44 protein-coding genes and 1 riboswitch (2 of these 45 cut by a window edge) are annotated in these 57,671 nt (G+C 37.5%); of the genes, 21 read left to right on the forward strand and 23 right to left on the reverse strand.

All coding sequences use genetic code 11. From position 1 onward, the window contains the following. The 7 genes from ftsI to leuO form a co-directional block, all read right to left on the reverse strand. Positions 1-831, reverse strand: partial view of a peptidoglycan glycosyltransferase FtsI gene (ftsI, locus tag DK865_RS10845; protein WP_109391913.1) — the 5' end (the start) only. Its footprint begins 966 nt before the window's first position; only the first 831 of its 1,797 coding nucleotides appear in the window; it begins with the start codon at positions 829-831; the stop codon falls past the left edge of the window. Positions 832-842: 11 nt separating this feature from the next. After that, positions 843-1,160: a cell division protein FtsL gene (gene ftsL / locus DK865_RS18955; protein ID WP_023581490.1), complete on the reverse strand. Its 318-nt coding sequence runs from the start codon at positions 1,158-1,160 to the stop codon at positions 843-845. Beyond that, positions 1,161-2,108, reverse strand: a complete 948-nt coding sequence (rsmH, locus tag DK865_RS10855; RefSeq protein ID WP_023581489.1) for a 16S rRNA (cytosine(1402)-N(4))-methyltransferase RsmH — start codon at positions 2,106-2,108, stop codon at positions 1,161-1,163. A 3-nt stretch (positions 2,109-2,111) separates the two neighbouring features. Next, the gene (gene mraZ / locus DK865_RS10860) at positions 2,112-2,570 is read right to left on the reverse strand and encodes a division/cell wall cluster transcriptional repressor MraZ (RefSeq protein WP_023581488.1); all 459 of its coding nucleotides are present in this window, start codon (positions 2,568-2,570) and stop codon (positions 2,112-2,114) included. A gap of 684 nt (positions 2,571-3,254) precedes the next feature. Next, positions 3,255-4,262, reverse strand: coding sequence for a catabolite repressor/activator (gene cra, locus DK865_RS10865; RefSeq protein WP_036912429.1), 1,008 nt, complete (start codon positions 4,260-4,262; stop codon positions 3,255-3,257). 222 nt (positions 4,263-4,484) lie between these two features. After that, positions 4,485-6,290 carry an AMP-dependent synthetase/ligase gene (locus DK865_RS10870; protein ID WP_109391914.1) on the reverse strand — a complete coding sequence of 602 codons (1,806 nt, stop codon included), beginning with the start codon at positions 6,288-6,290 and terminating at the stop codon, positions 4,485-4,487. A 519-nt stretch (positions 6,291-6,809) separates the two neighbouring features. Then, positions 6,810-7,754 (reverse strand): transcriptional regulator LeuO, encoded by a 945-nt coding sequence (gene leuO, locus DK865_RS10875; RefSeq protein ID WP_109391915.1) that lies wholly within the window; start codon positions 7,752-7,754, stop codon positions 6,810-6,812. 866 nt (positions 7,755-8,620) lie between these two features. On the opposite strand from leuO, the gene leuA reads away from it, so the two are divergent. The 6 genes from leuA to mutH all read left to right on the forward strand — a co-directional run bounded on the left by leuA (position 8,621) and on the right by mutH (position 16,574). Next, positions 8,621-10,180, forward strand: coding sequence for a 2-isopropylmalate synthase (leuA, locus tag DK865_RS10880; RefSeq protein WP_023581485.1), 1,560 nt, complete (start codon positions 8,621-8,623; stop codon positions 10,178-10,180). 2 nt (positions 10,181-10,182) lie between these two features. Continuing rightward, on the forward strand, positions 10,183-11,274 hold the full coding sequence (leuB, locus tag DK865_RS10885; protein ID WP_023581484.1) for a 3-isopropylmalate dehydrogenase: 1,092 nt from the start codon (positions 10,183-10,185) through the stop codon (positions 11,272-11,274). Between the two features lies 1 nt (position 11,275). After that, a complete protein-coding gene (gene leuC / locus DK865_RS10890) occupies positions 11,276-12,685 on the forward strand; it encodes a 3-isopropylmalate dehydratase large subunit (RefSeq protein ID WP_023581483.1) in 1,410 nt (469 codons plus the stop codon). Between the two features lie 8 nt (positions 12,686-12,693). Next, positions 12,694-13,299, forward strand: a complete 606-nt coding sequence (gene leuD, locus DK865_RS10895; protein ID WP_023581482.1) for a 3-isopropylmalate dehydratase small subunit — start codon at positions 12,694-12,696, stop codon at positions 13,297-13,299. Positions 13,300-13,593: 294 nt separating this feature from the next. After that, a complete protein-coding gene (gene sgrR / locus DK865_RS10900; protein WP_109391916.1) occupies positions 13,594-15,273 on the forward strand; it encodes an HTH-type transcriptional regulator SgrR in 1,680 nt (559 codons plus the stop codon). A 623-nt stretch (positions 15,274-15,896) separates the two neighbouring features. After that, complete coding sequence (gene mutH / locus DK865_RS10905; protein WP_109391917.1) at positions 15,897-16,574, forward strand: DNA mismatch repair endonuclease MutH; 678 nt, start codon at positions 15,897-15,899, stop codon at positions 16,572-16,574. Between the two features lie 96 nt (positions 16,575-16,670). On the opposite strand, the gene speB is transcribed toward mutH, so the two are convergent. Both speB and speA read right to left on the reverse strand, forming a co-directional pair. Then, positions 16,671-17,591, reverse strand: a complete 921-nt coding sequence (speB, locus tag DK865_RS10910; RefSeq protein WP_036912424.1) for an agmatinase — start codon at positions 17,589-17,591, stop codon at positions 16,671-16,673. 100 nt (positions 17,592-17,691) lie between these two features. Next, entirely contained in the window at positions 17,692-19,599 is a 1,908-nt protein-coding gene (gene speA, locus DK865_RS10915) for a biosynthetic arginine decarboxylase (RefSeq protein ID WP_023581478.1), read from the reverse strand. Positions 19,600-20,287: 688 nt separating this feature from the next. Between speA and metK the strand changes: the two genes are divergently transcribed. Beyond that, positions 20,288-21,442 (forward strand): methionine adenosyltransferase, encoded by a 1,155-nt coding sequence (metK, locus tag DK865_RS10920; protein ID WP_023581477.1) that lies wholly within the window; start codon positions 20,288-20,290, stop codon positions 21,440-21,442. A 198-nt stretch (positions 21,443-21,640) separates the two neighbouring features. On the opposite strand, the gene bcsG is transcribed toward metK, so the two are convergent. Continuing rightward, a complete protein-coding gene (gene bcsG, locus DK865_RS10925; protein ID WP_109391918.1) occupies positions 21,641-23,386 on the reverse strand; it encodes a cellulose biosynthesis protein BcsG in 1,746 nt (581 codons plus the stop codon). Positions 23,387-24,250: 864 nt separating this feature from the next. On the opposite strand from bcsG, the gene bcsR reads away from it, so the two are divergent. Genes bcsR through bcsC form a run of 5 tightly spaced genes read left to right on the forward strand, consistent with a single transcriptional unit; the run spans position 24,251 to position 33,481 of the window. Beyond that, entirely contained in the window at positions 24,251-24,442 is a 192-nt protein-coding gene (gene bcsR, locus DK865_RS10930) for a cellulose biosynthesis protein BcsR (RefSeq protein ID WP_036913393.1), read from the forward strand. Between the two features lie 8 nt (positions 24,443-24,450). Next, positions 24,451-25,188, forward strand: a complete 738-nt coding sequence (locus DK865_RS10935; protein ID WP_109391919.1) for a cellulose synthase operon protein YhjQ/BcsQ — start codon at positions 24,451-24,453, stop codon at positions 25,186-25,188. Beyond that, positions 25,188-27,773, forward strand: a complete 2,586-nt coding sequence (bcsA, locus tag DK865_RS10940) for a UDP-forming cellulose synthase catalytic subunit (protein WP_109391920.1) — start codon at positions 25,188-25,190, stop codon at positions 27,771-27,773. Before DK865_RS10935 ends, bcsA begins: the two co-directional genes overlap by 1 nt. Before the next feature lie 59 nt (positions 27,774-27,832). Further along, positions 27,833-30,151, forward strand: a complete 2,319-nt coding sequence (gene bcsB / locus DK865_RS10945; RefSeq protein WP_109391921.1) for a cellulose biosynthesis cyclic di-GMP-binding regulatory protein BcsB — start codon at positions 27,833-27,835, stop codon at positions 30,149-30,151. 3 nt (positions 30,152-30,154) lie between these two features. Further along, positions 30,155-33,481, forward strand: coding sequence for a cellulose synthase complex outer membrane protein BcsC (gene bcsC, locus DK865_RS10950; protein ID WP_109391922.1), 3,327 nt, complete (start codon positions 30,155-30,157; stop codon positions 33,479-33,481). 80 nt (positions 33,482-33,561) lie between these two features. On the opposite strand, the gene DK865_RS10955 is transcribed toward bcsC, so the two are convergent. Genes DK865_RS10955 through DK865_RS10965 form a run of 3 tightly spaced genes read right to left on the reverse strand, consistent with a single transcriptional unit; the run spans position 33,562 to position 34,741 of the window. Then, on the reverse strand, positions 33,562-33,975 hold the full coding sequence (locus tag DK865_RS10955) for a DUF6691 family protein (protein ID WP_109391923.1): 414 nt from the start codon (positions 33,973-33,975) through the stop codon (positions 33,562-33,564). A 4-nt stretch (positions 33,976-33,979) separates the two neighbouring features. Then, positions 33,980-34,414, reverse strand: a complete 435-nt coding sequence (locus DK865_RS10960) for a YeeE/YedE family protein (RefSeq protein ID WP_109391924.1) — start codon at positions 34,412-34,414, stop codon at positions 33,980-33,982. 3 nt (positions 34,415-34,417) lie between these two features. After that, on the reverse strand, positions 34,418-34,741 hold the full coding sequence (locus tag DK865_RS10965; protein ID WP_036912417.1) for an ArsR/SmtB family transcription factor: 324 nt from the start codon (positions 34,739-34,741) through the stop codon (positions 34,418-34,420). Between the two features lie 105 nt (positions 34,742-34,846). On the opposite strand from DK865_RS10965, the gene DK865_RS10970 reads away from it, so the two are divergent. Beyond that, the gene (locus DK865_RS10970) at positions 34,847-35,356 is read left to right on the forward strand and encodes a SprT family zinc-dependent metalloprotease (RefSeq protein ID WP_023581469.1); all 510 of its coding nucleotides are present in this window, start codon (positions 34,847-34,849) and stop codon (positions 35,354-35,356) included. 77 nt (positions 35,357-35,433) lie between these two features. Here DK865_RS10970 and mgtE read toward each other — a convergent pair whose 3' ends face one another. The 4 genes from mgtE to hcp all read right to left on the reverse strand — a co-directional run bounded on the left by mgtE (position 35,434) and on the right by hcp (position 40,292). After that, positions 35,434-36,507, reverse strand: a complete 1,074-nt coding sequence (mgtE, locus tag DK865_RS10975) for a magnesium transporter (protein ID WP_023581468.1) — start codon at positions 36,505-36,507, stop codon at positions 35,434-35,436. A 75-nt stretch (positions 36,508-36,582) separates the two neighbouring features. Continuing rightward, positions 36,583-36,754: riboswitch (M-box (ykoK) riboswitch) on the reverse strand. A 215-nt stretch (positions 36,755-36,969) separates the two neighbouring features. Beyond that, a complete protein-coding gene (locus DK865_RS10980) occupies positions 36,970-37,305 on the reverse strand; it encodes a DUF6694 family lipoprotein (RefSeq protein WP_023581467.1) in 336 nt (111 codons plus the stop codon). 271 nt (positions 37,306-37,576) lie between these two features. After that, positions 37,577-38,581 carry an NADH oxidoreductase gene (gene hcr / locus DK865_RS10985; RefSeq protein ID WP_109391925.1) on the reverse strand — a complete coding sequence of 335 codons (1,005 nt, stop codon included), beginning with the start codon at positions 38,579-38,581 and terminating at the stop codon, positions 37,577-37,579. Between the two features lie 58 nt (positions 38,582-38,639). Then, complete coding sequence (hcp, locus tag DK865_RS10990; RefSeq protein WP_036912410.1) at positions 38,640-40,292, reverse strand: hydroxylamine reductase; 1,653 nt, start codon at positions 40,290-40,292, stop codon at positions 38,640-38,642. 491 nt (positions 40,293-40,783) lie between these two features. Here hcp and DK865_RS10995 point away from each other — a divergent pair, with 491 nt between their 5' ends. Further along, the gene (locus tag DK865_RS10995) at positions 40,784-42,265 is read left to right on the forward strand and encodes an aldehyde dehydrogenase family protein (protein WP_023581463.1); all 1,482 of its coding nucleotides are present in this window, start codon (positions 40,784-40,786) and stop codon (positions 42,263-42,265) included. A gap of 186 nt (positions 42,266-42,451) precedes the next feature. Here the strand turns inward: DK865_RS10995 and DK865_RS11000 are convergent, their stop codons facing one another. Next, the gene (locus DK865_RS11000; protein ID WP_023581462.1) at positions 42,452-43,852 is read right to left on the reverse strand and encodes an alanine/glycine:cation symporter family protein; all 1,401 of its coding nucleotides are present in this window, start codon (positions 43,850-43,852) and stop codon (positions 42,452-42,454) included. 195 nt (positions 43,853-44,047) lie between these two features. Here DK865_RS11000 and clcA point away from each other — a divergent pair, with 195 nt between their 5' ends. Continuing rightward, on the forward strand, positions 44,048-45,466 hold the full coding sequence (gene clcA / locus DK865_RS11005) for a H(+)/Cl(-) exchange transporter ClcA (protein WP_109391926.1): 1,419 nt from the start codon (positions 44,048-44,050) through the stop codon (positions 45,464-45,466). Positions 45,467-45,536: 70 nt separating this feature from the next. On the opposite strand, the gene tehB is transcribed toward clcA, so the two are convergent. The 5 genes from tehB to DK865_RS11030 all read right to left on the reverse strand — a co-directional run bounded on the left by tehB (position 45,537) and on the right by DK865_RS11030 (position 50,147). Further along, positions 45,537-46,391 (reverse strand): SAM-dependent methyltransferase TehB, encoded by an 855-nt coding sequence (tehB, locus tag DK865_RS11010; RefSeq protein WP_109391927.1) that lies wholly within the window; start codon positions 46,389-46,391, stop codon positions 45,537-45,539. A 78-nt stretch (positions 46,392-46,469) separates the two neighbouring features. After that, positions 46,470-47,585, reverse strand: a complete 1,116-nt coding sequence (locus DK865_RS11015) for an NAD-binding protein (protein ID WP_228407770.1) — start codon at positions 47,583-47,585, stop codon at positions 46,470-46,472. A 79-nt stretch (positions 47,586-47,664) separates the two neighbouring features. Beyond that, on the reverse strand, positions 47,665-48,750 hold the full coding sequence (locus tag DK865_RS11020) for a linear amide C-N hydrolase (RefSeq protein WP_109391928.1): 1,086 nt from the start codon (positions 48,748-48,750) through the stop codon (positions 47,665-47,667). A gap of 231 nt (positions 48,751-48,981) precedes the next feature. Next, the gene (locus DK865_RS11025) at positions 48,982-49,560 is read right to left on the reverse strand and encodes a YceI family protein (RefSeq protein ID WP_109391929.1); all 579 of its coding nucleotides are present in this window, start codon (positions 49,558-49,560) and stop codon (positions 48,982-48,984) included. 32 nt (positions 49,561-49,592) lie between these two features. Further along, on the reverse strand, positions 49,593-50,147 hold the full coding sequence (locus DK865_RS11030; RefSeq protein WP_036912403.1) for a cytochrome b: 555 nt from the start codon (positions 50,145-50,147) through the stop codon (positions 49,593-49,595). Positions 50,148-51,157: 1,010 nt separating this feature from the next. On the opposite strand from DK865_RS11030, the gene DK865_RS11040 reads away from it, so the two are divergent. The 6 genes from DK865_RS11040 to DK865_RS11065 form a co-directional block, all read left to right on the forward strand. After that, positions 51,158-51,985, forward strand: coding sequence for a MurR/RpiR family transcriptional regulator (locus DK865_RS11040; RefSeq protein ID WP_069367652.1), 828 nt, complete (start codon positions 51,158-51,160; stop codon positions 51,983-51,985). 216 nt (positions 51,986-52,201) lie between these two features. After that, positions 52,202-52,951 carry a YadA-like family protein gene (locus DK865_RS11045; protein WP_023581454.1) on the forward strand — a complete coding sequence of 250 codons (750 nt, stop codon included), beginning with the start codon at positions 52,202-52,204 and terminating at the stop codon, positions 52,949-52,951. Between the two features lie 231 nt (positions 52,952-53,182). Continuing rightward, positions 53,183-53,674, forward strand: coding sequence for an N-acetyltransferase (locus tag DK865_RS11050; RefSeq protein ID WP_109391930.1), 492 nt, complete (start codon positions 53,183-53,185; stop codon positions 53,672-53,674). A gap of 326 nt (positions 53,675-54,000) precedes the next feature. Continuing rightward, complete coding sequence (locus DK865_RS11055) at positions 54,001-55,560, forward strand: sulfatase-like hydrolase/transferase (protein WP_109391931.1); 1,560 nt, start codon at positions 54,001-54,003, stop codon at positions 55,558-55,560. 146 nt (positions 55,561-55,706) lie between these two features. After that, positions 55,707-56,591, forward strand: coding sequence for an OmpG porin family protein (locus DK865_RS11060; protein ID WP_109391932.1), 885 nt, complete (start codon positions 55,707-55,709; stop codon positions 56,589-56,591). A gap of 36 nt (positions 56,592-56,627) precedes the next feature. Continuing rightward, positions 56,628-57,671, forward strand: the 5' end (the start) of a protein-coding gene (locus DK865_RS11065; RefSeq protein ID WP_109391933.1) for an autotransporter family protein. It continues 1,122 nt past the right edge of the window; only the first 1,044 of its 2,166 coding nucleotides appear in the window; it begins with the start codon at positions 56,628-56,630; its stop codon lies beyond the right edge, outside the window.

A 57,671-nucleotide genomic window follows, 5' to 3' on the forward strand; every position in this document is an offset into this window, starting at 1 on the left:
ATTCACATCAACTAAAACAGCGGTTCCCGATTCTGCTTTATTCTTAATAACAGCATTGGTTAATTCGCGGTAAACCACAGATTGCAATCGTTCATCAATACTTAACATCAGGTTATGAGCGGCTTGGCTGTCCGTTTGAGCGATATTTTCAATAACACGGTTAAAACCATCTTTACGAACAACACGCTCACCAGGGGCACCTGTCAGCCACTGGTTAAAGCTTTTTTCAACCCCTTCAATACCATCACCATCAATGTTTGTTACACCGATGATGTGAGCGGTTACTTCACCTGATGGGTAATAGCGTTTTGATTCTTGGCGCATATTAATCCCAGTGATTTTTAGCTTACTAATATAATCACTAATTTCAGGATTCACTTGCCGAGCTAAATAGATAAAACGCGCAGAAGGTGTTGCGACAATTTTTTGCTCAATTTGATTCACTGGCATCTTCAATGCATCAGCAAGTGCTAACCAACGAGAGTCCGTCATATCAGGATTAGCATCTAATACAACTTTAGGATCTGCCCAAATAGCGAAAACGGGCACGCTAACGGCAAGAGGTCTGCCCATTCTATCGCTGATCATGCCTCTTGCTGTTGGGACTTTTTGCACACGGAGAGAACGCATATCCCCTTCACGAATAAGGGGATCAGGATTAATAATCTGTAAATAGGCGACACGGATTAATAGCGCGGCTAAAGCGATACCAATACCACCGCAAAGCAACGCAAAACGCCAACTCACAAATCCTGTTTTTTCTTCAGGCTTGCGTAGTTTGGCATTTGACTTTGTCTTGGCTTTCGCTTTTGCCGAACGTGAAAATTTCATACTTGCCTTAATTATTTAGTAACCACGATGTTCTCTTTTGTTGGGTCAACATGGATCATCCCCAAACTATCACTTGAAAAACGCTCTACTCGGCTATGGTCTGCCAGCGCATTTTCTTCAAGAATGAGATTGCGCCATTCGATCTCCAATACGTTTTTTTCCAGCACTAAACGTTCTTTCTCTGCTGTCAATAAACGAGTTTTATGTGCTGTCGTCACGACATACACCGCAGAAATAATCACAGCAATCAGTAAACATACAGGCAATTTGCCATGACGCAGTAAATCCTGCCCTATAACTCCCGGTAGTGAGTGTCGTTCAGTAGACATTTATTCCTCAATACGTTGTGCTACACGCAATACAGAGCTTCGTGCTCGTGGGTTTTCTTCAACTTCTACGCCTGTCGGTTTCATTTTGTGAATACTCGATAAGCGAGCACTTCCTAACTCTTTTATCTGCGCTTCTGTGAGAGGAATACCCGCAGGAACCACAGGTCCTTTGCTTTCATCTCGAATAAAACGTTTCACCAATCGATCTTCCAACGAATGGAAACTAATGACTGACAAACGTCCTTCAGGTGCTAAAACAGAAACTGCGCCTTTTAATGCTTTTTCAATTTCATCTAATTCGCTATTGATATAGATGCGAATTGCCTGAAAACTGCGTGTTGCTGGGTGTTTATGTCGCTCTTTTACTGGGCTTGCATCGCTAATTAAATCAGCTAATTGCTTGGTTCTCGTCAAAGGCTCTTCTGTTTTGTTACGTGCAACAATGGCACGAGCAATACGCTTAGCAAAACGTTCTTCACCAAATGTTTTTAATACCCATGTAATGTCGTCTTCTTCTGCTGTCATCAGCCATTGAGCGGCTGATTGCCCTGATGTTGGGTCCATACGCATATCAAGAGGTCCATCACGCATAAAAGAGAAGCCACGTTCAGGATCATCAAGTTGAGGAGAAGAAACACCTAAATCCAGTAATACGCCGTCAATTTTTCCAGCTAAACCAAGCTCATTAACATACTGTTCAATATTTGAAAAAGGCCCATGAACAATAGAAAATCGAGCATCATCAATTTCATTAGCAACCGCAATGGCTTGTGGATCTCTGTCTATCGCAATTAAGCGACCTTGCTCTCCCAGTTGCGATAAAATGAGACGAGAGTGCCCCCCGCGACCAAATGTTCCGTCGATATAGATACCTGAAGGTTTAATATTCAGGCCATTCACTGCTTCATCCAGTAGTACGCTGGTATGACTAAAATTATTTGTTGTCATTATTTAAAGTGATAAATCCAATAGTCGTGTCGATAACGGTTCCTGTGAGGTTTGCTCGGCGACAATGTCTTTTTCGATCTGTTTGTACCAGACCTGTTCATCCCACAATTCAAATTTATTGAATTGACCGACTAACATGACCTCTTTTGTTAGCCCCGCATGCTGTCTTAGCGTGCTAGCTAACAAAAGACGTCCTGCGCTATCCATTTGGCATTCGCTGGCGTGACCTAATAACAAACGTTGAACTCGACGTTCCGATGGGTTCATGGAGGACAAAGCCGCTAATTTTAACTCAATCTTTTCCCATTCTGGAAGGGTATAAAGCAATAAACACGGCTGATTGAGATCAATGGTACAAACCATTTGACCTTCAGAAATCTCACTCAGCGTTGTTCGATAACGGGAAGGAACTGTTATTCGCCCTTTGCTGTCAAGATTAACGAGTGTTGCTCCACGAAACATCCTCATTACCCCCAGCTTTGTAATTTACACCACATTATCCCACAAATCCCCACAAATAGAGTTTACGGATGGTATGAAAACGTTGTCAAGCCAGATATAGGAAGCTTTATTTATATTTACAGTAATTTGATCAGCACACCGAAATGTTTAAATTATCGACAAAAAGAAAAAAGAAAATATTAACACTATGATTAATAGAGGTTATTTTTTAAATTCTTTTTTTAATCACGAAAAGTAATTATTTATAGCGATTACAAGGAAGAAAACCAGATAAAGAAATCATAATAAGTAAATCATGATTTTTATGATAAAAAACTAATTTATTGCAGTTCATTTACCTTTAGCCAACATAATAATTTGAGGTTGCTTTTATATAATTCCAAATAGCAAGACGAAAAAAAATAATTCAATATCATAAAGATAGTTATTTATTTTTTTCCAAAGCGTCCAAAAATAAAATTAATTACTCATTAAATTTAAGCAGTACCACTTATCGATATTTCAAAATTTAACCTACTCACCTAGTGAAATTCGAAAAATAGTAAAAAAAGGCTTAAGATTAATCTCAAATTTAATATTCTCTAAGCAATTCGACATTCTTAAATCAAATAAAACATCCCCGTTTTAATTTAATAAAACAGGGATGAGTATAAATGCAGATAATTACCAACTGAGCGAGATCAATTAACGTGCACGCCCCAAACTGCCTCGACGACATAAATCACGACGAATACGGGTAATTCCAGCTTGTGGTTTTTGTTCTTCTTCAAGACTTGCAAGAACAAGTTCTAACACACGCTCTGCAATATCACGATGTCGTTGAGCAACAGATAAAACAGGACACTCAAGGAAATCCAATAACTCATGATCACCAAAAGTCGCAATAACCAACTGTGTAGGTAAACGACCACTACGTTGTAATGTCACATCCATAACCCCTTGTAATAAAGCAAAAGAGGTAGTGAATAATGCATCAGGCATTGGATTGCTATTTAACCATTCAGAAAAAGCAGCCGCAGCGGCTTCTCGTTCATAGCTATTTGCATATAGGTAGGTGACTTCTCTAGGATCATCTTTCCACACATTACGGAAACCTTGTTCACGTAAAAAACTCACAGAGAGTTCGGGAAGCGCGCCCAAATAGAGTACAGATTGCGAAGGAAATGCTTTCAATTCCGTTGCCAGCATTTTGGCATCTTCTAAGTCATCGCCAACAACACTGATAAAATGTTCACTTTCTAATGCTCGGTCTAACGCAATAATCGGTAATGAGCGATTAGCCCAACGCTGATAGAAAGGATGCTCTGGTGGCAATGCTGTTGAAACAATAATGGCATCAACTTGACGTTGCAGTAAGTGCTCAACACAACGAATTTCGTTGTCTGGTTGGTCTTCTGAACAGGCAATCAGTAATTGATAACCACGTTGACGTGCTTGTCGTTCAAGGTAATTTGCAATCCTGGTATAACTGGTATTTTCCAAATCAGGAATAACCAAACCAATAGAACGCGTACGACCAGCACGTAATCCCGCGGCAACAGCGTTCGGGTGGTAATTATGCTCTCTGACCACCGCCATCACTTTTTCTACAGTCTTGTCACTTACACGGTACTGTTTCGCTTTACCATTAATGACATAACTTGCTGTTGTTCGTGAAACACCAGCCAAGCGGGCGATTTCATCCAGTTTCACATTAGCCTCTTTTAATTATTAAATGTGTTATTTATTACATATTGCTATGAATTTCAGTCATCATGCTGATCTGAGTTTGTATTTTAACACAATTTACTGATAAAACCGTATGCGTCAACGTTTCCGTTTATGTCTTTTATCAATTATTTCAATCATCGTTATCTATCAATAAGTAACTCCAAAAGAAAAAAGCACCTAATGGTGCTTTTTCATCAATGAAAATTAATCTTGATACATTAATTCGATTTCATCTTGATAGCGTTCAGAAATAATTTTACGGCGAAGTTTCAATGTCGGTGTTAATTCACCTGATTCCATTGAAAAGCCCTCTGCAAGAAGAGTAAAGCGTTTAACTTGATGAAAACTTGCAAAGTTTTTTTGCATTTCACGTAATCGTTCATCAAATAATTCTTTAATTTTAGTATGGCGTAATAATTCCATACGATCTTGATATTTTAAATTTAATGTACGTGCATGTTCTTCTAATGCATCAAAGCAAGGCACGATAAGAGCAGAAACAAATTTACGTGTATCTGCGATCACCGCAATATGCTCAATAAAGCGGTCTTGCCCTAATGCGCCTTCAATCATTTGTGGCGCAATGTATTTACCATTTGACGTTTTCATTAAATCTTTTAAACGTTCCGTAATAAATAACATGCCATCACTATCAAGTGCGCCAGCGTCCCCGGTGCGTAACCATCCATCTTCTGTAAATGCAGCCGCCGTATCTTCAGGTTTATTGAAATACCCTTTCATGACAATGCTGCCACGTACTTGAATTTCATTTTCTGCGCCAATACGGACTTCGACACCTGGTAATGGGGTACCAATAGAACCTAACTTATATTTGTTCTCTTCCCAGCATGAAACCGTGGCACAGGTTTCTGTCATACCATAGCCATATTTAATATTAATACCGGCAGCCAAGAAAAAACGGATCACCGCATCATCTAAACGAGCCCCTGCTGCTGGTAAAAAGCGAACTCGTCCACCTAAGATTTGACGCAGTGGCTTTAACACTTTTTTATCTGCAAAACGATAGCATAAGCGGGAAATAAAACCCTGTTGACGCTGATTCAGTTGTGCTTCACGCTGTTTTTCTCCCTGCTTTATCGCCCATTTAAAGATAAATTGACGAAACGTTGAAGCTTGGGACACTTTATCTTGAATAGCGCTATACACTTTTTCATAAAAGCGAGGAACCGCACACATCACAGTCGGTTTAACCTCACTCATTGCCTCTCTGACAGCATGAGTGTCTGTTAAATACACGTTAACCGCACCTGTGTGCATCACATAGAAGCTCCACGCGCGTTCAAAAACATGAGAAAGAGGCAAGAAACAGAGTGAAACATCTTTATCAGATAATGAGAGACGCTCATCATGTAGATAAAGCTGTGATGCCAAACTGGTATAGTCGAGCATAACGCCTTTAGGTTCACCTGTAGTTCCTGATGTATAAATCAACGTAAACAGGTCATCTAAACGGCATTCTTCAATACGTTGTTTTAACACGTCATCATGCTGAAATTGTAGCGGGCTAATTAAATTTTCCAGATAGCATGAAGGGGTATTTTCGTTTAACACCACATCGGAGTTAAACACAATAATATGTTCAAGCTGAGGACATAACGCTAATAATTCAGAAACAATATCGTATTGCTTTTGGTCGCCAACAAAAAGAATGCGAATATTCGCATCATTTAAAATGTAAGCGGCTTGTTCAACACTACTTGTTGCATAAAGAGGAACAGTTACCGCACGTAGTTGCAAAGAAGCAATATCAGCTAACGACCAATCAATCGTATTTTGAGAAAAGATCCCAATGTTTTCTTGAACATTCACACCCATTTCTAACAATGCATTTGAGAGCGCGCGTGTTTTCTTTTCAACCAACTCCCATGACATTTCGATATTGCGCTTAGTATCCCATTGACGATAAGCAATTTTATTTCCGCTGTGCAAAAACTGCATCTGCAATCTTCTAATTATATGATAATCATGAAGATTATTATTAGTTATCATAATTTTCCTGCTATTTATGGAAAAGCGACCGTGTTATGAAACTGAAATAGAAAAAATGTTTCCCTTACAATTTCAGCTTACACTTGTTCGCTGACTTGAATAAAAGTCTAAGTGATCCACCCAAATAAAGGAATTCAATTTTACATAAATTTGTAAAATTGTGAGTTATGAAAAGTTTTGTCAGAAAAAGCTATCTCATCACAGTGAAAAAACTCAATGTTAGGGTTTTATTTTTTTATAAAAAATTAAAAAAAAGCGGATAGATAACAATAAGTAATCATCATAACTTAATCAATGACAATATAAAAAGGGGGGGATTATTGCAAAAAAATAGGTTTAACATGGTTATAATACGAATAAGAGTCATTATTACAAAGAAAGGGCAAAAATAGTGACAGCAATCCAATTTAGTTTATTTAACTGCATAAACGCCATTTTGGTCATCAGCCGAATAGCTAACGTTATCTGCCACTATTTCTGCATAATTAGTAATAAATACTAATTATGAGCAAAAACACTCTAGTTTTGACAAACTTCACTTAATAAATTTTTCATCCATAAGTGACCTTTATCACGCGCTGTTGACTCATGCCAAATCAAGTAACATGGACGCTCTGTTTTTTCCCAAGGTAACGACACAGCTTTAATATCTAATTGCTCAGAATAGCTTTCAACTAACCATCTTGGTGCAATAGCAACCAAATAAGTTCTAGATACAATATTTAATACACTATTTAAATCTGTTCCTTGATAAGTGATTAAATCTTCCAAATGAGTATCTTTATAATAAGGAGCACTAAATGAACCAATATCATCTAAAGAAACAATGGAATGTTGCTCATTTAGCAACATTTCTTGAGTCACACTCTCTTTAATACGAGGATGTTTATTAGAAACAGCCAAAACAACCTCGTCATTAAATAGTGGTTGTGAATGAAATTCAGTTTTTTCAAATTCTTTATAGCTAATAAAGAACTCAACTTCTTGATATTTTAATTGGTGTTCTATATTACTATTTAAATAAGACTTAATATTAACGTCAATATTAGGTGTTTCATTTTTAATTTGCTCAACTATTTTTGGCGCTAGCTTTATATCTAAAGGGCTGCAAATAGATAAATTAAATATACGATCACTTTGTTCTGGTTCAAATCCCGCACCAGGAAGCTCGTTATGAACTAATTGTAAGGCTTGTCTCACTGGACCAAAAAGTTGTTTCGCTCTTAATGTCGGTTGAATACCGCGTCCATAGCGAACAAATAATTCGTCATTAAACATAACCTTAAGTCGAGATACTGCATTACTGACTGCAGGTTGTGACATGCCCAGTACTTGTGCAGCACGGGTAACATTTTGCATTTGCATAACAGCATCAAATACCGTTAATAAATTAAGATCAACATTACGTAAATGCATATCTGCTGATTCTCGGCTGGTAACTGTTGCTGATGTGTAATCCGTCATTTCTTACTCCACTATGTTATCATAATAGACAAATAAATATTATTAACCGAGAAATTGTTAATAATAGATAGGCTTTAACTATTACTTAAACTATTTATTAAAATTTATTATTCATCATCCATGCATACAACTAAACACATAAGTTTCATATCAATAAAAAAACACATTTCATATAAAAATAAAATTAATATTAAAATTACATGTATAGAAAATGATTATATCAATATATATTACAACCTGTTTTACTTTCTGCCTTGCAAATAATAAAACAAAGTATGATAAAAATCATAATAAAATAATTTGTCTTCATTCCTAAAATAGATATCCGATATCTATTTTTTTTTATAATACAGTGATTTTTATTCTTACATTCAAAACGTTGCTCACATCGAGCAATCATCCCTTTCCTCCCCCCCTCTTTTTTCTCTATCAACTAGCTGATTAAAAAAAAAGCAAACAATTGTTTAATTTTTCATTTCACTCTGTTTCAAACAATGTATGGAACATTAACCCAATCAATGAATACTTGATAGTTATAATCATTAGTAAAAATTTAGATATTAGTCAGAATCACTATGAAAAATTTATAAATAAAACTGGCAAATGAATTAATAAATTCCAATGCTTGACATCTTTATTGGTATTAGGTATCAATTAATACAGATTATTGAGAACTTATCTAAGGATGTTTCATGTTAAACGCAATTTTACTATCAAGCCTACTACTACTCGCAACTTTTATGCGCGGTCGGCTTATGGGTAAAAAGTGAAACACACCTGCCCTTAGAGAGAAACCCGCGCTAGTCGCGGGTTTTTTTATACCTGGGAGAGCGCAAACAGCAAATAAAAAGAGTAAGGAACAGATTATGAGCAATGATGTGATTATTTTTGATACCACATTGAGAGATGGCGAACAAGCATTGCAGGCGAGCTTAAGCGTAAAAGAGAAGTTACAAATAGCTTACGCTTTAGAACGTTTAGGTGTGGATATCATTGAAGCGGGCTTTCCTGTTTCTTCTCCTGGTGATTTTGAATCCGTACAAACCATTGCACGCGAAATCAAAAATAGCCGTATTTGTGCCTTAGCACGTTGCGTTGATAACGATATTGATGTTGCAGCGGAATCGTTAAAAGTCGCAGAAGCTTTTCGTATCCACGTATTTTTGGCAACCTCAGCATTGCATGCTGAACATAAATTGAAGAAATCGTTTGAAGATATTATTGAAATGGGTGTGAACTCAATAAAACGTGCCCGTCGCTATACTGATGATGTGGAATTTTCTTGCGAAGATGCAGGTCGTACTCATATCGATAATTTATGTCGAATTGTTGAAAGTGCAATTAATGCTGGTGCAACCACTATTAATATTCCAGATACTGTGGGTTATACAACGCCTTATCAGTTTGGTGGCATTATCACCAACTTGTTTGAGCGTGTTCCCAATATTGATAAAGCCATTATTTCTGTTCACTGTCATGACGATTTAGGCATGGCGGTGGCTAACTCAATTACCGCAGTACAAGCGGGTGCAAGACAAGTAGAAGGAACCATTAATGGCTTAGGCGAACGCGCAGGTAACTGTGCATTAGAAGAAGTCATTATGGCGATAAAAGTCCGTGAGCAAATGATGAATGTTCAGACTCGGATTAATCACAAAGAAATTTATCGTACCAGTCAATTAGTCAGCCAATTATGTAATACGCCAATTCATGCTAATAAATCTGTTGTTGGCTCCAATGCATTCGCGCATTCATCGGGTATTCACCAAGATGGCGTTTTGAAGAACCGCGAAACCTACGAAATCATGACACCGGAATCTATCGGATTAAAAGAGGTGCAACTGAATTTAACTTCTCGCTCAGGTCGTGCCGCAGTTAAACATCGTATGGAAGAGATGGGTTATCGTGAAACAGATTATAACTTGGATACTTTATATTCTGCCTTCTTACGTTTGGCTGATAAAAAAGGCCAAGTCTTTGATTATGATTTGGAAGCATTAGCATTTATGGGGCAACAGCAACAAGAGCCTGATGAGTTTGTAATGAATTATTTTAATACTCAATCGGGTTCATCGACCGTTGCGACCGCGAGTGTCAGCATTACTCATGGTGATAAAGAAATTACTGAAGCAGCAACCGGTAATGGTCCCGTCGATGCGGTTTATCAAGCGATCTCACGCGCAACAGGTTATCCATTGAAATTAGTCACTTACCAATTAACAGCGAAAGGTGAAGGCAGAGACGCTTTAGGGCAAGTTGATATCGTCGTTGAATACCAAGGACGTAAATTTCATGGAATGGGTTTAGAAACGGACATCGTAGGTTCATCAGCCAATGCCATGATCCACGTTATCAATAGCATTTGGCGCTCAGAGCAAGTCGAAATAGAAAAACGCAAACAACATACAACACAAGAAGCGGTTTAATTATGTCAAAAAATTATCATATTGCAGTATTACCCGGAGATGGTATTGGCCCTGAAGTCATGGCTCAAGCACAAAAAGTGATGAAGGCCGTGAGTGAACGTTTCTCACTCAATATTACAACAAAAGAATACGATATCGGTGGCATTGCCATTGATAATCACAGCACACCATTACCCGCAGATACCTTAGCGGGTTGTGAACAAGCTGATGCAATTTTATTTGGTTCTGTCGGTGGCCCTAAATGGGAACATTTACCTGCAAATGAGCAGCCAGAGCGTGGGGCTTTATTGCCATTACGTAAGCATTTTAAATTATTTTGCAATTTACGCCCTGCTCGCTTATATGAAGGTTTAGAAGCCTACTGCCCATTACGTGCTGATATCGCACAACGTGGTTTTGATATTTTATGTGTACGCGAATTAACTGGTGGTATCTATTTCGGTCAACCTAAAGGGCGTGAAGGTGAAGGCGCACAAGAGTGTGCTTTTGATACTGAAATTTATCATCGTTATGAAATTGAACGTATCGCACGCTTTGCGTTTGAATCAGCGCGTAAACGCCGTCATAAAGTCACCTCGATTGATAAAGCTAATGTCTTACAAAGCTCTATTTTATGGCGTGAAGTTGTCACCGGGATCGCAAAAGAATATCCAGATGTTGAAATTCAACATATGTATATCGATAACGCAACAATGCAGTTAATTAAAGATCCTTCTCAGTTTGATGTATTGCTGTGCTCCAATATTTTTGGCGATATTTTATCTGATGAATGCGCAATGATCACCGGCTCAATGGGAATGTTGCCATCTGCCAGTGTTAACGAAGAGCGTTTTGGTTTATATGAACCCGCTGGAGGCTCAGCCCCTGATATTGCAGGTAAAAATATTGCTAACCCTATTGCTCAAATTCTGTCTGCTGCACTGTTATTACGTTATAGCTTTAATGAAGATGATGCAGCTCAAGCCATTGAAGACGCAATCACACAAGTCTTAGCAAAAGGCTATCGCACCGCAGATTTAGCGGGTGATGGTAATGCAATCACAACCGCCGAAATGGGTGATCGTATCGCTCAATATATTCGTGAAGGGGCATAACATGGGTAAAACATTATATCAAAAAATTTATGATGCACATGTTGTCAGAGAAGTGAGTGATGAAACACCCATTTTGTATATCGATAGACATTTAGTGCATGAAGTGACATCGCCTCAGGCTTTTGATGGATTAAGAACAAAAGGTCGTCCTGTTCGTCAACCGAATAAAACCTTTGCAACGATGGATCACAACGTATCAACACAAACTAAAGATATTAATGCTTGTGGTGATATGGCAAGAATTCAAATGCAAGAGTTAATGAAAAATTGCCAAGAATTTGGTGTCACGCTGTATGACTTAAACCATCCTTATCAAGGCATTGTTCATGTAATGGGACCAGAACAAGGTTTAACTTTACCAGGAATGACGATTGTTTGCGGTGATTCACATACAGCAACTCATGGTGCTTTTGGTTCATTAGCTTTTGGAATTGGTACTTCAGAAGTTGAACATGTTTTAGCAACTCAAACCTTAAAACAGTCTCGAGCTAAAACATTAAAAATCAACGTTCAGGGTAAAACTGCCATTGGGATCACCGCAAAAGATATCGTATTAGCCATTATCGGCAAATTAGGCAGTGCAGGTGGTACAGGCTATATCGTTGAATTTGCTGGGGAAGCCATTGAGGCTTTAAGCATGGAAGGTCGAATGACCTTATGTAACATGGCGATTGAGATGGGTGCTAAAGCAGGTTTAGTTGCACCAGATGACACCACTTTTGACTACTTAAAAGGACGTCAATTTGCGCCTCAAGGTCAATCATGGGATGAAGCCGTCGCTTACTGGAGAACCTTAAAATCTGATAATGATGCAATTTTTGATGCCACAATCACGATTAATGCGGCAGAGATCGCACCACAAGTCACATGGGGCACCAACCCTGGGCAAGTTATTGCTATTGATCAAATAGTCCCATTATTAAATAGCTTTAATGATCCTGTTGAGCGAGCTTCTGCTGAAAAAGCCTTGGCATATATGGGATTAAGTGAGGGTATCAACTTAACAGATGTCACTATCGATAAAGTCTTTATTGGCTCTTGTACAAACTCACGTATTGAAGATTTACGAGCGGCAGCTGAAATTGCAAAAGGCCATAAAGTTGCCTCTCATGTTCAAGCGATTGTCGTTCCGGGATCTGGACCTGTTAAAGCCCAAGCGGAAGCTGAAGGCTTAGATAAAATCTTTATTGAAGCGGGTTTTGAATGGCGATTACCGGGCTGTTCAATGTGTTTAGCCATGAATAACGACCGATTAAATCCGGGCGAACGCTGTGCATCCACCAGCAACCGCAACTTTGAAGGTCGCCAAGGTCGTGGAGGTCGAACACACTTAGTCAGCCCTGCAATGGCGGCAGCGGCGGCGATTAATGGTCATTTTGCCGATATTCGTACATTTGCAGTGGCATCTTAAAGGAGAACATGATGAATAAATTTACTCAACACACGGGTATTGCGGTTCCTTTAGATGCGGCGAATGTGGATACCGATGCCATTATTCCTAAGCAGTTTTTGCAGAAAGTGACACGTACGGGCTTTGGTAAGCACTTGTTTCATGATTGGCGCTTTTTGGATGATGAAGGCACGCAGCCTGATCCTGCATTTATTTTAAATCACCCCATTTACCAAGGTGCTTCTATTTTATTAGCACGTGAAAACTTTGGTTGTGGATCATCTCGTGAACACGCACCTTGGGCATTAACTGATTATGGTTTTCACGCCGTTATTGCGCCCAGTTTTGCTGATATTTTTTACGGGAATTCTTTTAACAATCAATTATTACCAATCAAATTAAGTGATGATGAAGTCTCACAGTTATTTGATTGGGTAAAAGAACATGCTGGTACACCCATTACCGTTGATTTAGTGGCTCAAGAGGTCAGAGCGGGTGAATTACATTTCTCTTTTGAAATCGACTCATTTCGCCGCCACTGCATGATTGAAGGATTAGACAGTATTGGGTTAACGCTGCAACACCAAGACGATATTAGCGCTTATGAGGCAAAACAACCCGCCTTTATGCGCTAACCAAAGCAATATTTCACCTTCTTCTACTTTCTGTGATGTTTACTTTGTCATTCTTGCCGTAAATTTATTTACGGCTTTTTTTTATCCCAACAAAACTATATTCCTATAAATAACCAATAAAAAAGCCAGTGATGGATCATCACTGGCCGGTAATCACCGAATGCTCAAATGGGGGAGTCTGTCAGTATTCGTCATTTCTGATAACTAACATGAGAGCTAACTTTAAACATAGACATTATCGGTTTAATATAAGGAAATTAAAATTGATCACTTTATCAAGGGATTTCCTCTTTTATGACCTCACCCCGCTTAGAGTTACAATTTATTCGCTTATGGCAAGCCTTTCAGGGAAAAGCAACCGAAACAACGTTACAAGAATTAGCCCAAACCCTGCATTGCACACGTCGTCATGTCCGCTCTTTATTAAATAAGATGCAAGAAATAGGCTGGATAAATTGGCAAGCGGAAGTCGGCAGAGGTAAAAAATCCACACTGACTTTTCATTCTAATGCACTTGAGATCCAACAAAATCGTGCCGAAAGACTGATAGAAGAGAATGATATTGAAAAGCTTGTCGCACTTATGGGTGATAAAGATTCTGTACGTCAAATGGTGCTCTCACAAATTGAAAAAAGCTTTCATCCTGGTCAACAATTACTGCGCATTATTTACTATCGTCCCTTTAGAAATTTATTACCAGGAACACCATTAAGGCGCTCTGAATTACATTTAATGAGCCAAATATTCAACTCATTAGTTCATCTAAAAGAGGAAAATGGGGAAATCGAGGCCGAATTAGCGCATCATTGGCAAATGATCACAGAGCAACATTGGCGCTTTTATTTACGTCCGTCTATCTATTTCCATCATGGTCGTGAACTCACACTTGAAGATATCAGCACTTCTTTAATGAGAATGAAACACTGTAATCCTCTTTATGCACATATAGAACAAATTTCCTCGCCTCAACCTTATGTACTCGATATTTTCTTAAGCGAAGCAGATAAGCAATTTGCAACGTTATTAGGTAGTCCACAAGCTGTTATTTTGCCACAAGAATGGGCATCTCTTCCCTCTTTTGCACAACACCCTATTGGTACAGGTGCTTATCAAGTTATCGCTAATGATAGGCATAAACTACAAATCAAAGCCTTTAATCGCTATTTTGGCTTACGGGCATTATTAGATGAAATTGATATTTGGGTAGTCCCAGAATTAAATAATAAGATGGTCTGTTCAACTATTCATTTAACGGATGATGATACCAATAAAGATTCACTAGAAAGTCGTAAAGAGGAAGGATGTTATTTTCTACTCTATGATCGTCGCTCAAAACAGTGCCAACAGACTGAAATAAGGGAATGGTTAAGCAGTGTGTTAACACCGGTTAATATGCTAACGCATTGTGATCCTTTCTATCAACGCCATTGGTCTCCGGCTTATGGGTTATTACTTCATTGGCATCACAGTAAATTAATCCGCCAACACCCTAAACCCACGTCATTAAAAAAACTCACTGTTACGCTTTATAAAGAGCACCATGAATACAGCACTATTGCAGATTTAATAAAAAGTATTTTATCTCAGTATGATATTGAGCTGACCATTCAAGTGCTTGATTATGAACAATGGTATTATGGTGAAGCTAATAGTGATATTTGGTTAGCGACAGTCAATTTTTATAAACCTTTAGAGTTCTCAATTTTTGCTGCACTTTATGAATTACCCCTCTTTCACCAATGTTTGGGCGCATCGTTTTCACAAGAGCTCACATTATGGCACCAAAAATCTTTGCCACTTGAAGAGTGGTGTCGCCAACTAACACAAGATATTTGGCTTTATCCTCTCTTTCACCATTTACTAGAGCTACAAGGTCAGAGAACCATACGAGGGGTCAAAATGAATACTTTTGGCTGGTTTGATTTTAAATCAGCATGGTTTACACCGGATATCGATACACCGAGGTTAAAATAGGTTATCGTCGCTTTTCAATGTTCAGATTAGTCATTATTTGCGTTAATTCACAGAAACCTTGAAAGTTATAAACACCCACATAAACGCTTAGGGGATTTATTCACTTTTTCTGTGGATATCCATGTGAAAAAGAGTGAGATAATCAGGGTATAGTTTTTGTATTGTGAAAAGGCCTGTTGATACAAATTTAAAAATATCACTTATAATTCAAATTAGTAGCCACATTTCAATGCCTATTTCAGCGATTGAATAAAACAATCAAATGCCCCTATCGCTTAAATCGTACAAAAAACAACCACAGGGTATTTTATCCACAGGTTATGCCGATTAGTTAGACAAAATAGAGTAATTTTGGTAAATATCTGCAAAAGTCAAGGCTGTAAATCAGAACAGTGATCTCACTTTCTATGAGTTATCCCATAAAGCTGTGGATAACCTAGTGCAAAAGCCTGTTTATGATTTCAGGATAACCGTGCACAACTTGAAATTATAAATATCAATTGGCGAATTAACTCAAAAAAATGATGATATATCATGCTATTATGATTTAAATAAAATAAAGCTAAATACATTATCAACAACCTGTTTTTTCTGTCTATTATTTATACAAGAAGATAATAACTATGTTTACGCCACCAGTAGCCCCTGAAAATGAGCAAGTTTTATTTGAGCGAGCGAAAGCGCTTGCGGGTTATACTTTTGGTGAACTTGCCGCTTTTGCACAACTTCCTATCCCAATAGATCTTAAAAGAGATAAAGGCTGGGTAGGTATGTTGTTGGAATATTATTTAGGTGCAAGTGCTGGCAGCAAACCTGAACAAGACTTCAGTGAATTGGGCATTGAACTCAAAACAATTCCCATTGATAGGTCTGGTATGCCTTTAGAAACGACGTTTGTCTGTGTCGCTGCATTAACTGGGAACAGCGGTATTACATGGGAAAATAGCCATGTAAAACGTAAACTTTCAAAAGTGTTATGGGTGCCCGTTGAAGGAGAAAGAGAAATACCATTAGCACAACGTCGTGTTGCCTCCCCATTACTTTGGAGCCCTAATAGTACGGAAGAAAAACTATTACGCCATGATTGGGAAGAGCTAATGGATATGATTGTGTTAGGTAAAGTAGAAAGCATTACCGCACGCCATGGACAAGTCTTACAAATCCGTCCTAAAGCGGCGAACAGTAAAGCATTAACAGAAGCTATTGGTGAAGATGGACAGCGTATTATGACCTTACCTAGAGGCTTCTATTTGAAAAAGAATTTTACAGCACCACTGCTTGCTCGTTATTTTCAGCTTTAATTTTCAGCTTTCAAAAGTGCTTAGCATATACATAAATACAAAAAAGCGATATCTCACAGATATCGCTTTATCTTTATTTTCAGTAATTTACAGAAATTATTTTTTTGCTGCTTGCAGATATAACATATCAAGCGCAATCGTCGCCCCTGCCAGTGCGGTTATATCTGATTGATCATACGCTGGAGAAACTTCAACTAAATCCATACCGACAATATTTAACGGTTGTAATGCACGTAAGATCTTCAGTGCTTTATCTGTAGTTAAACCGCCGACCACGGGTGTTCCTGTTCCTGGTGCAAACGCAGGATCGAGGCAATCAATATCAAAAGTCAGGTAAACAGGTAAATCGCCAACAATACCCTTGATCTGATCGACAAGATCAGTCACACCACGATCGTTAACTTGAGCTGCATCCAATACAGTAAAACCATTATCACTGTCATGATCAGTACGGATACCAATTTGAACAGAGTGGTTAGGATCGATTAATCCTTCATTGGGTGCATGGAAGAACATTGTACCGTGGTCAAATTTACTGCCATTACCATAAGTATCGGTATGTGCATCAAAATGAACTAATGCCATTTTGCCAAAATGTTTTGCATGGGCACGTAATAAAGGTAATGTAACAAAATGGTCACCACCAAACGTTAAACATTTTTTACCTGCCGCTAATAACTTCTCTGTATGAGCTTGTAATTTATCACTCATATCCTGTGCATCACCGAAGTTAAACACTAAGTCACCACAATCGACTACGCTTAAACGTTCACGCATATCGAAATCCCACGGCCAGCGGTTACCTTCCCACGCTAAATTCGTTGATATTTGACGAATAGCGCCCGGTCCATGACGTGTTCCTGCACGACCGGATGTTGCCATATCAAAAGGCACACCCGTAATAACCCAATCGGCATCACTGCTGTAAGGCTGAAAATTCAGTGGAAAACGTAAAAAACCAAATGCATTAGAGATCAATGAATTATCAGTCTCATTACCTAACGTACTATTTTTCATGCTATTACCTCTGTTACCTATAAAAATAAGCAACATACAATCAATATGATAGATAAAGAGTGATGTTTAAAACATCACTCTTGCATTGGAAAGTGAAGAATTACTCTTCTTCTTCCAGATACGTATAACCGTATAAACCACTTTCAAATTCAGTCAGGAATTGCTCTTGTAACGCCTCGTCTAACTGTGCATTTTTTACTTGCGTACGGAAACGCTCTAGTAGCACAGCAGGATTTAACTTAACGTATTGGAGCATATCAGCAACCGTATCACCCTCTTCACTGAGTTGATAAGTCAGATTTCCTTTTTCATCAAGATAAACGTCTACAGCGGCGGTATCACCAAATAAGTTGTGCATATTACCTAAAATTTCTTGATAAGCGCCCACCATAAAGAAACCAATCATTGGTGGATATTCAGGATCATAAGCTGGCATTGGCATCGTTGTTTCAACACCATCACCGTCAACATAGTGATCAATAATACCGTCAGAGTCACAGGTGATATCCAACAATACAGCACGACGATCTAATGGTTTATCTAAACCCTCTATTGGCAAAACAGGGAAAAGTTGATCAATTCCCCATGCATCAGGTAAAGATTGGAACAGTGAGAAGTTGACATAGAACTTATCTGACATACGTTCTTGTAACTCATCAATTATAGGGCGATGCGCTCGATTACTTGGATCGAGATCGTATTGAATACGACGACAGATATTCAAATACAGCTCTTCTGCCCAGGCACGCTCTGTCAGGCTTAACATGCCGTGAACATATTGCGTATGCACATCATGAAGGTCTAATTGGCTATCATGTAACCATTCACGTAATGAACGGCTATGCCCTTTAGTTTGCATCTCTTCCCATGTTTCCCAAAGGCTTGCAATCGGTCTTGCAGCATCTTCCTCTGGGGGGGTAATCGCGGTAAATTCATTACGCTCAACACCAATCACATTAGAAATCAGTACGGTATGGTGTGCTGTTAATGCACGCCCTGATTCCGTAATTACCGTTGGATGAGGTAAATCATTTTCATCACATGCGTCACCAATTGCCCAAATAACATTATTCGCATATTCATTAAGACCATAGTTAACAGAGCAATCAGATTGTGAGCGTGTCCCTTCATAGTCCACACCTAAACCACCACCCACATCGAAATATTGAATATTAACGCCTAATTTATGCAGTTCGACATAAAAACGGGCTGATTCACGCACACCGGTTGCAATATCACGAATATTTGCCATCTGTGATCCCAGATGGAAATGCAATAACTGTAAGCTATCTATGCGACCAGCTTGGCGTAAGGTATCAATAAGTTGCAATACTTGTGTTGCCGCCAAACCAAATTTTGATTTTTCGCCACCACTTGCTTGCCATTTACCTGAACCTTGAGAAGCAAGACGAGCACGAACACCTAAACGAGGAATAACTTCTAAACGCTCAGCTTCTTCTAATACCATTTTTATCTCAGACATTTTCTCAATCACTAAGAAAACTTTATGTCCAAGTTTTTCACCGGTAAGCGCTAAACGAATATATTCACGGTCTTTATAACCATTACAGACAATCACCGAACTTGTCATATTGGCATGCGCAAGCACAGCCATCAGTTCTGCTTTAGAACCTGCTTCTAAGCCTAAAGGTTCACCTGCATTGATCAATGATTCAATAACACGGCGTTGTTGATTAACTTTAATTGGATAAACCAAAAAGTAATCACCTTTATAACCATAAGATTCACGCGCACGATGAAACGCAGCATTAATAGAACGCAAGCGATGTTGTAAAATCTGAGGAAAACAAAAAAGTGCAGGAAGGCGCAAATGTGAATACTCTTCTTGCACTTGCTTAACTAACTCTGTTAAGTCCAAAGTTGCCTCAGGCACATCAGGATTTGGGCAAACACTGATATTTCCCCGATTATTCGCTAAATAGTACCCACCACCCCAATATGTGATGTTATAGGTGTGCTGCATCTTGCGAGCGATGTTATCATTCATGACATTCTCCTTAGGGAGTATGAGTTTATACCTTGCCTGTCACTATAGTAGTCAATTATCTGACAAAAATCTGAAACGACTGATAAATAACAGTTGGAAGTAATGACTCACTATATATTTTTATATGATTATCCAGCTATACGCAGGACATAATAGTAGAAAGTTCTTGAGTTAACCCATAATGAATTAACACAATTACCTATTGGCAAGTAACAGACAACTTCGCTCTAAAGAGAAAGAGCTCAAAGAGGAAATTACTCTAGATATACTACGTGTATAGTATTGGCGAGTACTGTTTTGGTTTTTGAAAAGACTAACCTGTAGACAATGGATCATTACCCATTCACTCCACACATGGCTTAAACCTATAAGCCATTTCCCTAACAGAGAAACAGGATCAGAAATCCTGCGGTTTACACTGTGTTCAGATTTCACAGTAACCGCGAGGTTATACCTTTAGTTAATTAAAAATGCAAAGCAAAAAGTACAAAAAAATTATTTTTCTCTAATCCCTATTTTTTCAATCTCCAAATAGCGGGCAATAAAAAATAAGATTAACTGTTTGATTATACTTTTCCCCTATATTTGATTAAAAAAACTGGAATTAAAGAGAAAAGAGTCCTAAAATGGACGTCTAGATGTTAAAACATCCATCCTTAAACCAATTGTATTAAGGTAACGAGATATAATGACTACACACCTTTTTACTTCTGAATCAGTCTCAGAAGGTCATCCAGATAAAATCGCAGATCAGATTTCTGATGCTGTTCTGGATGCAATTTTAGAACAAGATCCAAAAGCACGCGTTGCCTGCGAAACTTACGTTAAGACAGGCATGGTTATGGTAGGCGGAGAAATTACCACCAAAGCTTGGGTCGATATCGAAGAAATTACACGTAACACAGTTCGCGAAATCGGCTACACCAGTTCCGACATGGGCTTTGATGCTAATTCCTGCGCAGTTATCAGTGCGATTGGTAAACAATCGCCTGATATCAACCAAGGTGTTGACCGTGCAAATCCATTAGAACAAGGCGCTGGTGACCAAGGTTTAATGTTTGGTTATGCAACCAACGAAACTGATGTATTAATGCCTGCGCCAATTACTTATGCTCATCGCTTAGTTCAACGCCAAGCACAAGTCCGTAAAAGTGGTGCTTTACCTTGGTTACGCCCTGATGCAAAAAGCCAAATTACTTTCCAATATGACAACAATAAAGTTGTTGGTATTGATGCAGTTGTATTATCAACTCAACATTCTGAAGATATTTCACAAAAAGATCTGCATGAAGCCGTGATGGAAGAGATCATTAAACCTGTTCTGCCAGCAGAATGGTTAAATGAACAAACTAAATATTTCATCAACCCTACAGGTCGTTTTGTTATCGGTGGACCAATGGGTGACTGCGGTTTAACGGGTCGTAAAATCATTGTCGATACTTACGGCGGTATGGCTCGTCACGGCGGTGGCGCTTTCTCTGGTAAAGATCCATCGAAAGTTGACCGTTCAGCCGCTTATGCCGCACGTTATGTTGCTAAAAATATCGTAGCCGCAGGTTTAGCCGATCGTTGTGAAATCCAAGTTTCTTACGCAATCGGTGTGGCAGAGCCAACATCAATTATGGTAGAAACATTTGGTACTGAAAAAGTTCCAACAGCACAACTGGTTCTATTAGTGCGTGAATTCTTTGACTTACGTCCTTACGGATTAATTCAAATGTTAGATTTACTGCACCCAATCTACCAAAAAACGGCTGCTTACGGTCACTTTGGTCGTTCTGAATTCCCTTGGGAAGCAACAGATAAAGCTGAAATCTTACGTGAAGCAGCGGGCTTAAAATAAGTCTCTTGCTAATAAACTCGCGTTATTGATTTTAATATAACCACATCGTTATCGATGTGGTTTTTTTATGGTCTTTATTTATCTCCTCATAAAAAAAGCCCCGTAATCATACGGGGATCTCAATAAGAGAAAACGAGAAAACGAGAAAACGAGAAAACGAGAAAATTAATTTATGATGAAACTATTCCCTATAAAAAGTTAGTTAGGATAATTAATCCACTCACCTTCATTTAACTTGATATAAGATTGCCCTTGATAATCAACCACAACCGTAGCTTGGTTTTCCGCAACATTAGCAGTTTGAGGAAGTTCACTAGCTAAAGCCTCCCAATCAATAACCGATTGGTTAAAAACATCTCCATTTACATTACGAGAGATAAACGCAGAGATAGCTAAATAGCTGCTTGGTTCATCAACAATCACAGGAGGATAAAATTGTGCTCGATCTTTTATTCCAGTGAACCGAATACCAACAGGTACGGTAGTAATGCTCTGGCTTGGAATATCTCTTAACCCTGACATTTGCGTCTTATCACCTTGTAAAGCGGCACCATGCTCAGGCACAATCACCACCATCACCTTTCTTCCTTTTTTATCTAGCTCATTCATAAAGCTATCTAAATTATCAAGTAATGTAGAGGCACGTTTACCATAATCAGCAGTGCTATTTTCTCCTACATAACGGTTACCATCATGTAATGAGACTAAGTTCACAAAGGTCACTGTGCGATTTTCATTAGACTGTTCACGCGCTGTCAACCAACGTTGTAATGTTTCCTTATCATTGTAAATTTTGGTGCCATCAAATGCGGTAATTTGATGAGAAAGGTTTTCTTGATCTTGTAAGGTGATATTAAGATTACCGAGTTGCTGAACCTCTTTGAGGTAATTACCAAACTTCCCGTTATGGTCTAGAACCAATTTCTTGGCAAATCCTAGTGATGATAAATTATCCATCAGCAAGCATTGTGTATCGACAGGATCGTATAAATCAGAGTGGTGAGTCTGACCACAACTTGCGCGTAATAATCTTAACGATGCTGGACCACTATAAGAAGATACGGTATTAAAGTGGCTAAATAACACATCAAAGTTACCCCAAATTGGGTGCTCTTGCAGTCCAACAGCCGCGGCATCCGCGGTAGAAAGTGAACAAATATTGATAATCAAAATATCAAAAGGCTGGGCATTGGCAGCTAACTGTGCAGGAAATGGTGTTGTACGTTTTTTCTCGTAACCATAAAACTGAGTGAGCCAATCATCCAATACCTGATTATTCACCTTCTGTTTTTGTGGTGGATAAACTGAATTGATTGGTGCAGTTTCTACCTCTTTAGTCGATACAACTTCAGGGGATACTTGCGGTTCGACGGATGCAGGCAACACTTCAGGCGCTTTGATAACCACGGTGCTTTTTTCTGTATTAATATTACTTTCTTGCATAAAAGTATTCGCTGAAACAGAAGGCACCACACCTTGAGAAAAATGAGTAAACCCACCAATATTTAACCACAACACACCAGCAATAATAAAAACAGATACCCTTACCCACTGTTCAATAAACAGGTAACCTACTAACAAAATAAAGGCGACACCTATCATTTTGATATTGATAAAATTAACAGTTAGCTCTACGAGGTAATCAAAAGAAAACTGTTTAAGCTGCCCACCTTGGGCAAGTACCGTTGAAAAACTGGGTAACCAAGTATCATGGTAAAATAAAACTACCCCTATTGGGATAGCAACCCAATTACGCATTTTATGCCAACTATTTTTTGGTAATGGGAACAATAAAAAGGCAAGAAAAAGTAAATTGCTAAAAGCATCAAAATTTAAATAACCATACCAAAGTAACACAAACTTTAGTAAAAAATAGAAATTCCATGCTCCCAACCCACGCCAGTAATGTAAAAAATCGAACTGGGTTGTATTAGATTTGTTCATTTTTATTTCCTACTCTTTAGTATAAATAAATCCAATCCGACAGTTATATGATTACTCATATCTGTCTTTTTATTACTTCTGATATTTAATTAACTACTAAATAAACATATAAGAGAATATTTATTTAAAACCAAGTAAAAACCCTTAAATAAAAAATAACGAAAAAAAGCAATTTTCCAGAAAATACTGGCATCTTATATAAAATATAAAAATCACAACTAGACAACTTATTTAACTTGGGTTTAAAAATAAAATACTCAATGCTCTATTTATATAATAGCGTCTATTTTTAAAAATGATGTTTTATTTACATTAAATAATGAAACACAGAGTTATCTTATTTTTATATTTCGAAACGAACACAAAACAAATCACACAAAAATAACATTTAATAACAATTTAAAAACACAAGTATCAATAAACAAACAAACACCTCAATATAAAAACACAACTAATCAATAAAAGACTATAATGTAATGATTTTTCTATCAAAAATGATATTAATCAATATACGATAATGAACATCCAATTTAAACAATTTAATATATTGTTATAATCAGCCAATTTACATTTCTTTTTATTACTTTATTTTGTAGATAAAGCATTTCAGTCATTATTTAACAATCGCAATTTAAAAAAATAAAAAATATAAATACAAAAAGAAAACCAACATTCATTATTTACACAAGAAAGATAATAAATACCTATTTTATGTGTTTTTACGTAATTGAAATAATGTATTTTAAAGCATATTCTAAAATAGATTATTTAATTAAAAATAACACATCACTAATTAACCACTATCTTTATCAAAATTTTAATTTTGATAGGGATTTATTTCTCCTTTATCTAGAGATTATTAAAATGAAAAATGAAAGTTTTATTAACTCAAATATAAAAACAGAAAAAAATAATCTAAATAAGGACATTGATAAACTAAAAAAATTATTTTCATTAAATAACTATCACTATCAGGATATTAATAAAGAAGAAGAAAATTGTGTGCTTATTTATCGCTGGCCATTGCTTAATGCATTTCATTACATGACTAAATGAGGCTAACTATGCCACTTATTGTATTAAAAGGGCTCCGGGGTGGCGTTGGGACAACATCCACGGCAATTGCACTGGCTCGGCAATTTAATCAACAAGATAAAGAAGTGCTTATTATTGATAATTGCACTGAAAATATTTTGTCTTTTTATTTTCCGGAACAGCAAAAAAGTTTCCCATTAAGTCAGGCATTATTAGCAGAAACGCCAATAGAGGAGAGTATTTTTTACTATCGACCACACTATCGAGTATTACCTTTTGGTTTGGTTAATATGAAGGATAATTTGCTCTTACAATTGTCATTTTCAGCAAAACAACATCTTAACCATTTTTTAACGACCTTTATTCAGCTACACCCTGATGCCATTATTGTAATGGATTTACAGCATACGCAAGACACACTTTTCTCATCTTGGATAGAAAAAGCAGATGTTTTTTTCACCGTCGCAATGGCAGAAAGCAACTGCCATATTCGCCTTAATCAGCACCCATTTATCGATAATGAATATGTATTGATTAACCAATTTCGTGCCACCAGCCAAATTCACCAAGATTTTTATCAATTTTGGCAAACGACATTATTTCCATTATGCCCGGTCGTTCTTCATCGAGATGAAGCCTCACTGGAGGCCTGTGCCTCACGTTTACCCTTATATGATTACCGAGCTAATTGCATGTTAGTAGAAGAAATATCACAACTCGCTCAATGGTGCTTTTCGTTATTTGAGAGGAAAGAAGGACAGTCATAATGCCATCATCTTACGATGCCACGAATAAAGTCGAAAAGAATGTGACACAACATATTCTGATCCGTTACTACACGTTTTATCGCCATAACGGTGCATCTCGTAGCGCGGCTATTGTTAGCGAGCTATTTATGGGCATTATGTGGTTTTTTTTACGGATGGAATCCCCTTTTTGGCGAAAAATTGCCAGAAAACAACGGGAGTTATACCCTCATATTGATCCTCGTTGCCCTAAAATTTTCGATCCTCTACGCTATTTATTACAAAGCATTTGGCTAATTTGCCACTATGTAACGCATTTACTGATTAAAAAACCCACACAATTTATTTTTTATCTTCGAAAAATATACAGGAAACTCTTTGCTCATGTCTCTCCTATCGCGATTGGGATCATCGAACATAAGAAAAAAACTACACCATTTTGGCAATATACGCTCTACTCCATCATCGCTATTTTTGCTGTTTTCTTTATTTTACTCAGTATCACTCAACCGTTCGATCTTACATTCCAGTTTGTTTTTGTGATTGTTCTTTGGTTAGTTGCCTTAGCTATCCGCGATATTCCGGGTCGTTTCTCTTCAATCGCAATGGTTATGCTGGCACTGACAATTGCATGTCGATATATATGGTGGCGTTATCATTCAACCCTTTATTGGATTGATAATTTCAGCCTATTTTGTGGTTTACTGCTTTTACTGGCTGAAACTTACGCATGGTGTGTGTTATTCCTTAGTTTTATGCAATGTATTTGGCCATTGCATCGAAAACCAATTTCTATGCCTGAAGACATGACACAATGGCAAAGCGTTGATATTTTCATTCCTACCTTTAACGAAGATCTACATGTTGTTAAACCCACAGTTTATGCCAGCTTAAATTTAGATTGGCCGAAAGATAAACTCACTATTTATCTACTTGATGATGGCTCCCGTCCTGAATTTAAAGCCTTTGCTCAAGAAGTTGGTATTCGTTATATCACACGCGAAAAGCATGATTTTGCTAAGGCAGGCAATATTAATCATGCCTTAACCTTCGCTTCTGGTGAATTTGTCGCCATCTTTGACTGTGACCATATTCCAACACGTTCATTTCTACAATTTACAATGGGATGGTTTTTAAAAGATGAAAAAATAGCTTTGGTACAAACACCCCACCATTTTTTCTCGCCCGATCCTTTTGAACGTAATTTAGGCAACTTTCGTGAAACCCCCAATGAAGGCACTCTCTTTTATGGGTTGGTTCAAGATGGTAATGACACTTGGAATGCGGCTTTTTTCTGTGGGTCGTGCGCCGTTTTACGTCGTACCGCATTGGATGAGATTGGTGGCATTGCCGTTGAAACGGTTACAGAAGATGCGCATACCTCATTGCGTTTACATCGTCATGGCTGGAGATCCGCTTACATTCGTATTCCACAAGCCGCTGGTTTAGCGACAGAATCATTATCTGCACATATAGGTCAACGTATTCGGTGGGCAAAAGGAATGGTGCAAATATTCCGACTTGATAATCCACTCTTTGGTAAAGGATTGAGCGTGCCACAACGTCTTTGTTACTTAAATGCCATGTTGCACTTTTTTTCTGGTATTCCACGGATGATTTTCTTACTCGCACCACTCACGTTTCTTATTTTTCATGCCTATATCATTTATGCACCTGCGATTGCGATCGCGCTCTATGTTGTGCCGTATTTGATCCATATTTCACTTGCCAGTGCGAAGTTACAAGGCGCTTATCGTCACTCATTTTGGGGGGAAGTTTATGAAACGATTTTGGCGTGGTACACCACTCGTCCAGTGTTAAGTACCCTTTTCTCTCCTCATAAAGGAACTTTCAACGTGACCGGTAAAGGTGGCGTGATGGAAGAAGGCTTCGTCGATTGGCGAATCAACCGCCCTTATTTACTCTTTCTCAACCTGAATTTGCTAGGCATTTTGTTTGCTTTTTGGCGCATTGCAACGGGTGATCCCGATGAAGCATGGGCTGTTGCCATGTGTTTATTATGGGTTTGTTATAACCTTATCTTACTCGGTGTTGCGATTGCCGTTTCGGTTGAAACAAAGCAACAACGTCGTTTTCCTCGTGTTCGCGTTAAAGTTCCTGCTATGTTGCTGTTAAATGATGGCTCGCTCTATCGTTGTTATCTCTATGATTTCTCTGACAATAGCTGTGCAATTTTATTGCCTGATCATGTCACACTGTCGCTCTCTCCAAATGAAAACATCACACTATTACTCAGTCAAAATCAGCGTGAACATGCCTTTAAAGCCAATATTTCACGTATTGATGGGCAAGTTATTGGATTACAACTCCTTGAAATGACAACGCAACAAGCTATCGAATTTACAGCTTGTACTTTTGAGCGAGCCGATACTTGGGCAGATTGGCAAAATGAACTTCCAACTGACAGACCTTTAAGCAGTCTCAAAAACATTATTTTTATCAGCATGCAAGGCTATAACACCTTGTTAAAGCGTGCTCCTTACTTAATTTACGCAATTTTCCGCTTACTTGGTCTCTTTTTGCTATGGCTTTCATCGTTACTCCCGCAACGCGTTAATGTTTCACAAATATTTCATCAGCCTTGAAGGAAAAACTCCGTTTTCTGGGAATTTATTAATAAACAATAAGATCATGGGTAACAATAATGAAAAAACGTTTTCTCCTATTCGCCTTATTTATGCTCACTTCTTCAGTTCATGGAGATGAAACGCAAGAAGCGCAAAGCAATACTTCAGAGCCCCCCGTTACAATAACTGAAACAGCGCCTGAAGTTATTTCTCAAGCCAAGCCTAATACACAATTGCTTTCTGAAGATATCACGTCTTCTGCTCGCCAGAAGAGATTAAAATTTGCCGAGACAGCACCTAGTTATGGCGCACTTCATTTGACCGGTGTTAGCCCTGATGGCTATTTAGAATTTGGTGTGCGTAGTGATGAATATGTTTCAAAAGCGACTCTCGATTTAGAATTTACACCGTCTCCATCGCTACTTCCTGTGGAATCTCATCTTAATGTCTATTTAAATGATGAATTAATGGGAGTTATTACCTTAAAACAAGAAGATTTAGGTAAGAAAAACCAAATTACAATACCTATTGATCCTTTATTTATTCAAGATTTTAACCATATAAAGCTCTCTTTTATTGGTCATTATCGTGAAATTTGTGAAAATCAAGCAAATACAACCCTCTGGCTTGATGTAAGTAAAAGTAGCCAACTCAATCTGACCTTTCAATCACTCCGTTTAGGTAATGAATTAGCACACTTCCCAGAACCCTTTTTTGATAGCCGTGATTTTGGCGCATTAACATTGCCAATGGTCTTCAGCCAATCGCCTAATTTAGTTCAACAAAAAGCGGCAGCGATCCTCTCTTCTTGGTTTGGTACCCAAGTTGATTGGCGTAAACAAAATTACCCTGTTTATTATGATGCTTTGCCAAATCAGCACAGCATTGTTTTTGCAACCAATAAACAAAAACCCACCTTTTTAAAACAGCATCATGATGTGAAAGAGCCAACCATCGAAATGCTGACGCATCCAACCAATCCTTATATTAAGTTACTTCTTATTATGGGACGTGATGATAACGATTTGATCACGGCGGTAAACGGGATCGCCCGTGGGCAAGTTATCTTCAGAGGAAATATTGTCACAATTCATGAAGTAGAAAAATTGATCCCGCGTGAACCTTATGATGCGCCAAAATGGGTACAACTAAATAAACCTATCTACTTTAATACGCTACAAGACTATGAAGGTCAGTTGCAATCTCGCGGATTAAAACCGAATCCTATTACATTAAACATGACGTTACCGCCGGATCTATTTATGTTTAATAATACGGGATTGCAAATGCAATTGCGTTATCGTTACACCGCTCCCGCCTTTCAAGATAATTCTCGTATGTCTATTTCGGTCAACGACCATTTCATTAAAGCTTATCCCCTTGAAAAAGATAAAAAAGATAATCTGGTCATCGCTTACTTACCGCTTATTCAAGGCTGGATTGAGCATAAGAATTTATTGAATATTCCCGCAGTAAAACTGGGTGAACGAAACCAAATTACATTTGCCTTTGATTACACCAACCCTATTCCGGGTGGATCAGTAGATCAATGTATTACTTACCAACCTGTTCCAAATTCAGTCGCCATTGATGATTTATCTAATTTTAATTTTACAGGTGATTATCGACATTATATTGCACTACCTGACTTACGAGTTTATAGCCATGCAGGTTTTCCATTTAGCCGTTATGCGGATCTGTCAGAAACCTTGATTTTTATTAATCCGCAACCGTCTCCAACACAATTATCTACCCTATTAATATCAACAGGGAATATAGGTGCTCAAACAGGCTATCCTGCGCTAAATGTTTCATTAACCGATTCATTGGATGAAGTGCAAAAAAGGGATGCGGATCTACTCCTTATCGGAACCATTCCACCTGCATTCAATAATGATAAACAGATGAACGTACTGATTGATAAAGCACGTAGTGAAATCACGCTGCCTTCTCGTGAAATCAGTATCTTTAGCCACACAAGTTATCAGCCGACTGATAAACGACCTGATAGCCGAGTCTCACTGATCTCAAAAGGATCAATGGGCGCAATTATTGGTTTCCAATCCCCATTCTTTTCACAGCGTAGTGTTGTCGCATTATTGGCCGATAGTACACAAGGTTACAAACTGTTAAATGAGGCGATTAGTGATAGTGGTAAACGTGATGCAATGCATGGTTCAGTGGTCTTAGTAAGAGAATCTGGTGTAAATAGCTTGCGTGTAGGTGATACATATTTCGTCGGTTATTTACCTTGGTGGGAAGAGGTTTGGTATGTGTTTGCTTCCCACCCTATATGGCTTGGTTTAGCGGCAATTGTCGGCATTATTCTTGTCTCTCTTCTTATTTGGCGAGCCATGAAAATAAGAAGCCAACGTCGTTTAGCGGCTAAGGACTAAGCTATGTGGCAATTTGGTCACACACATCGCCACTCTGTTATTGCTCTCTTTTTGCTGACAGGCTTTTTGCCTGTCACGCAAGCCAGTGAAGAGACAACGGAAGCTTTTTTACAAGAGCAAGTGAGATTAGGAACATCCACGGGAAATGAAGCTTTAGTGGCTCAATCATTGCATCGTTTAGCATTAATTAAACCTAATGATCCTACTATTTTATTAATGCAAATTCAGTTTGCCGTAAAACAAAAAGACAATGCAAAAGCACAACAGCTATTTAGCCAGTTAGGCGCTCAATTTCCACAATCAGAGCAATATCAGCGTGCAATAAAAACCTTATCACTGACAACAGAAATTAATCGGCAAAAATTACAGCGTGCCCAGCTTTACCGTACTGCTGGGCGCTATGATGATGCGTTAAATTTATACGATGAAATTTATCGCGGAGTGCCCCCTGATGAGACTTTAGCGTTAGAATATATCCAAGTGCTGATGCACTCTTCTCATGATGATAAGAGAGATAGGCTTAATCATATTTATCACCAATATCCTCAGAATGAGCAAATAGCAAGCCTCTATCAGCAACAATCCACAATAAAATCAGCCGTGACAACAAACACAGTCAGTACCGCTTCCACGGTAAAACCTAAAACAGATGTTGCTTCATTGCCTATTGCGACCCTAAAACAAAAAGTACGACAACAACCTGATAATGCTGATGTTGTCGGGGCTTTGGGTGTACGTTATTCTCGTGCAAATCAACGTGGTGCTGCTATTTTCTATCTGTCTCAAGCACTAAAACTATCCCCCAATCATGATAATAGTGGGCAATGGCGGGCGATGTTGCAAGCTAACCAATATTGGCATCTCCTTTCAAAAGGCGATGAGGCGTTATTAAAACAAGATTATGAATTAGCTGAACGTTATTTTAACCAACTCAATAAATTAACCCCTTATGAAAGCGAGCCTTATATTGGTTTAGGTAACCTTGCGGTTGCACAACACCAATTAGATCTTGCTGAACACCATTATTTGCAAGCATTAAAGTATCACCCCAATCACTCTGCGACTTTACATAGCCTCGCAAAACTTTACCGCCAACAGTCGCATGATAAAGCACAACAATTTATTCATGGTTTAACACTAAGACAATATAAAAATTTGGCAGAAGATTATGGTTATATTATCTCAGGTATAAGACAAGATTTAGCGGCAGATGATGAGCATAAAGAGCAATACTTTAGTGCCATTGAAAAACGTAAAGCAATTGCTAAAGATTATCCTAATGATGTTTGGAATATTTACCGCCTTGCTGATGATTTATTAATCACCCAGCAAGGCTCTGTGGCTGAAGCGTATTTTAATCAGCTTAATCGTCGGCTCCCTAATGATCCCTCTCGTCTTTACGCTTATGCGCTATATCTCAATAAAACAGGGCGAGAGACTCAAGCGCTTGATACGTTAAAAACGATCCCTTTATCTCAACGCAGTGAGAGCATGAAAGCGTTAGATAGCCGATTACGTTTTGGTGAAATAGTCGCGCATGCAGAGTCTCTACGCGCCAAAGGACAAGAGCAACAAGCTGTTGATTATCTTTTTGCCCATATTCCACCAGAACAAAAAATGCAGACTTATTTGCTATTAGCAAACTGGGCGCAAGAGCGAAATAACCTTGAACAAGCCCTCAGTTATTATCATGCCGTTCTAAATCTGGGATCTAACAATGAAACAGCACTACTAGGTGCAACAGAGATTGCCTTAGCACAAGGACAAGAAGCACAGGCAAAATACTATCTTGCAAAAATAGCAACACTTTCACCTAGCCAGTTTAATAATAACGCTATTAGACGCGTCGCCAATGCGGAAAAAGAGGTAGGCAATACAGAAAAAGCACAACACTATTTTGCTTATTTGACACAACAAATTGAAACAGAGCCAGACAGTGCTGATCCTTTAATATTACGCGATATTGCTCGTTTTCAGCGTGATGAACAATATCATCAGCAAGCTCACTATTATTATCAACAAGCTATGCTTAAGGAGGGAATAACAGATAGGTTGCCAAAAGATAATATTGAATACACCACATTAATGCGTAATAACGAAAAAGATAATTGGCTATCTCGGAGTTTACGCGCTGATGCTGACGCGCTTTATCGCCAACAAGAGTGGCGATTTACGCTTGAGCATGATTATTGGGGCTCTAGTGGTAGCGAAGGCTATTCAAAACTACGCGCCCACACCACAATGTTACAACTCGATCACCCTGTTTATGATGGGCGTTTCTTCTGGCGTGCAGACTTAGTTAATCTTAATAGTGGCAAATTGGGTACATCACCTTATGAGTCTAAATTTGGAACTTGTTATCGCACTGGCTGTTTCCCACTAGAGCAAAAATCCTTTGGTGTTAGCCCTGCAATTGGCTGGGAAAATGGTCAATGGCAATGGGATCTTGGTACAACACCACTGGGTTTTGAAGTCACTGATTGGGTTGGTAAAATCGCCTATAGCCATGATCTTTTTAATGTAGGCTGGACACTTGATGTTCACCGTCGCCCAGTGAATAGCGCTTTGCTTGCTTTTGGTGGTCAACGCGATATTTGGACAAATCAAACATGGGGTGGTGTTAGAAGAACTGGCGTTCGTTTAAGCGGAAGCTATGATTTAGGCGGAAAAAATGGCTACTGGGGCGAAGTTTCTGTTGATAAATTGACAGGTAAAAATGTTGAAGATAATAGCAGTGTTCGAGGCATGGGTGGCTATTATTATAAGCTTATCAATGAGAACAACCGTCGCATTTCTGTTGGGTTAAGTACGATGCTTTGGCATTATGATAAAGACTTGAGTGGATACACTTTAGGTCAAGGTGGTTATTATAGTCCTCAAAAATATGTCTCTTTAGGGGTCCCGATTAATTATCGTGAACGTACTGAAAATTGGTCTTGGGAATTATCAGGTTCCGTTTCTTGGTCTTATTCCCAAACGGATGACAGAAAACGCTATCCTTTACAAAATCTCGTGTCTATCGATAAATTTAATCGCTATATGGATGGACTTAGCCCTGAAGATCGAGAAGAGATGATGAGGCTTTATTATCAAGAGCGTGATGCTGTTGATAAAGGAGACTCCAGCAATGGTTTTGGTTATACCGCAAGAGCATTAGTTGAACACCGTATTACCCCACATTGGTTTATTGGTGCGGCTATCGATATTCAACAAGCCAAAAACTATACCCCAAGCCATGCATTAATGTACTTACGTTATTCATTTGATGGTTGGAACGGTGATTTAGATTTACCACCAAATCCTCTTATTCCTTATGCTGACTTTAAATAACGTTCAATACATTAAATACACAAACGGGAAGCTCAGGCCTCCCGTTTAACGTTTTCGCTAACATAGTGATAGTATTGCGGTTATTGCGCTTTGCGCAAAAATCCAACGAGCAACCAACCGACAATCATGGCAAGGACAAATAAAATGCCTTGATAAAACCCAGCGCCTGCTAATACCAAGCCTGGACCTGGACAAATTCCCGCTAATCCCCAACCAAGACCGAATAATACACTGCCTAGCACTAAGGGTTTATCAATCACTTTATTGGTCGGGATATTTAAAGGACATGCTAATACACTTTGTTGTCTATGGCGTGTTAATTGGTAACCTATCACGCTGACAACCAGCCCAGCGCCCATGATGATCAATAAAGAGGGGTCCCAGTTTCCCGTAATATCCAGAAAACCTATAATTTTTTGCGGATTGCTCATTCCACCAACAATCAATCCTGCACTGAATAGAAGGCCACAAAGAAAAGCAACAAATTTAGTCATTCTCTTAGCCTCCTATCACATGACGCTGAATATAAACAGTAATAAATGCAGTCACCATAAAGATCAAAACGGCCACCATCGAGCGACGCGATAATCGCGCTAATCCACAAATACCATGCCCACTAGTGCAACCATTGCCTAAACGCGTACCTGCTCCCACCAGAATTCCGGCAATAATTAACATCCAAGGTGACGTTTCAATCACAGGCGATAAAGGTCTATCAAAAAAATAAAACAGTGTAGGTGCGATTAACATGCCAAGTAAAAATGCCCAACGCCAACCATTTCCCTGCTGTTTTGTTGATAAAACACCACCTAGAATACCGCTGATCCCTGCAATACGACCATTAAATAACAGTAAAATGGCAGCCGCTGCACCTATCATAAGCCCACCAATTGCCGCGCTTAAAGGCGTAAAGTGAACCCAATCTATATTCATAAATTAACCTGCTATAGGACAATAAAGCTGATAAAGCGTATTGAGAAGTACAAGAACTTTTTCATCAGCAATAGAATAAAAGATACGTTTTCCATCACGACGAGTATTTACTAACCCTTCATTGCGCAAAACGGTTAGCTGTTGAGAAAGTGTCGGTTGACGAATACCTAAACTCTCTTCTAATTCGCTCACACTTTTTTCGCCCTGACTTAACTGACACAATAATAAGAGGCGATCGCCATTTCCTAGCGTCTTAAGCATGCTGGACGCTTCATTAGCCGCCAATTTCATTGCATCTAATAAATCAGGTTGAACTCGTTGTGTCATGGTAAACTCCATAATCAATATACTTTTTAATAATATGTTAATTTATATATTGTGCAAGTTTTCTTTTTATTGCGTGTTTGTATAAGGCGCTATATGCTCTGTAACATGAAAACGGTAAGAGTCCCCATCGCCTTAGTGCAAAGCGTTATGCGAACACTGCGTGAAAAATTGCAGCAGGCTAATCTTTATCTTAATACAAATTACCCAGAACCTACTCTACATTATAATCAGAGAGGAACTATTGCAGGCAGTGCCTATTATGCAAATTGGGAAATCCGTATTAATCCTACATTATTGATTGAAAATAAACAGAATTTTATTGAAGAAGTTATTCCTCATGAATTAGCGCATTTATTAGTTAATCGCCATTTTGGGCGTGTAGCGCCTCATGGGAAAGAGTGGAAATGGATGATGGAAACCGTATTACAAGTTTCAGCTAAACGAACCCATCATTTTGATGTCAGCGCAGTTAAAGCGAAAACCTTTCCTTATGCTTGCCATTGTGAAGAGAAACATCAGCTTACCATTCGTCGTCATAACAAAGTATTACGTGGAGAAACACAATACCGTTGCCGCCATTGTCAGGCTATTTTGCAATTTATTAAGCATGAATAAATGCAGACAAAAATAAAGCCGATGTGTTGATTAATTCACATCGGCTTTATCTTGAAAAATGAATATATGGGATTATCTTAAGCAAACTCGCTCATCACATGAGATGCGATCTCAAAGTAAATAATAAGACCTGTACCATCAATTAACGTCGCGATAAACGGTGCTGAAACAACCGCAGGATCAATACCTAAACGCTTTAATACCATTGGAATAATAGACGAAACAATCGCACTCCAAACAGTGATTGAAATCAGCGTTAAGCCAACCACAATCATCACTTCCATCCCCACACCTAAGAACCAAGCACGCACAAAACCCGCAATCCCCATAGTCAGTGCAACCATTATCGATGTGGTGATCTCTTTTCTTAATACAGACCAAACATTGCGTAAGCTCACTTCCCCTAATGCCATAGCACGTACTAGTGTAGAGGTGATCTGTGTACCGCTATTTCCGCCAGTACCAATCAGCAACGGAATAAAGAAGGCTAATGAAATTGCAGCTTCTAGTCTATCTTCAAAAGCATGTAATACGGTACTGGTATACGCTTCTGCTACAAACAACATCAACAACCACACAACACGCTTACGCCATAATGTGACTGGGCTGGTTTCTAAATAAGGTTGCTCTAAAGGCGACGTTGCCCCCTGCATTTGTGCATCAAGTGTATTTTCATCTTCAATTAATTCAGCAATATCTTGAGGACGTAAAACACCGACTAATTTTCCAAAATGCATCACGGGTACACTGTCTAGACCACTATGGCTAATCAGTTGGTACACATCATGTCGATTCTGCTCTGGTGAGACAGAGAAAAAGGTTTGACGCATCACATCGGACACAAACAGATCATTAGCGGCTGTTAGTAATGATTTAACGGGCAAAATCCCATTGAGATAATTATCTTTATCCACCACATATAAATAGGTTGGAATTAATTCATCTTTTAAATCATTAACCAATTGAGCTTTCACATTTTCAACAGAATCAGCGACAGAAACCGCAATATAAGACTGGCTCATATAAGCACTAACGGTTGCATCATCTTTTAAACGATTGTATTGGTCTTGAGTTGAGTTGTTTTGTGGTGTGTTTAAGGATGCATCTGCAACTAATACAGCATCCATTTTGTTTTGAGTATTGAATTTCATTTTGTGGTTCCCTATTACTGTTTGTGTTTAGCAAATCAGTTCTCCATAGGGGCGAAACCAGAAGCGAGAATGCAAAAGCTATCTACACGTCTCGGTTTTAGCACTATACAACGTATCCGATGAATACTGGAAGTTACATGGGGATATACCTTCGGTCGATATATCCTGTCCTAATCTTGGGCGTCTCTCGACGTCGTCAGATCAGTAACCTGTGTTTGTATAGGAGCCTCGCCTAACGAGATACTGCACTTTTCTTGCGAATGCGGCGCGCATTATAACCACTCACAATATAATGAAAAGCACGATAGCCGTTTTGTTTAAGTTCTATTGAAAAATAACTCGCAAAATTCATCACACAATTAAACAATATAATTTCATTCGAAATTAATATATAAAAAAGAAATGAGGTTTTCCTAAAAAAACGAAAATCGTATAGTAAAAGATAATCTGTATATTAATTGATTATTTAAATGCTAATTTTTGTACTCTTATTTCTTCTGCTTGTAAGAATATCTCTTTTACCGTTTTACCATCTAATGATTGGCACATTTTACGCGTGATAATATCCGCATTTTCATGACGACCAGCGATCACTAAATCATTAAAATTAATATCATTAAGAATAGCCAATTCTATTGCTTCATCAAAACGCGATTGTTCATCAAGGGGTAGTGAATTGCGCATTTCAACAATTGAGATACGTAGCGATTCTACATTAGAGCCATCAAGGGTTTGTTGAGGTTTTTCACAGCCAGATAACATGACACTAAACAAACAAATAACTAACAATTTTTTCATATATCCCCCCTTACCCAGTCAATAGTTTAAATAATAGCAGAATGTTTATAAGGAAACTCCCCACTAACTAAAATATATTTTTAATTAGTCATCATTTCCAATATTTTTATTATTTTGAATAAATAAAAACCTTCTTTAATTTAAAATAAAGGGAAGCATTTTCCAGATTATTTGTTTTTTTAATAGGAGGAATAGACATAAAAAACCCTGTTAATAAATAAACAGGGTAAAAAAACAGGGAAAATAGAAGGAAAGACTTAATAGAAAGAGGTTAAGCGAGCTCAACATCTCCTTTTAAACGACAGCTACATGCTAAAACATAGCCTTGAGCTATCTCTTCAGCCGTTAATGTACTGGTACTGCTAACATCATAATCACCACTTACAATACGCGTTTTACAACTACCGCAAACGCCGGCTCGACAAGCAGCAAAGACAGGAACTTTATTTTCTTCCATAGCAGATAATAAAGTCACACCAACAGGCACTTTAATTTGTGATAATGGATGGCGAATAGTCATGGTTAATTGTTCGTTTTCATCAACACAAACAGGCTCATCACCAAAACGTTCCATAAAGATATTCTCAGCAGGTACACCAAGATTTCTTGCAAAACGTCCCGTGTCTTCCATATAACTATTTGGACCACAGCACATGACGGTACGACTCGCAATATCAGGTACTAATGCAGCTAATTTTTCTTGAGAAATACGTCCACTAAATAGCCCTTTATTATCAGGTAATTTAGGCATCATGATAAAATTAAGATTGTATGGATATGCATTAGCTAATTCGATCCACTCTTTCTCAAAAATAAACTGACTCTGTTCACGAATATTAAAAATAACCGTGATATCTGCTTTAGGCTGATTATTTAACAACCAACGCGTCATCGACATTACAGGTGTCACACCACATCCTGCAGCCAACATTAAATAGCGCGCACCTTCTTTACCCGCGCAAGTAAATTCCCCCTGAGCATCAGATAACCACAGATAATCACCCGGTTTTACTTGTGAAGTTAACCAATTTGAACCTACACCATTTTCTAAACGGCGAACGGTTAAAGTAATAAATGGGCTTAATCCTGGGGAAGATGAAATGGTATAAGCACGCATTATTTCATCACTATTATTGATACTCACCAGTGCAAATTGACCCGGTTTATAAGCATAAAAGTCATGATTAATTAAATTTAACGTCCACACTTCAGGTGTTTCCTGATTAATAGAGTGAACTTGCATACGATTAGGACAAAGAGAAGTAGGCATCGTCATGGATATTGATCCCTCACCGAAGCCCTTAGGCTTCGGTAATGATAATGAATTTAAAACATTAAGCAGAAAGAATATCTTTAAGATCTTGTTCTGGTGTAGTAATAGAGCGCATACCAAATTTTTCATTGAGTACCGCCAGCAGATTGTCAGTTAAGAACGCAGGTGCTGTTGGACCGGTATAAATGTTTTTCACGCCTAATGAAAGCAGAGTCAATAAGATAACAATCGCTTTTTGCTCGAACCAAGAGAGAATTAAAGACAGTGGTAAGTCATTCACTCCACAACCTAATTTCTCAGCAAGGTTAACCGCTAGCATAATCGCTGAGTAAGCATCGTTACACTGACCCACATCAAGTAAGCGTGGTAAGCCTTCTAAAGTCCCGAAATCCAGTTTATTGAAACGGTATTTACCACACGCCAACGTCATAATTAAACAGTCTTGTGGAATTTCTCTTGCAAGATCGGTGTAGTAACTACGTTCACCACGGCTACCATCACAACCCCCTACTAAGAAAACATGACGTAATTTTTTCTGTGAGACTAAATCAATCACGGTATCAGCAGCATTTAATAGTGTTTCACGACCAAAACCCACTGTAATTAAATGCTCAATTTCATTGTATGGGAACCCTTCTAATGATTGTGCTTGTGCAATCATTTCAGAAAAATCATCACCAGTAATATGTTTTACGCCAGGCCAGCCAACAATACTGCGCGTCCAAATACGGTCACCGTAATTGCCTACATTCGGATCAATAATACAGTTTGAAGTCATTAATACAGGACCAGGAAATTTTGCAAACTCAATTTGCTGATTCTGCCAACCGCTTCCATAATTACCCACTAAATGTTTGTATTTTTTAAGTTCTGGATAACCATGAGCAGGTAACATTTCACCATGAGTATAAACGTTGATCCCTTTGCCTTCAGTTTGCTCAAGTAGCATTTGCAGATCTTTCAGGTCATGACCTGAAATTAAAATAGCTTTACCCGCGACAGGGCGTACGTTAACAGTAACGGGTGTCGGGTTACCATAAGCTTGAGTTTCGCCTTTATCAAGAATAGCCATAATGCGGAAGTTCATTTGACCAATGCCCATCGCATTTTCTAACAGCTCATTCATATCAGAAGGGTCCGTGCCTAACCACGCCATATAGTGGTGATATTCTGCATAAATTTCATTGTCATACTGACCTAAAACATGCGCGTGCTCCATATAAGCAGCCGCCCCTTTTAAGCCATACAAGCACAGCATACGTAATCCATGAAGATCATCACCGATCTGCGCTTTATCTGCATTTAAAGCAAAAAGCTGAGCTTGTTTTTGTAAGCTGTCTAAATCGTTACCCGCTAATTGGATTTCAGCTCTTGGATTAGTAACTTGAATTGCTGCATTTTTCGCTAAAGTCCGAGATTTCAAGCTTTCACGGAAATAGATAGCTTCTTTCGCATAACCAACAATGCGATCAGAATCAAAGTTGACGTTAGTTAACGTAGAAAAAAAAGCACGAGGAGCAAAGCTATCGACATCATGATCAATAATATCAACGCTACGTGCTGCGAGAGCCCATGCTGAAAGCCCTTCTAATACCGCAACAAGTAAATCTTGAAGATCAGAAGTTTCTGCTGTTTTACCACACATACCTTGCGCATAGGCACAACCATTACCTACAGGCGTTTTCATTGTTTGTTCACATTGCACACAATACATATCGTATTCCTTCTAATAAAAGATAACGCTTTATTTTTATAAGTTGCATTTCAGATACAACATAAGAATACGCCATTTTTATAAGAGAGAAAGTGCAATATTGAACAATTTAAATGTTGTTTGATCTAACGCAATTTATCGCAAATCTTTTAATACCCCTTTTTTTATCCTTTGATTTTGCTTAAGCATCAAAAAAATTTCTAACAAAGAGAGCATTATTGCATTACGCCGATGGTGACCAAATAAGAAGGAATATTGAAGAATTATTGATGGTTATTTTTGTTTAATCATATAAAGACTGAGAGATGAAACGATTAAGTTTATCCATTTTTGTTAAATCAGTAATATTCATTACTATTTTTTATAGTTAATATCACCTATTGCATCAATAGCTAATCAAACTTTTTCAATTGATATATGTTATTAGCACGAGTATTACGAAATGAAACTACATATTTGAATGATGCTCATCCCTACATTGGAGATTAAAAATGATTAAACTAAATAATGTTCCATCAGAATTTCGCCCTCTTGAAAGCTACAAAATGCTAATTGGAGGAGAATGGGTATCTAGCACATCGCAAAAAACAACCAAAACCTATAGCCCAGCTACTGGTGAATTATTAAGTGAATACCAATCTGGTAGTGCTGAAGATGTGGAACGCGCAGTGAGCGCTGCACGTAAGGCATTCAAAACATGGAGTAAAACATCACCTGCTGAGCGCCAAGCCCTCTTATTAAAAATCGCGGATCGCTTAGAACAAGAACAAGAACGTTTTGCTTGGATTGAATCGCTTGATAACGGTAAGCCGCTCAATGAGTCGAAAAACATAGATTTACCCGCCTCTATTGACCATTTTCGATATTTTGCAGGCGTGATACGCTCTCATACCGATGAAAGTGCCGTCCTAGACGAAAATACCATTAGCCTTGTTATTCGCGAACCTATTGGTGTTGTTGGTCAAATTATTCCATGGAACTTCCCATTATTAATGGCAGCATGGAAATTGGCGCCAGCGATTGCAGCAGGTGATACAGTGGTTATTAACCCAGCAACACTGACTTCCCTTTCATTATTAGAGCTAGGTCGTATTTTGAATGAAATATTACCAGCTGGTGTAATTAATATTGTTACAGGGCGCGGATCTGTTGTAGGACAAGCTATTTTAGAGCACGAAGATATTGATAAACTTGCTTTTACAGGTTCTACCAATGTCGGTTATACCGTAGCAGAAGCAGCAGCGAAAAAAATGGTTCCGGCAACATTGGAATTAGGCGGTAAATCAGCCAATATCGTGTTCCCTGATGCAAACATGAAAAAAGCGGTCAAATATTCAGCATTAGCAATATTGATGAACCAAGGACAAGCTTGTGAATCAGGTTCACGTCTGTTCTTACATAAAGATATTCATGATGAATTTTTGAAAGCATTAAAAACTGAATTTGAGAGTATTCGTGTCGGTGACCCACTTGATCCAAATACGCAAATGGGTACACAAGTTAGTCAAGATCAAATGGATACCATCTTAGGCTACGTTGAACTCGCGAAAAAAGAAGGCGCGACTGTTTTAACTGGTGGTGAGCGTATTACTGGTGAAGGTTATGATGACGGATTCTTTGTTCGTCCAACTATCATCATCAACGCAACAAACCAAATGCGTGTCGCCCGAGAAGAAATTTTTGGACCTGTGTTGTGTGTTATTCCATTCGATAATGAAGATGAAGTAATCGAAATGGCGAATGACTCTGAATATGGTCTTGGTGGTGGTGTTTGGACTCAAGATATTAACCGTGCCTTACGTGTTGCAAAAGCAGTAAGAACCGGTCGTATGTGGGTTAACACTTATCACGAACTCCCAGCACATGCCCCATTTGGGGGTTACAAGAAATCAGGTTTAGGACGTGAAACACATAAAATGATGTTGGATGCTTATAGCCAAGTGAAAAACATCTTCATCAGTATGAAAGAATAAGATTTTCTCTCTTTTCTAAATTCTTATAAATATAATATCTATACTCATCTCTTCGCCTTCTCCCCAGAAGGCTTTTTATTATCTGTAATCTCACATCTAAAGTGATTACCATAAAAAAAACCGCATACTTATCACGATAAAGTATGCGGTTTTATGTTGTGCTGTTGGTCAATAAGTAAGAACGAGTTACTCTGCTTCAGCTTCTTTTTTACTCACTGAGTGAGTTTCTTTATCTAACTCAATACGATCAGCGTTAACATCTTTTATATGATCTCTTGTTAAGCGATAAACTACAGGACTTAATAAAGCTAATGCGATTAAGTTAGGAATAGCCATCATGGCATTGAGAGTATCGGCTAGTAACCACACAAACTCTAACGATTGCGTTGCCCCAACAGGTAACGCAATTAACCATGCAATCCGAAATGGCATAATCGCCTTAGGTCCAAAAAGATATTGCACACATTTTTCACCGTAAAAACTCCAACCTAAAATTGTGGTAAATGCAAAAATGGCTAATGCAATTGCCACAATATAGTTACCCCCCGGAATAGCGATAGAGAATGATGCAGCGGTTAATGTTGCGCCACTTTGCCCTGTTAACCATTGTCCAGTGATAACAATCGTTAATCCTGTAACAGAACAAACAATGATGGTATCAATAAAAGTTCCCAACATCGCAATCAAACCTTGGCGAACCGGGTTTTGTGTTTTTGCCGTCGCATGGGCAATAGGCGCACTCCCCAATCCTGCTTCATTTGAAAAAACACCACGCGCTACACCAAAGCGGATCGCAGCCCAAACCGCGGCACCAGCAAAACCACCTTGAGCGGCAACGGGAGTAAATGCAGATTTAACAATCAGGACAATAGCATCAGGGATCGCAGTCACATTCAATGCTAAAACAACAATACCTGCACCGAAATAACCGACGGTCATAATAGGAACTAACTTACCCGCAACATCAGCAATGCGCTTAATGCCCCCAATGAGTACAGCACCGACTAAAATAACGAGTACAATAGCGGTGATGGTAGTCGAAATACCAAAGTTACTTTCCAGTACATCCGCCACAGAGTTTGCTTGTACTGTATTACCTATACCAAAACCCGCAAAACTACCAAAAATAGCAAAAACAGTGCCTAACCAAACCCAATTTTTACCTAAGCCATTTTTGATGTAGTACATTGGTCCACCGACATAGTTTCCATATTTATCAACTTCACGGAAACGTACAGCTAGCACGGCTTCTGAATATTTGGTTGCCATTCCCACTAATGCGGTCATCCACATCCAGAACAATGCACCTGGACCCCCTAAGACAACAGCCGTTGCAACACCGGCAATATTACCGGTTCCGATAGTGGCAGATAGTGCAGTCATCAACGCATTAAAGGGTGATATTTGCCCTTCGCCTCGTTTATCATTTTTTTCAAATAAAAGCTTAAACCCTGTTCCTAATTTCCTAATAGGTAAAAAGCCAAGTCGAAACTGCATAAAAAGACCGATACCGAGAATGCCGACAAGCATCGGAACTCCCCATACCACGCCATTTATAGCGCTTAATATATTTGTGATGAAATCCATAATTTACCCTTTCTCGTCCAAATGTTATCTAAATATGTATTTTTTGTTATCAATTACACTAAAGATGAAAAAGAGAAAATATGCTAGAAAAAAAAACGACTAATTCTAAAATTGACTTAGTTATGTGAGAAATATCACTTCATTATTAAATTACGCTATCATTAGGTTCATCGTTACAATACTTCAATCAAAGTTATGCATAATCATAAATCAACACAGAACGCCCAAAATGAACGACGCTTTAATCTGTTCAGAAAAACGCAAGAAACCAACCTTGCTCCACTAAAAATCCTGCTATTATCCGCTGTGGTTGGCTCTTTAGCTGGATTAGTCGGTGTTTTATTTGAAAAAAGTGTTAGTTGGGTGATTCATTTTCGACAAGAAGAATTTATTAAAACCTTTACTAATCCTTATATTCTAGCGATCTGTACATTACTTTTTTCCGCTATTCTGGCAATGGTGGGATATTATTTAGTTAAGAAATTCTCACCCGAATCAGGGGGATCAGGAATACCTGAAATTGAAGGTGCCATGATAGATATTCGTCCTGTTCGTTGGTGGCGAGTATTACCCATAAAATTTATTGCCAGTATTGGAACTTTAGGTTCTGGTATGGTATTAGGGCGAGAAGGTCCAACAGTTCAATTGGGCGCCAATATCGGTCAACTCGTCAATGACATTTCGCGAGTAAAAGATAAAGAGTCATGCCATACACTATTAGCGACAGGAGCTGCTGCAGGATTAACGGCAGCGTTTAATGCCCCTCTGGCTGGTATTTTATTTATTATTGAGGAAATGCGACCTCAGTTTAAATACAGTCTTATTTCAATTAAAGCGGTCTTTATTGGCGTTATTATGTCTTGCATTGTTTTTCGCCTATTTAATGGTGAAGGTGGTGTTATTCATATCGGTAAATTTTCATCCGCACCACTAAATACGCTCTGGTTATATTTAGTTTTAGGTATGTTATTTGGCATTATTGGCGTTATATTCAGTAAATTACTTTTCTATGTTCAAACCCAATTTCAGCATTTCTATCAAGATAAAACATCACGCTTTGTTTTAACCGGTGGCATCATCGGAGGGACTTGTGGCCTATTAGCATTAATTATTCCTGAAATAACAGGAGGTGGGTTTAGTATTATTCCCGCTCTCAGTACGGGAGAATATTCCCTTATTGCGTTATTGCTTTTCTTTGTTTTACGAACCATCACATCCATTATCAGTTTTGCCTCTGGTGCTCCTGGCGGTATATTCGCTCCCACTCTGGCACTAGGTACACTATTTGGGAGTGCATTCGGATTAACAGCAACCTTGCTTTTCCCTGATTATCAAATTCAAATTGGTACGTTTGCTATAGCAGGAATGGGGGCTTTATTTGCTGCAACGGTAAGGGCTCCTCTAACAGGGATCGTCCTCGTATTAGAAATGACGGATAATTATCAACTGATCTTGCCGATGATCATTACCTGTTTAGGTGCAACCATGTTGGCGCAACTCTTAGGTGGGCGCCCTATTTATACGGTTTTATTAGAACGGATATTACAAAAGTCTGAGCAAAAAGAACAATCAGACCAAGTCCCTGACATTAAAAGTGATAAATCACCACATTAATAAAACTCGCTAGATCAGATAAAAAAATACCCCAATTGTTTGGGGTATTTAAAAGAGATGATAGTTTTAGCTATTTTTTACGTGCGATTAACGTAGCAAAATTTAAGGCGATCCGATTGCCATTTGCATCTGTTTTATGTAAATGCCCTGGATCTTCATTATATTTAATCACATCCCAGTCTTTATAATAATCAGCTAATTCGTTTGGACGTAAAAAGGTTTTAAATGGAATTTCAGCTGGATCACTATTCGGCGTTTCAACAGGACAAACAATCACATTAATACCGTTAGAGTTGGTACATTCCTGCATATTTTTAATAATACTTTCAATACGTTCCCGTTGGCAGAACATTAATACAACGGTTGAAAGAATAATATCGTATTTTTCATTAAGTGAAGCGTCATTAATGTCATATAAGCCACTTTTTACTGCTAAACCTGTTTTAGTTTTAACTGTTTCAATCGCATCAATATGTGAAGCATTAATATCTAATGCCGTCACATTATAGCCTTTAGACGCTAAATAGAAGCTGTTTCGACCACGACCGGCACCTAAATCTAACACCTTACAAGGTTGAGTAAACGTTGCCATATAGCGTATTTCTGAATGCGGTAATGATAAGTCGTTTTCTTTAAATAGCTTATCTTCAGGGGCACATAAAAAAGAGAGTTGGCAACAGACATCATCACTTGTTTTATCTATTTTATGCCACTGTTGAGGTTGAATTAAAGGTGGCTGATTTTCAGTATCACACTCAACTGAAATTTGTGACCCATCATCATTAAAAACAACAAATGTCATATTACCTTGCAATACTCGCATTTGGGCATAAGTGCCTTCCTTTGTATTGTGGCGTTCTAATAAAGCTAAAGGAATGGATGTACGAGTCCACTCTGGCATTGTTTTATAACTGACAAGTTCCATCATTCAACCCCTCATAAGATGCATTTTAAATACATCTTATTGCAATCATTATCTTTCGTAAAGAAGGTTTTATCAAAATTATGATTTTAAATATTTGTTTAACAGCAAATCAGTCACATCAGAGGATGAAATAGATTCACCACACAACACTTTTATCATAATTTCTTTGCCTAATGATGCTAAAGAAAACAACATATCTGGGCGTAACCGACTGATTTTATCTCTATTTTCATCTTGATTAATAATGGTGATCAATTTGGCATCAACATTAGAACATTCTTGGATAGTCAGCAAAATAAAAGTATTTTCTGCATCACTTTCAGATAAAGTCACAACCCAACTCGCTTTCGCGATATTGGCAGATACCAATGTTTTAAGAGTAGTTGGATCACCTTCAATAATATTAGCTTGTGCGTCATAAGAGGCTTTACTTTTATCGGCACAAATCGCAATAACAGGTTTCCCTTGTTCTCTTAATCCTTTTTCTAATTGTGACGCTAATGCCGATGAACCAATAATAATAAAATGATTATGCATTTTAGCGATCCTTTTCTTAACAATATCGCGAGTACCTCGCGCAAGAAAGCCCATAACATACACAATGGATGTCGTAAAAACAGTTATTCCCAAAATAACAACAGTAAGGGTAAAAATACGTGCATTCGTGCTAATTGGCACAATATCGCCAAATCCTAGTGTCGTCATACAGACAATAGAAAAATAGAACGCATCCATCAGCGTTGTAATATGTGGTTTAAATTCCTCACCAATATAAAGGCTTCCTAGCATTGAGAATAACAGCAAAGAAAGGATGCAAATAAAAGCCACAAAACCAGCACTAGTTAAACTATGATGTGGAAATGCACGCCAACTCATTAACAACCCAATCACTAAAATAAAAGAAAAATAGGATTGAAAGTCCATTTGCTGATAAACCGCGACATCAAGAAAAACAATAGTGGCTAATAAAATCAAAGAAACACACCACGCAATTCTGGCGCCAAGATACATAAATATTGAAAGAAAAATTAATGCGCAACCTAACATGACCTTTGGTATATCGAGCAGTTTTAATACACCTAAGGATTTAAGCCATGCTGAAAAGCCATGGATTTCCCAATCCAGATAAATGCCACGAGACAACAAAATGGAGTAAATGATAAAAATACCATTTAAGATAAGTAATAAAGACATCATTTTTCTTGTCACTTTAGATGTCTCTATCACATTTAATATTGCGGATAATTTCATATTAGATATTGTGAATACTCAGCTAGTTATTTAAAGGTATATTATCTAATCCTTGAAATTTAAAAGGCTCTGCGGGTTTAAAATGACTCGTAGCGTTAGCTGAATAGATTATCGATTGCTCTTCACCTAATGCTAATGTCATTACTTTCCCACTCTCTTTTGAAAAATCAATTTCCTTTAAATTAACCCAAAAGGTATTCGGCGATAATGCTGATTCGAAAAAATATAATTGATTTTTATGATCAGCCACCGTTCTCCAGCGTGTGGATGAAATTTCAGGTGATTCAGCCGTACTTAATCCATAAGGTACAGATACATTTCTGATCACACCAAATACACTAGCGAGCGATTTCTTACTCGATTGCGCTTTAGGAATGGCATTCACATAAAAAGAAGCGCGGGCAAAACGATCTGAAGCACGATTAGTCCCCGGTAACATCACGGTTCCACCGATTTGTTGCCAATAACTATTCAACGCTAACTGTTCTGAAAAAATAGGGGAATTCGTCATCACTTGATACTCTTTACTGTGATGAATCACTTGCTTACCATTTATATATTCAATAATGGCGCTATCCCCCGTTGCGTCTGAAAGCGAAAGATGTAGTGTCGCCATTCTATCTTGCCCAGGAACTTTATCTGTCAGGACAATAAAAGGCTCACTGTCTAATGCATTCACAGCTTCTTCGACTGAAGCAAAATTATCTAACACATACTGTGCCCATGCAGAAATCGAAATAGCGGGTTTCTCTTTGGTATATGCCGGATAATCAGATTCCGCCAGCCACAATAAATTAGCCACTAAACCTTTTTCATTCATGCCATCTGTCGTAGAAATATCATAACCAGATGCAATCACACTTCCATATTTAGATGTCCATTTTATCGAGTTATCACCAGCTTCTCCTGAACGTTGCATTCCTTGTGGAAATATCCATAAATTTGTTCCTATGTCATATTTCCAGTCCATTGAACGAGCCGTGATAATTTGGTTATTGTCTCCTAAATAAACAAGTCGAGTACATGCATCAGCATCTGTAATGCCTACGGTGAAAAGACCCGATATAAGTAGAGTACCCAAAAAAGTATGACGTAATTTTTTCATTATGACTCTTTCCCATTAAATAAATAGATGACTTCTTTATTATGATCATTCTTTACACTGACTAAAAATTAATAAAGCCTCAAAATAAATATTAGTCCTATTAAAAATAAAAATTATTCCTTAAGTATAAGATCATTCATCATAATTGTGCATAAAAAAACCGATACGTTAAGGTATCGGTTTATAAATCATCTAGGTAATAAGAGGGTTTATTACCTTACAAAAAGCATTTAATTACGCCTTTTTTACACCTTCAACAGAGATAATTAACTCGGCTTCTTGTGATTTTGGTCCTAAGTCTGATTTAAAATTAAACTCTTTCAGATTCACTTTACCTGTTGCTTCAAAACCCGCACGGTAACCTTTCCAAGGATCAGTACCTTCACCAATTAATTTGGCATTTAATGAAACAGGTTTTGTCACACCATTTAATGTTAAATCACCTGTAACGACATAGTTTTCGCCATCACGAGTCACTTTGGTTGAGACGAATCGCGCTTCAGGATATTTGCTTGCATTAAAGAAATCGGCACTACGTAAATGCTTATCACGTTCTGCGTGATTAGTGTCTAAGCTTCCTGTTTTAATCACGACATCCACTTTGTCTTTTGATGGATCTTCTTTATCATAACTAAAGGTACCATCAAAATCTTTAAAAGTGCCGTATAACCAGCTATAACCTAAATGTTGGATACGAAACTGTACAAATGCGTGTTGACCTTGTTTATCAATAGCATAATCTGCTGCCAAAGCGGTACTTGCATTAAATAATAACGCACCTGCAGTTAAACCTAATAAAGCTTTCTTAAACATTGTTATCTCCATAATTAATTTTATAAGTTTAATTATTTAGTTCGCATTCCTAGCATGCGTTTTAACGTGACATCTTTATCAATAAAGTGATGTTTTAATGCACCAGCAGCATGTAATAGCGATAACAAAACCACGGTCCAAGCTAAATAAAGATGAATATCACCGGCTAAATCTGCTTGTTCGGCCTCCCCAGTAAAAATGGCAGGTACAGAAAACCAATCAAATACAGATATAGCTTGTCCATCAGCGGTCGAAATTAAATAACCACTGATCAGAATAGAAAATAAGATTAAATATAAAAGCATATGTGCAATATGTGCACTAATACGAGTCAATTTACTGTAACTTGATAAGGCTTTAGGAGGTGGAGAGATCCAACGCCATATCACCCGCACAATCAAAATAATAAATAAAAGAATACCAATACTCTTATGTATTTCAGGTGCAGAATGATACCAACTATCATAATACCCTAACGTCACCATCCACAGCCCTAAAGCAAACATGCCATAGACAGTAAGCGCCATCCCCCAGTGTAAAAGGAGTGACACGTGCCCGTAGCGAGACGTATTATTTCGCCATTGCATAATAAAAGCCCAATCGTTTCTAATTCATTAAAATAATGTTATCTAGTTTAGTTTATTGAGAATAAATTGTTAGTCCATAATTCAACAAATAATTTGCTTATCATTATCAATAATAATCAATAAGTAATGAGCTCTTATTAGTCACTCTGTTGATTATATAATCAATGACATGGTTGGATCAGTTTTTTAAAGTCAGATAGGAGTATTGGTAGATGCTTATAGACATAATAAAAAATAAATATAACGATAAAAATACGAAACGAAATAAGATCAATACAACAATTGTCTAGTTATAAAAACAATTGTATTTTTCACTTATCCTAAATTAGAACTTATTAAGCAAAATACAATAATAATTAGAGGAAGTGTAAAAAAAACGGATAACCAGCGCATTTCACGTACAACACCAAAAATAATACCAACAATACAGACAAAAAATATAACAGGCATCATTTCTGAGTAATGTTCGTGAAAATAGTGCATTAATAAATTAATCCACGGGTAATCGTTTTGCATATGAAAATTTCAACCAATAAAAATAAATTTAAATTAAGATAGTGATAAATTACTATCATTAACAAATAAAACAAGCGTCGTATTATAAATATCAATCATTGCGCACAAAGATATTAAAACACTTCACATTTTAAATAGAGACAACATGGATAAACGAAAATAACAATCTAAGCCAAATTTTCAATAATACAAAACAAGTAAGGTCAAATAAAATAAATCATCTCAAATGATGGCAATATCATTATTAACCACACCTTTGTTAAATGAAACAATAATTTCATTTAACTCAAAATAAAGAAAATTAATTTCGCCAAATTATAATAAAATTAATAAAAAATAAATAAAATAGAGTTTTAAACATCGAATAATTACCTTTAGGTCGTTAATTAACTTGGAATTAACTCTAGATTTCATTTTAATTATTATTAGCTAAAAACATTCAAATGCCACGCAAAAAACACTACAATTACAAGAGTATTTTTATTGAGGGCACTATGTCTACTGCAACAAATCTGAATGAACTACAGGAACAAGTTCGCTCCCGCTATAATGGATTAAGTAAAAGGCTACAGCAGGTTGCACATTATCTACTTGATAATAAAAACAGTGTGGCATTTGATACAATTGCGATCCTTGCAGATAAAGCAAATGTTCCTCCATCGACATTAATTCGTTTTGCCAACGCATTTCATTTCAACGGCTTTAATGAAATGAAACAATTATTTCAAAATCACTTGATGAATGAAATGGTAAATGAAAATGAAAATTTAACTTATAAACAAAAATATAAAGAGGAGCCTCCTAATCTGAATGAGCCAGCCTATATTTTGCAGGAATTTGCTCAAGCCAATAGCCATTCATTGCAACAATTAGCCAATCAGACTCACAGAGAAATGTTAAATAAAACATTACAATTGCTCGAACATGCTGACACAATTTATATTTGTGGCTTTCATCACTCATTCAGTGCTGCAAGTTATTTTTTTCATGCTCTCTCACATATCCCTTGTGAGACTGTTTTTGTCAACAGTCTAGGAGGAATGTACAAAGAGCAATTAAGAAATATTACACATCGTGATGTGCTCTTTGGCATCCATTTCCATCCGTACTCAGATGAAATGCAAAAAATGTGTGAAATGGCAACTTACAAAGAAGCGAAACAGATTATTGTTACTGATAGTCCAATTAGTCCATTAGCGAGTTTAAGCGATGTTTGTTTAACGGTAAAAGAAGCTCAAATAAAAACCTTTCGTTCTCAAACCTCAACAATGTGTTTACTACAAGCAATCTCTGTTGCTTTTGCGTTTAGAAAAAAACACTAATAACGTTTTTATCCTAAACTGCATCTTAATTAAGGTGCAGTTTTTTTTATAAAAATAAATTTAAAATAGCTATCACTATTAATCAAATATTAAATAGCTTAGTATTTTATTTGAAATTATTTTTAAGAGTAAATACAGAATGTTTTATTTGTGATGAGAAAAGTAATCATTTAGCATTAATTTACACCACCAAAGATCATTAAAGGATTAAATTAAATGTTATTTAAAAAATTATTTTTAATTGTTTTCTTATTTCCAAACTTCTCCTATTCAAACACAAATTCAACAAAAGAAAATAAAGAAGAATCAATAATCGTTAATATTCCTAGTATTTCATTAGGTGACCAAAGTAATGCATCGGGTAACGGTTCAATTGCAATAGGAACAAATAGCCAAGCTAAAAATACACACTCTGTTGCTATTGGTCCTAATTCATTAGCAACGGAAGAAAATACAGTATCGTTTGGAAACATTGAAAATAAACACACTTCTCGATTAGTTAATATTAGTGATGGTAAAAATAACACTGATGCCGTTAACCTTATTCAGGCTAAAAAAATGGTCGATAAAAATAGAATAGCAACAAATAATACTATTAATCAGCTAAAGAGAACTGTCAGTACAGATATCAGTACTCTTAAAACCCATGTTAATGATTTTGATCATTATTATAAGAAAAGACAGGCTGAAATCACTGATTCAATTGCCAATTTAGACAAAGAAATTATTGCGTTAGAAAAAAAACTATTTGCTGGTATTGCTTCATCTGTTGCAATGACTAGCATTCCTTACCTTTCTCATCACACCTTAAGTGGCGGAATTGGTATTAGTAATTATCGAACAGGTACGGCATTTGCCGGAGGCGTACAATATAAACCCAATAACGATATTGCGTTTCGATTAAACTCATCCATTAATAGTGAAAAAGAAATTATCATTGGCGGTGGATTAGCTTATGGTTGGTAAACCATTTTATTTTCTATAATCAGATTATAAAAAAGAACTTTATAATTAAAGCAGTAATAATTTAAGTAACATTACTGCTTCTTTATAAAAAACTTTTAATTGCTAATAAACAAAAAATAAATTACCCCAAAAAATTGATAAGTTTAACTTTAGTGTTTTTAATATATTTTTTGTAATATACCTTATTTTTTATATACTAGATTTATAAATTAGAGCAAAAAGGAATAAAAAATGAATTATATACTTCAAAAAATGACGGCTAAAGATATTAGTGCAGTAGCTCGATTATTACAGAAAAATTCTGAATCTCAGCAAGGTGGATTATATGGTGAATACCCTCTAAATAAAGTTGAGGCGATGTATCAAAGTAGCACTAATGCCATTGTTGCACTTGACCAAGAAAATATTGTTGCTGTTGTTTTTAGCTTTCCCGTTACCTCTTTTTCGCTCCCCCCAATTGCTCAAGCTATTAACCAACTCTTTCCGGACATAACGCAAAACAATTGGTTTTACGGTCCTGTTTGTATTGATCAATCGCACCGAGGAAAGTCAATATTAAAAGATCTCTACCAACAGATCTGTTCTTTACATGGCGGGCACCCCATCGCATTTGTTAATAGCGAAAATATTCGCTCACTAAAAGCACATCAAAAATTAGGCATGGAGGTGGTTAAACACTTTGAGTTTAAAGGCACATCCTGGTGGGTTATTAAAGGACAATGAAAACAAACGAAAGAAAAATGCTTACATTTTCTATTATCCAACTATCTTGCTAAAAATGGAGGTCCTTAGGTATTTTTGCTACCGTCATCACAAAACACGAAATACCCATACAAATCATAATAATACATTAAACAATAAAAAGTTAATCTATTCTTAACAATATTCCAACTCCTATTTTAGCTGTCAAATTGCTTACAATTTGACATCATTATGTGATCTCCCTTTCAATTCTTGATCTTTCGTTAACTTACTTTTTGATCTTATACAAAAGTATAAATAAGATAAAAGACACCAATTCGAAAGTAAACGTAAAATAGGAGGAAGCAATGACTGTTTCCCGCAGAACTTTTATCAAAGGACTCGCAGCCAGCGGTGCAGCAATGACTGTTTCTACCCCTGTTATTGCTAATTCAGGGAGTTCGACTTCTAACACGCGATCGCGTCCAGAAAATGCCCCTAACCTATTAATTGTTTTTCCCGATGAAATGCGTGCTCATGCATTACAGTTTATGGGGGAAGATCCGTCAATTACACCTAATTTGAATAAATTTGCGAAGCAAGCCAAAGTAATGACGCAAATGGCTTCAAACTACCCTCTTTGCTCTCCATTTCGTGGCATGTTTATGACCGGTCAATACCCTGTACGTAATGGTATTACCGGAAATGCACATGACTATGGTGGCAAAGTAGGTATTGATTTATCGCCTTATGCAAAATGTTGGTCGGATGTTTTAAAATCACTCGATTACAGCACTGGCTATATCGGTAAATGGCACCTTGATGCGCCTTATGAACCGTTTATTGAAAGTTACAACAACCCAATGGAAGGTCGTTATTGGAATGAATGGGCAGCACCAGATAGACGCCATGGTTTTGATTTTTGGTATTCTTATGGTACTTATGATTTACATTTAAAACCAATGTATTGGGCAAACGATACCCCTCGAGATAAACCAATTTACATTGATCAATGGGGACCTGAACATGAAGCTGACATGGCAATCAAGTTCCTCAAAAATGAAAACAATCAATTTAGAGATAATTCAAAACCATTTGCATTAGTGGTTTCAATGAACCCACCTCATTCACCTTATGATCAGGTACCGAAAAAATACCTCGATGTTTATCAAGGTAAAACGTCAAAAGAGCTAAATACACGCCCTAATGTGCAGTGGGATACTGAATATCAAGAAGGCTATGGACCCCAATATTTCAAAGAATATATGGCTATGGTCAACGGTGTTGATGAACAATTTGGTCGTATCGTAGATGAATTAGAAAAACAAGGTCTTGCTGATAATACACTCGTCGTTTTCTTCTCTGATCATGGCAGTTGCTTAGGTGCCAATGGGCAAGCAACCAAAAATAATCCTTATGAAGAATCCATGCGTGTTCCGATGATGTTTCGTTTGCCAGGTAAAATTAAACCAGGCGCGGACGATGCATTAATGTCAGCCCCTGATATTTATCCAACGATCTTAGGACTACTTGGTTTATCAGAATGGATACCTGATTCAGTAGAAGGTACCGATCTTGCAGATAGAGTAATCACAGGCAAAGGCGACACAGCAAATTCTCAGCTTTACCTCTTTATTCCTTATGGTGAACCTTCATTCGGCAAACGAGGCGTAAGAACTAAAACACATACTTTGGTTATAGATAGACAAGATGGACAACCATTAAAATATACTTTATATGACAATGTGAACGATCCATATCAAATAAAAAATATAGCCAAAGATAATATGCCTTTAATTGAAAAATTAATTAAAGAAGAATTAACCCCTTGGTTGGAAAAAACAGGAGATTCTTGGCGCGCCACTGAATTCATTACGGCAACAACCAATAAATTAAATAAAACAATATCTACATGTAAAGAAAAATAATAAAAATATCTGCGCCATAATTTTATGGCGCTATATATAAACCCAATTCGCTGATATAAAAAATCCTTTTAATAAAATAAAGGGAAAGATGTCCTACACCTAAAAATTGACTCAAATAAAAGCGAATAAAGAATTGGATATATACCATGAACAAACTTCGTATTGCTCTTTTTTTACCTCTTCTTGGCTTAGGTTTAACTTCTTTTCATTCTCAGGCAGCTAATGTCAATGCCATGTTTTCTTGGGAAACGGCAGATTACGATACACCCAATAACTATGCTGGATATCGTGTAGATTTTAATATTAATCCAGATAAGTCTAACTGGTATTTCGATGTTGGTTTTCGTCAACGTGAACATGACAATAAGAACCGTTATCAGCGTTATGATTTACAGGGTAGTTATCGTTTTAAATTAAATAATGGTTGGATCCAACCCGGTTTAAAAGTACGTCAAGATCTCACTAACTATGATAATGGTAGCCGATTAACTATTGATTTTTATGAATCAAAAACCAATTACCAATTTCCAATTAATAAAGATTGGGTTTTAACGGGTAGCGTTTTATTTGGTTTACAAAAGAAAGAAGACAAACGTAGTAATGGTGTCACAAATACGGATTACTTAGGCTGGGAAATTGAACCTGGTCTACGTTATTTTGTCACGCCTAATATCAATACAACCGTTGCTTATTTTGATGGTGGTAAGCAAGCAATACGACATGAAGAATACGACACAAAAGAAACAAACCATAATCAACAATTACGTATGTATGTTAACTGGACGACACCAATAGGATTAATTGTTTCTCCATCAATGCGTAAATCTATTTTTGGAAAAATAGAAGATAGAACAAATAAAGGCGTTTATATCGAAAAAGATATGACACGTTATACCTTACAAATGGCTTATCAAATATCACCTCAATGGCGAGTCATGACGGAATATTATAATGAACGAGTTGAAAATAAAAATGATGGTAGTAAATCAACTCAGGATTATTTCAAAGTTTCATTCCGAGCAACATTCTAATAATTAAAATCATATAATTGTTCATGGAGTTATATTGTGAAAAATAAAAAATTGTTATTTTTAAGCGCTGCTATTTTATCAGCTATTTATGGTTCAGCATGGGCGACAGAATGTGATCCCACTTTAAATATCTGTGAAACGGTTAATGTTAATGACGGTAATACCGCTCAAATAAATAAAGATATCACGGTTTCTCAAGGTGATGGCGTTGTCTTTAATGGCTCATCAACAGAATACAAAGCTCAAGCAATTACAAAAAATATTACCGTTACGGGTGATGGAGCAAGTGCCATCAAGATAAATCAAGGGGCTTCTTTTAGCAGCAATATCAACTTAAATGGTGCTAACGTAACCAGTGAAAATGGCACAGCCATATTGGTTGAAGGTGATTTTCCTAAACGAGGTACTGGTGTTTATGTAAGAGACGGAGCCATTATTCGTGGAAAAACCGCAGCGATTGATTTTAGAACACTGAAAACCGGTTTTAGAAGTGATGTCAATGGCGAGATCCACGGGGATATTTTAGGAAATGGACATGCTGATACTAAAATAAATTTTGCTTATCAAGGGGGAGCTCAAAATGCCCTATTTGATGGGTATAAAATTACTGGTGTTCCGTTAATTGAAAACCATGGCAATTTAACTATCCAAGGAAAAGACAGAACGATCCACTGGGAAGGTAATTTCATGAATAAGGAAAATAGCCAGCTCATTTTCCGCCTTGATGATAATACCAATACGGATGACGCTATTCTCCATGTTGACGGTGATGTCACCTTTAAAAAAGGCAGCCAAGCCAAATTAGATTTTAAAGGAACCAGTGTCGATAATATCATTAACAAAGATATCGTATTAATTTCTTCAAATTCCGCCATTAAAGACGAAGCGGGTATCACCGTTACTGACGCTAATGCAATTGCACCCGATGTTTCACCTTTATTAGAAAAAACAGATTCATGGTTAGAGACAACACCGCCTAATATTAGCGGAGGAGTTAGCGGCAATCAGTTAGTTGCACGTTATGGTATTAGCTATGAAGGTGGCAATAATTTTATTAGCGCCGCTGAACGTGGTGGTGTC

This window comes from Proteus cibi (assembly GCF_003144405.1).
Classification (GTDB): domain Bacteria; phylum Pseudomonadota; class Gammaproteobacteria; order Enterobacterales; family Enterobacteriaceae; genus Proteus; species Proteus cibi.

Coding starts and splice junctions, on each gene's coding strand:
- leuO (WP_109391915.1), bottom strand. CDS start 7,754: ATGACGGATTACACATCAGCAACAGTTACCAGCCGAGAATCAGCAGAT.
- mutH (WP_109391917.1), top strand. CDS start 15,897: ATGTTTACGCCACCAGTAGCCCCTGAAAATGAGCAAGTTTTATTTGAG.
- DK865_RS11040 (WP_069367652.1), top strand. CDS start 51,158: ATGTCTACTGCAACAAATCTGAATGAACTACAGGAACAAGTTCGCTCC.
- tehB (WP_109391927.1), bottom strand. CDS start 46,391: ATGGAACTTGTCAGTTATAAAACAATGCCAGAGTGGACTCGTACATCC.
- rsmH (WP_023581489.1), bottom strand. CDS start 2,108: ATGACAACAAATAATTTTAGTCATACCAGCGTACTACTGGATGAAGCA.
- DK865_RS11045 (WP_023581454.1), top strand. CDS start 52,202: ATGTTATTTAAAAAATTATTTTTAATTGTTTTCTTATTTCCAAACTTC.
- speA (WP_023581478.1), bottom strand. CDS start 19,599: ATGAATGATAACATCGCTCGCAAGATGCAGCACACCTATAACATCACA.
- DK865_RS11060 (WP_109391932.1), top strand. CDS start 55,707: ATGAACAAACTTCGTATTGCTCTTTTTTTACCTCTTCTTGGCTTAGGT.
- bcsR (WP_036913393.1), top strand. CDS start 24,251: ATGAAAAATGAAAGTTTTATTAACTCAAATATAAAAACAGAAAAAAAT.
- DK865_RS11030 (WP_036912403.1), bottom strand. CDS start 50,147: ATGCAATGGCGAAATAATACGTCTCGCTACGGGCACGTGTCACTCCTT.
- bcsB (WP_109391921.1), top strand. CDS start 27,833: ATGAAAAAACGTTTTCTCCTATTCGCCTTATTTATGCTCACTTCTTCA.
- leuC (WP_023581483.1), top strand. CDS start 11,276: ATGGGTAAAACATTATATCAAAAAATTTATGATGCACATGTTGTCAGA.
- mgtE (WP_023581468.1), bottom strand. CDS start 36,507: ATGAAATTCAATACTCAAAACAAAATGGATGCTGTATTAGTTGCAGAT.
- DK865_RS10980 (WP_023581467.1), bottom strand. CDS start 37,305: ATGAAAAAATTGTTAGTTATTTGTTTGTTTAGTGTCATGTTATCTGGC.
- DK865_RS11055 (WP_109391931.1), top strand. CDS start 54,001: ATGACTGTTTCCCGCAGAACTTTTATCAAAGGACTCGCAGCCAGCGGT.
- DK865_RS11050 (WP_109391930.1), top strand. CDS start 53,183: ATGAATTATATACTTCAAAAAATGACGGCTAAAGATATTAGTGCAGTA.
- DK865_RS10955 (WP_109391923.1), bottom strand. CDS start 33,975: ATGACTAAATTTGTTGCTTTTCTTTGTGGCCTTCTATTCAGTGCAGGA.
- DK865_RS10870 (WP_109391914.1), bottom strand. CDS start 6,290: ATGATAACTAATAATAATCTTCATGATTATCATATAATTAGAAGATTG.
- DK865_RS10995 (WP_023581463.1), top strand. CDS start 40,784: ATGATTAAACTAAATAATGTTCCATCAGAATTTCGCCCTCTTGAAAGC.
- bcsG (WP_109391918.1), bottom strand. CDS start 23,386: ATGAACAAATCTAATACAACCCAGTTCGATTTTTTACATTACTGGCGT.
- clcA (WP_109391926.1), top strand. CDS start 44,048: ATGCATAATCATAAATCAACACAGAACGCCCAAAATGAACGACGCTTT.
- DK865_RS10965 (WP_036912417.1), bottom strand. CDS start 34,741: ATGACACAACGAGTTCAACCTGATTTATTAGATGCAATGAAATTGGCG.
- DK865_RS10970 (WP_023581469.1), top strand. CDS start 34,847: ATGAAAACGGTAAGAGTCCCCATCGCCTTAGTGCAAAGCGTTATGCGA.
- hcr (WP_109391925.1), bottom strand. CDS start 38,581: ATGACGATGCCTACTTCTCTTTGTCCTAATCGTATGCAAGTTCACTCT.
- ftsL (WP_023581490.1), bottom strand. CDS start 1,160: ATGTCTACTGAACGACACTCACTACCGGGAGTTATAGGGCAGGATTTA.
- DK865_RS11000 (WP_023581462.1), bottom strand. CDS start 43,852: ATGGATTTCATCACAAATATATTAAGCGCTATAAATGGCGTGGTATGG.
- bcsC (WP_109391922.1), top strand. CDS start 30,155: ATGTGGCAATTTGGTCACACACATCGCCACTCTGTTATTGCTCTCTTT.
- metK (WP_023581477.1), top strand. CDS start 20,288: ATGACTACACACCTTTTTACTTCTGAATCAGTCTCAGAAGGTCATCCA.
- DK865_RS11015 (WP_228407770.1), bottom strand. CDS start 47,585: ATGTCTTTATTACTTATCTTAAATGGTATTTTTATCATTTACTCCATT.
- leuB (WP_023581484.1), top strand. CDS start 10,183: ATGTCAAAAAATTATCATATTGCAGTATTACCCGGAGATGGTATTGGC.
- speB (WP_036912424.1), bottom strand. CDS start 17,591: ATGAAAAATAGTACGTTAGGTAATGAGACTGATAATTCATTGATCTCT.
- DK865_RS10935 (WP_109391919.1), top strand. CDS start 24,451: ATGCCACTTATTGTATTAAAAGGGCTCCGGGGTGGCGTTGGGACAACA.
- hcp (WP_036912410.1), bottom strand. CDS start 40,292: ATGTATTGTGTGCAATGTGAACAAACAATGAAAACGCCTGTAGGTAAT.
- mraZ (WP_023581488.1), bottom strand. CDS start 2,570: ATGTTTCGTGGAGCAACACTCGTTAATCTTGACAGCAAAGGGCGAATA.
- bcsA (WP_109391920.1), top strand. CDS start 25,188: ATGCCATCATCTTACGATGCCACGAATAAAGTCGAAAAGAATGTGACA.
- DK865_RS11025 (WP_109391929.1), bottom strand. CDS start 49,560: ATGTTTAAGAAAGCTTTATTAGGTTTAACTGCAGGTGCGTTATTATTT.
- sgrR (WP_109391916.1), top strand. CDS start 13,594: ATGACCTCACCCCGCTTAGAGTTACAATTTATTCGCTTATGGCAAGCC.
- leuA (WP_023581485.1), top strand. CDS start 8,621: ATGAGCAATGATGTGATTATTTTTGATACCACATTGAGAGATGGCGAA.
- leuD (WP_023581482.1), top strand. CDS start 12,694: ATGATGAATAAATTTACTCAACACACGGGTATTGCGGTTCCTTTAGAT.
- DK865_RS10960 (WP_109391924.1), bottom strand. CDS start 34,414: ATGAATATAGATTGGGTTCACTTTACGCCTTTAAGCGCGGCAATTGGT.